Here is a 55,260-nt window from a genome sequence, read left to right as displayed (position 1 = left end):
TGAACTGGCGGCCGATCGGCCCCGCGCTCCACCGCACTATCGGCTCGGTCTGGGCGGTGAGCCTCGCGAAGCATGACGGGCGCTATTTCCTCTATATCCCGACCAAGGCCTCGCCCAATTCGATCTGGGTGATCCATGCCGATCGCATCGAAGGGCCGTGGAGCGAGCCCGTCGATCTCGGCCTGCACGCCCATATCGATCCGTGCCATGTCGTCGGCGAGGACGGCTCGCGCTGGCTGTTCCTGTCGGGCGGCGACCGCGTGCGCCTGTCCGCCGATGGCCTGTCGACGGTCGGCACACCCGAGCATGTCTATGATCCGTGGCACTATCCGAGCGATTGGGTGGTCGAGGGCTTCTCGCCCGAAGGCCCCAAGATCGTCCGGCACGGCGGCTATTTCTACCTCATCACCGCAGTCGGCGGCACCGCCGGGCCGCCGACCGGGCATATGGTGATCGCCGCCCGCGCACGCTCGATCCACGGGCCGTGGGAGGACTGCCCCGCCAACCCGCTGGTGCGCACGCGCGACCGATCCGAACGCTGGTGGTCGCGCGGCCATGCCTCGCTGGTCGAAGGGCCAGCGGGCGATTGGTGGGCGCTCTATCACGGCTATGAGAACGGCTATTGGACGCTCGGGCGGCAGACGCTGCTCGATCCCGTCGCCTGGACCGCCGATGGCTGGTTCAAAATGATGGGCGGCGATCTGTCGCGCCCGCTCGCCAAGCCCAAGGGCGGCAGCGCGATGCCGCACGGCATGGCCCTGTCCGATGATTTCCAGGCCCCAGCGCTCGGCACGCGCTGGAGCTTCTTCCGCCCGCGCCCGAACGAGACCGATCGCCTGTCGGTCGCCAATGGCACACTGACGCTCACCGCCAGCGGCACCGCGCCGGTCGATTCGGCCCCCCTGCTGCTGATCGCAGGCGACACCGCCTATCGCTTCGACTGCGAGATCGAGATCGATCCCGGCACCACCGCCGGGCTGCTGCTCTTCTATGACGACACACTCTATTGCGGCCTCGGCTTCGATCAGGAGCGCTTCGTCACGCACCAATATGGCCAGGAGCGCGGCCGCCCGCACAATCCGCACGGGCACCGGATGCGGCTGCGCGTCACCAATGATCGCCACATCGTCACCTTCGACACCAGCGGCGATGGCGGACGCACCTGGGCACGCTTCGATCGCGGCATGGAAGTGTCAGGCTATCACCACAATGTGCGCGGCGGTTTCCTGATGCTGCGCCCGGGGCTTTATGCGGCAGGCACAGGCAACGCGCGCTTTCGCGATTTCCGTTTCACGGCTTTGTAGAATGCGCCGCCGCCACTCTCAGGAATCGATCCAGCGCCATCACCCGCTCGGCGATATCGGCACGGTACGGCGCACCCGGCGGTGTTGCCGCAAGCGCAGAGTGCCAGGCCGGCTGCGCCGCCGCCAGATCCCCGACATCGACATAAGCGAGGCCCAGGAAGAATAACGGTCCGGGTGTCTCGGTTGCGAGCAGCACCGCACGGCGAAACGCGAACTTCGCCGCAGGGGACACCGCCCGGTCATGCAGCGCGAAGGCATAGCCAAGCCCGGTCCACAGCGCCGCATCGCGCGGACGCAAGGCAATGTCGCCGCGCAGCCCATCGATGGCGGCGCGCGCGTCGCCATCGCGCAACCGCGCATCGGCGCTGGCCAATGCCAGGCCGTCGGCAGGGGACAGCGCGAATATCGCGTCGCGAAACGCGACCATGCCGGGGTCGATCGCGATCGGTGTAACATCGGCGGCAACCGGCTTGCCCGGGACATGGCGTGGCCCCTGCGCGGCAAAACCCGCCGCCCCCAGCATCAGCGCCGCGCCCGCGATCGTCCACAAGGATCGCGACACGCCCAGCGCCGACAACAGGGCCGCCGTCGCAATCCCGACGACCAGCAGGATTCCCCAGTTCATGCCCGCCGCCGCTTCTTGAAGCTCGCCCGCGCAAGCCACGCGCCCAGCGCCAGCAGCACCAGCGGGGTGATCCACAAAGGCGCGGTCAGCGCGCTGAGCGGCGGATCGTAACTGACATAGTCGCCATAGCGCGAGACCAACCACGCGCGGATCGTTTCCGGGCTTTCTCCCGCCGCGATGCGCGTACGCACCAGGGAACGCATGTCCCCCGCCATCTCGGCATTGCTGTCGGCGATCGACTGGCCCTGGCACACCACGCAGCGCAGCGTGACCATGAGCGCCTGCGCCTGCCGCTCCTGCGCCGGATCCGTCAGCTGAACGTTGGCGAGCGGCGCGGGCGGTTGTTTGCTGTCGGCAAAAACCGGGCTGGACGCGATCAGCAAAAGGAGGGCCAGCCGCCTCACCGCGCATTCCTTACGGCCGCGATCAGGCCCGGCACATCCTCCTCGCGAATGTCGCCGACATGCTGCAGCACGATCCGCCCGTCACCGCCGATCACGAAGGTCTCGGGCACGCCCGAAGAACCCAGCGCGAGCTGTACCGCACTGACCTTGTCATCGCCGATCGCGGCATAAGGATCGCCATTGCGCGCCAGGAAATCGGCGATGGCAGCGGGCGTGTCCCGGACTGCCACCGCATCGATCTCGACCCCGGCCTGTTTGAGCGCGAGCAATTGCGGGGCCTCGGCGATGCACGGGATGCACCAACTGGCAAAGACGTTGAGCAGCCGCGGCTTACCCTTGGCGAACGCGGTCGTCGCCAGCCCCGGCTTGCCGGGCACGATCGGCGGCAGGTCGAATTTGGGCAAAGGCTGCCCGACCAGCGCCGAATGAATGGTGCGGTCGGCGGGCTTGTACAGGCCCCAGCCGATCACTGCGAGCAACGCGACCGCCGCCGCGAACGGCACCCAGATCAGCAGCCGCTTCATGCATATGCCTCGCGCAAAGCCGCGCGTCGCCCACGCGCCAACCGCCCGAGCAACGACAGCGCCCCCCCGATCGCGATCAGCGCACCGCCCAGCCAGATCAGCGTCACGAACGGCTTCCACCACAGCCGCAATTGCCAGCGCCCGGTGCCGTCGGGCTCGCCCAGCACGGTGTAGAGCTGCCCGTCCCAGCGCGTCGCGATCGCGGATTCGCTCGTCACCGTCACCGGATTGGCAAAAAAGCGCGATTGCGGCCGCAGATAGAAGGTCGCGCCGTCATCGCCCCGCCGCACGCTGAGCCGCGCCTCCAGCGCCGACCAGTTGGGCCCAATCACCGGCTTGATCCCATCAAGCGTCACGGTGAACGGCCCGACATGCTGCGGCTCCCCCACGCGCGCCGCAACCAGCGTCGCCTGCGTGAACGCCGTATCGCAGGCCATCCCGGCCAGGCTCACCGCGATGCCGAGATGCGAAACCACCATGCCATAGGTGAACAGCGGCGTGCGGCGCAGGTTGCGCTTCCACAAAGGTGCCAAGCTCGCCGCCGCCAGCCCGACCGCCAACGCCAGCCCGAGCATCGGCAGCAAGGCCACGCCCCCGATCGTCGCCAGCAGGATCAACACCACGCCCGTCGCCGCGACCGGCACCGTCATTCGCGCGAGCACCGCCGCCAGCGTATCGCGCCGCCAGCGCAACAGCGGGCCCGCCGCCATCACCGCCACCAGCACCAAAGCGACCGGCCCGGCGGCCTTGTCGAAAAAGGGCGGGCCGACCGACAATTGTGTGCCGAATGCCGCCGCCACGATCGGGTAGAGCGTGCCGATCAGCACAATGCCCAGGATCACCGTCAGCAGCAGATTGTTGGCGATCAGCGCGCCTTCACGGCTGACGAAATCGAAGCTGTTGCCTTGCTTGACCGTGCCGACGCGCAGCGCAAACAGCAGCATCGCACCACCGATATACAGCGCGAGCAAGGCGAGGATGAAGCTGCCGCGCGTCGGATCGACCGCAAAGGCATGCACGCTGGTAAGGATGCCCGATCGCACGAGGAAGGTGCCGATCATCGACATCGAGAAGGCGACCACCGCCAGCATCAGCGTCCACGCACGCAAGCCGTCGCGCGTCGCCAGCACCGTCACCGAATGCAGCAAAGCCGTCGCCGCCAGCCACGGCATCAGCGAGGCGTTCTCGACCGGGTCCCAGAACCACCAGCCGCCCCAGCCCAGTTCATAATAGGCCCAATAGGAGCCTGCGGTGATCCCCAGCGTCAGGAAAATCCACGCGCCCAGCACCCACGGTCGCATCGCGCGCGCGAAAGCCGGACCGACATCGCGCGTCACCATCGCGCCGACCGCGAAGGAGAAAGCAATCGAGATGCCGACATAGCCGATGTATAAAGTCGGCGGATGGAAGGCGAGGCCGGGGTCCTGCAGCAACGGGTTGAGGCCATTGCCATCGGCTGGTGCCGGATCGAGCCGCGCAAACGGATTGGAGGAGAATAGCAGAAAGGCGTAAAACCCTAGCGCAATCGCGGCTTGCGCGCCGAGCGTCGCGATCAGCGTCGGCTTGGCGAGCGTGCGTTCGAGCACCGCCACCGCCGCCCCGGCTATGCCGAGGATCGTCACCCACAGCAGCATCGAGCCTTCGTGATTGCCCCATGCGCCGGCGATCTTGTACAACATCGGCTTGTCCGAATGGCTGTTCTCGGCGACCAGCAGCACCGACATGTCGCTGCGCGCGAACACGGTGATCAGCAGCAGCATCGCCAGCAAAGCGAGCAACCCCTGCACCACCGCGACCGGGCGCACCGCCGCCATGATCTCATCGGTCAGTAGGCGTTTCGCGGCGTCGCCCTCTTGTCCCGTTCGGGCTGAGCCTGTCGAAGCCCCCTGCGCAACGGACAGGCGACTGGTCCGCCACACCCCAAGCGCCGCCAGCACCAATTGCAGCAACGCGAGCGCTGCGGCGAACCACAAAGCGGCAAGGCCAGCTTCGGCGATCATTGCTCTGGCAATCCACAAAATACGCCCCGCGCGTCACCCCGGGCTTGTCCCGGGGCCCACCCAACCGCACGGACACGGTACGCGGCGCGGTGGCCCCCGGGACAAGCCCGGGGTGACGGAGCGAAATAGGCGCGCGGTGCCAGGCCGATCATTGTTTCAGCGTCTTTGTCTCGTGCATCTTGCCCGCAATCTCCGGCGGCATGTATTTCTCATCATGCTTGGCCAGCAAATTGGTCGCGGTGAAGCTGCCATCGGGGTTGAACGATCCTTCCGCCACCACGCCCGATTTCTCGCGGAACAGGTCGGGGGCGATGCCCTTGAAGGCCACCGGCACGGTGGCGACGCCGTCGGTAACGACGAAACGCATCGACACGCCGTCGGGAAGACGCTGGATCGAATGATCCGCGACCATCCCGCCGAGCCGCACCGCGCGGCCGAGCGGAAGCCCGTCCTTCTTCACATCGCCCGGCGCATAGAAGAAGGCCGCCTGGTCCTTCAGCGCGGACAGCGCCAGCACGCTCGCCCCGCCGACCGCCGCGACCGCGAGCAACACCAGCGTCAGGCGTTGATGCTTGGCCTTCATCGTTTCTCGCTCCGGCGCATCGCCACGAAGCTCCACGCCGCCAGCCCGACCGAGACGACCCCGGTCAGCGCATAAGCGGCCATCACGAACGGCCAGGGGTTCATACGGCCACATCCACGACATGCGCCATGCGCCGCATCCGCGCCTCGGCCTTGGTCCGCGCGAGAATGGTACGCATCCGCATCAGCACGATCGCGGCGAAGAAGCAGGTGAAGCCGCTGAGCGTGAACCATAAGGGCCACAGGATCGTCGCATCGATCTTGGAGGAAGTGAGACCGATGCTTTGCCCCTGGTGCAGCGTGTTCCACCACACCACCGAATAGCGGATGATCGGCAACAACACCGATCCGGCAATGCCATAAATCGCCGGAATACGCCCGTCGCCGCCGCGATCGTCATCGGCGCGGGTCAGCGCCATGAACCCCAGATAGACGAAGAACAGCAGCAACATCGAGGTCAGCCGCCCGTCCCATTGCCACCACGTGCCCCAGGTGGGTCGCCCCCAGATCGATCCCGTCGCGAGGCACAAAGCCGCGAACGCCGCACCGGGCAGCGCGATCGCGCGCGCCGCGATCATCGCCAGCGGATGCCGCCATACCAGAAAGGTCAGCGACGACACCGCGATCCCGCTCCACCCGGCCATGCCGAGCCACGCCGTCGGCACGTGAATGTAGAGGATCCGCACCGTCTCGCCCTGCAGATAATCGGGCGGGGTCCGCGCCAGCCCGCCCCACACGCCGTAAGCGATCAACAGCACGCCCGCCCAGAACAGCGGCGGCGTCAACGGACGCGCCAGTTTCAGGAAACGCGCCGGATTGGCGAAGGTGTGAAGGCTTGCCACGCATCACCGATACGCAAGATCGATCGGCGAATCTACAGGGCGTTTCGTCGCAGCCCCCGCGACTTATTCGGCGGCGCGCAACGCCTGTTCGTCATAATTGACGTCCTCCGGCAGCGCCCACAGCAAGTCGGGTTTGGTCAGCACCCGGCCATCCCAGGCGCGCACCTCGATCGGCGCGATCGGGCGCATGTCGCGCTTGTCGACCAGCACCGGGCTGGCGCGAAAGCCCGTTTCCCAGCGCTCGCCCCACTGCCGCAACGCCAGCATCGTCGGCAGCAACGCCGTGCCCTTCTCGGTCAGTTCATATTGAATCTTGCGCCGGTCCTCGGGCATCGCCGTGCGGGTCAAGATGCCATGATCGACCAATCGCCCCAGCCGGTTGGCGAGAATGTTGCGCGCGATGCCAAGTTCGGACTGGAACTGCTCGAAATGGTGCAAGCCGTTAAACGCAGCACGCAGGATCATGAAGCTCCAGCGTTCCCCCATCGCCTCCAGCGCCGCGGGCAGGCTGCACTTTACCAGTTCCCGCAAGGGTTCGCGCAGTTTTTCGTCCATAATCGTCAACCTTATCCCATCTTGACCCGTCATGGGACTGAAATATACGTTTCTACTTGCAACTCGCATGTGCAGCATTTAGGTGGCCCTTAGCAACTGATTTATGAGGACCGTCGCCATGATTCGTACGCTCGCCGCCGCTGCCGTTCTGGCCTCGGCCACTTTGCTCGCGCCGATGGCCGCCCATGCCGCCGACGACAATGCGTATTACGCCGCCACCCCGGTCGCCGCCCCCACCAAGACCGTGCTCATCACCAGCGGAACGCTGTGGAAGTGGAACAACACTGCCTTCACCGCCGCCAAGGGTCCGCAGCGCGACGTCATCGTGTGTGAAATGGTGGCCCAGCGCGCTGGCAAACTTTCGGCCTTCACCGCAGCAGGTCAGGCGTTCGACGCCGATGCGCTCGCCAAGTGCAACGCCCGCGTCAAATAAGCATCCTCCCCGAGAGGTGCATTGCCCCTTCCGCGCCCGCGCGGGAGGGGTTTTTTTGGCCTTCGGGCTAAACATGTTGCAAAGCAACAGGCTCAGACGCCATCTTGGGGCTAGATGCTACGCCAATATGAACTCGTCGATCGGGTCCTCGATTACGATCCCACTGCCAATGAGGCGCTGCTGAACCGCGCCTATGTGTTCTCAATGCAGGCACATGGCAGCCAGAAACGCGCCAATGGCGACCCCTATTTCAGCCACCCGATCGAGGTGGCCGGCATCCTGACCGATCTGCACCTCGACGACGAAACGATTGCGACCGCGATCCTGCACGACACGATCGAGGATACCGTCGCCACGCCCGAGGAGATTACACGGCTGTTCGGCCCCTCGGTCGCGCGGCTGGTCGACGGCGTAACCAAACTGTCCAAGATCGAGGCGCAGACCGAAAACGAACGCGCCGCCGAAAATCTGCGCAAATTCCTGCTGGCGATGTCCGACGACATTCGCGTGTTGCTGGTCAAGCTCGCCGACCGGCTGCACAACATGCGTACGCTGCATTTCATCAAGAATCCCGACAAGCGCAAACGCATCGCGCGCGAGACGATGGACATCTACGCCCCGCTCGCCGAGCGGATCGGCATGTACGAGTTCATGAAGGAGATGCAGACGCTCGCCTTCGCGCAGCTCGAACCCGAAGCCTATGAATCGATCACCAAGCGTCTTGCCCAGTTGAAGGAAGGCGGCGGCGACCGCATCGCCAAGATCGGGTCGGGGCTGAAACTGCTCCTGTCGCGCGCCGGGATCGAGGCCGAAATTTCGGGCCGCGAAAAGCATCCCTATTCGATCTGGAAGAAGATGGCCGAGCGCCATATCAGCTTCGAACAATTGAGCGACATCATGGCGTTCCGCGCGATCGTGCCGACCGAGGAGGCGTGTTACGCGGCGCTGGGCGTAATCCACCGCCGCTGGCCGATGGTGCCGGGGCGCTTCAAGGATTATATCTCGACCCCCAAGCGCAACGGCTATCGCTCCCTCCACACCAGCGTTATCCACGCCGACAATACCCGCGTCGAAATCCAGATCCGCACACACGACATGCATGAAGAGGCCGAGCTCGGCCTCGCCGCGCATTGGGCGTACAAGCAGGATCCGATGAACGGGCGCGTGCGCCCCGACACGCAGGTGAGCTGGATCCGCGATCTGGTCGAAATCCTCGACAATGCCGAAAGCCCCGAGGAACTGCTCGAACATACCAAGATGGCGATGTACCAGGATCGCATCTTCGCCTTCACCCCCAAGGGCGAGCTGCACCAATTGCCCAAGGGCGCATCGCCGATCGACTTCGCTTATGCCGTCCATACCGATTTGGGCGACCAGGCGGTCGGGGCCAAGATCAACGGCCGCGTCGTGCCGCTGCGCACGACGATCGAAAATGGCGACCAGGTGCAGATTCTGCGTTCCAAGGCGCAGGAGCCGCAGGCCAATTGGCTGAACTTCGCCATCACGGGCAAGGCACGCGCCGCGATCCGGCGGCATTTGCGCCACAAGGAACGCGTCGAAACGCAGGCGCTCGGCCGCAAGATGTATGACGAGCTCGTCTCGCGCCTGCCTGCCCCGCTCGCCGGCAATGCGCAGGCGATGGCCATGCAGCGGCTGAAGGTCGCGGACGAAGCGGCCTTGCTCGAAGCGATCGCCCGCCGCCGCCTGCCCGATGCGGCGGTGATGGAGGCGCTGATGCCGGGCTCGGCCGGTGCCGATGCGTTGCGCGACTTGCCCCCGCAATCTAGCGCGATTTCAATTCGCGGGCTGACCGCCGGGGTCGCCTTCGATCTCGCCGAATGTTGCCATCCCGTACCCGGCGACCGCATCGTCGGCTTACGCCGCCCCGACGCCGGGATCGAGGTCCACACGATCGACTGTCCGGTCCTCGCTGCCGCCGACGACGCCGATTGGGTCGATCTGTCGTGGGGTGACAAGACCGAAGGCGCGACTGGCCGCATCTCGGTGGAGGTCAAGAACGAACCTGGCGCACTCGGCACGATCGCGACGATCATCGGCGCGCAAAAGGCCAATATCGTCAATTTGCGGCTCGACAATCGCGACACCGGCTTCCACACCAATACGATCGATGTCGAAGTGCACGACGTCCACCATCTGATGCGCGTGATCGGTGCGCTGCGCGCGGCGGACGCGGTCAACAGCGTCATCCGCGTCTGATCTCTCCCCGGCGCACAACTTCCCCATGACGGCACCGCGACGACACGCTATTCAGCAGGCATGTCGCGTCCCACATCCCCCGCTTTGTCCGTTGTCATCCCCTGTTATAACGAAGCGGCATGCCTCGCCGTGCTGCATGCGCGCGTAACCGCCGCCGCGCGCGCCGCTGTGGGCAACGATTACGAAATCCTGCTGATCAACGATGGCTCGCGCGACGATAGCTGGGGCGAGATGCAGCGCCTCGCCGCCGACGACCCGCGCCTGGTGGTCGTCAACCTGTCGCGCAACCACGGACACCAGCTCGCGCTCACCGCCGGGCTCGATCTGTGTTCGGGCGCGCAGATCCTGATTATCGATGCCGATCTGCAGGACCCGCCCGAATTGCTGACCGACATGCGTGCCGCGATGGCCGCGCAGGGGGCCGATGTCGTTTATGCGGTACGCCGCAAACGCGAGGGCGAGACGCTGTTCAAGAAAGCCACCGCCGCCGCTTTCTACCGCTTGCTCGACCGCGTCACCGACACCGCCATCCCGCTCGACACCGGCGATTTCCGCTTGATGAGCAGGCGGGCGCTCGACGCCTTCCTGTCGATGCCCGAACAGGCCCGCTTCATTCGCGGCATGGTCGCCTGGGTCGGCTTCAAGCAGATCCCCTTCCCTTATGACCGCGCCGAGCGCCATGCGGGGGAAACCAATTATCCGCTCGGCAAGATGATCCGCCTCGCGCTCGACGCGGTCACCGGCTTTTCGACCGCGCCGTTGCGCTTCGCCAGCCATTTGGGCCTGGCGCTGACGGCGGCATCGTTGCTGCTGTTCCTCTATATCGCGGTCGGCTTTTTCAGCGGCAGCGCGGTCGCGGGTTGGACCTCGACGATGCTCGTCGTCGTGCTGCTCGGCGCGTTCCAGATGTTCGTGCTGGGCATGATCGGCGAATATCTCGGGCGGCTGTATGTCGAATCGAAGCGCCGCCCGCTCTATCTGGTTGCCGATGTGGTGGGGCCGATCCAGGGGCGGGCGACGCTCGGCTATCGCGCGGAAGCCCAGCCCCAGCCCGTTCGCCCGGAGCTTGTCGAAGGGCAGCGCTCACCGCAGGAACCAGGCCTTGCGGAAAGCAGTGCTTCGACAGGCTCAGCACGAACGGAGGGGTGACCCCCCTTATTTCACCGAAGCGAGCGTCACGATCGACACGCCCGGCGACAGCGGTACCCGGCCGACCAGGTGACGCTCCAGCCGGAAAACCGCCTCGAACAGCGCGTTCACCGGCCCGGGCGGCGGGGAATCGTCGCTATCGTCCTTGCCGCGAATCCGCCCCGCCACGCGCGATGCGACCGCGAGCGGAAACAGCAGCGAGTTGAACCAGCGCAGGCCATTATGCTTCAGCCCCGCCTTGCCGATCGCCGCGCCCAGCGTCGCCTTGGAATAGCGTCGGTGATGGTGGTTGACGACATCGTGCGCGCTCCACATCCATTGGTGCGCGGGCACCGCGATCAAAATCTTGCCGCCGGGCTTCAGGCATTCCCCCATCGCCTTCAACGCCGCGACATCGTCTTCGATATGCTCGACGACATCGAGCACCGCGATCAGATCATAGGCACCGCGCTCGACCCCGGTCAGTTCGGGCAAGGGGGCAGCACCAACCGGCTTGCCCAGCCGCTCACTGGCAATCGCACGCGCGGCGGGATCAATCTCAATTGCCTCGACCGTGCCGAAAGCGCCAAGCATCGGCAGATTGTGGCCTGTGCCGCAGCCAATCTCCAGGATACGCGCATCGGCGGGCAAATGCCCTTTGCGCGCCAGATAGTCGGCCAGGATGTCGCGCCGCGCGCGATACCACCAATGCGTCGAATCATGCGCCGCCATGCGGTCGTAAACGATTCTATCCAAGGTCGACGCATCCCATCTTATTTGAACACCAGATAGCGGTTGAGCACGAAGGTCATCCCCGTTGCCAGCACGATCGCGGGCAGCAGCGGCACCCAGCCGGGATAACCGAGCTTGGCGGTGCCGATCCAGGTGATCAGCGCGTTCAGCGCCATCCCCGATGCTTGCACCAGCACGAACTGCACTTGCTGCGCCGCCCCCCGCGCGCCCGTGCCATGCCCTTTGAAGCTCCAGCGGCTGTGCAGGAAAAACCCCGCCGTCACCGCGACCGCAAACGCGAACGGCACGGCATAGACCGCATGCTGCCGCTCGAACACATACAGCGTCAGCGGCAGGTACACCGCCGAATAGAGCACCGTCGACAATCCGCCGGCGATGCCGAACCGCACCATCTGGCCGAACAGCGGGTTCGACCGCCAGCGATCGACGTGTTGGAGGAGTGTCGTCACGTTTGCTTGCCCTTTACGCGTGCCGCAGTAGAGCGCGATCTCGGTCTAGGAAAGCGGTTTGGATGACGGGTGGTTCGCTGATGCGCAGTGTGGAGCGGGATTGGGTCCGCCTGAGCCTGATCGCCTGGCTTTGTATCGCCATCTATTTCGTGCACGATCGCTGGGTTGGTATCCATTATCTGCAGCTTGGCGACACCGACGACAATATGCGGCTGATGCAGGTGCGCGCCTGGTTGGGCGGGCAGGGCTGGTACGATCTGCGTCAATATCGGCTGAACCCGCCCGGCGGCTATGACATTCACTGGAGCCGGATCGTCGATTTGCCGATCGCCGGGCTGATCCTGCTGCTGCGTCCGTTCGTCGGCGCGCGCGAAGCCGAGATGCTCGCTTGCGGCATTGCCCCGCTGCTGCCGCTGAGCATCGCCATCCTTGGCCTGGGGGCCACGGTCCGGCGCCTGATCAGCCCCTATGCCTGGCCGCTCGCAATCGCCTTGCTGCTCTGCTGTTCGGCGACGCTCTTGATGTACATGCCCGAACGCATCGATCATCACGGCTGGCAGCTCGCCATGCTCAGCCTGACGGTGGCGGGCCTGTCCGATCCAAAGGGGATACGCGGCGGTGCGATCGTCGGCTTGGCGAGCGCGGTGTCGCTCGCGATCGGGCTGGAGATGCTGCCTTATGCCGCCATCGCTGGTGCGATCCTCGCGCTGCGCTGGATCTGGGATCGCGCCGAAGCCCAGCGCTTGTCGATCTATGCGCTGTGCCTGGGGGCCGGGAGCGGAATCGGCTATGCGCTGTTCGCCTCTTACGGCAACGCCGCGCTGCGCTGCGACGCGCTGACGCCAGTATGGCTGAGCGTGATGGTGATGGCGGGCGCTTTGCTGTTCGCACTGGCCTGGTCCAATCCCGCCAATCGCTGGGTGCGCCTCGCGCTTGCCATCGCGGCGGGCGCGGTGATCGTGATCGGCTTCGCCTTGGTCTTCCCGCAATGCCTTGGCCGCCCCGAACAGGCCTCGCCCGAATTGCAGAAGAACTGGCTCAACATGATCCGCGAGGCGCGGCCAATCTATGTCCACCCGTTCCGCGTCGCCTTCCCGGTCGCGATCATGCCGGTGGTCGGCGTGATCGGCGCGATCATCGCGACGTGGCGCGCGCGCGGCACCGCGCTGGGTGCGGCGTGGGCGACGGTCTTGCTGTTCGTCACCGGGGCCGCCTTGCTGCTGCTGTGGCAAGCGCGCGCAGGGCCTGCCGCACAAATGCTGGCGGTGCCCGGCGCAGTGGCGCTGGCATGGCTGCTGATCCCCTATCTGCAAGCCCAGCGCTCACCGCTGGTGCGCGTGCTCGGGACGGTTGCCGTGATCCTGCTGGTCGGCTCCGGTCTGTTTGCCGGGCTGGCCATCCGCTTCCTGCCGATCGACCGGCCGACCAAGCGCGTCCAGATCATCGATCGCGCCAGCGGTTCGTGCCCGACGATGACCGCTTTGAGCCCGCTCAACCGTTATCCGGCGCAGACGATCTTCAGCTTCGTCGATCTGGGGCCGCGCATCATCACCATCACCCATCACAATGCGGTGGCGGGGCCCTATCACCGCAATGGCGATGCGATCCTGGATGTGCAGCACGCCTTTTCCGGCACGCCCGAAAATTTCCGCGCGATCGCCAAGCGCCACGGCGCGACGATGTTGCTGATTTGCCCCAACATGGCCGAATCGACGATCTACCGCGTGCGCGCGCCCGGCGGCTTTTACGACCAGCTCGCCCACCGCAAGACCTTCGACTGGCTAGAGCCGCTACCGCTGCCTGCCAAATCGCCGCTGCGGCTGTGGCGGATCAAGCCAGACTGATCTTGATCCCGTCGATCACGAACTGCACGGCGAGCGCCGCCAGCAGCACGCCGAGAAGCCGCGTGATCACCGCTTCGATCTTGGCCCCCAGCACGCGCATGATCGGCCCCGCAGCAAGCAGGGAAACCAGCGTCAGCAGCAGGATCGTCGCCAGCGCACCGAGCACGACAAGCGAGCGCTCGATCCCCTCATTGCGGCCCATCAGCAGCATGACCGAGGCGATCGACCCCGGCCCCGCGATCATCGGCATCGCCATCGGGAAGATCGATACATCGTCATGCGGCTCGGCAGCGATCTTGGCGGCGCGGTCCTCGCGGCGTTCGGTGCGTTTTTCGAACACCATTTCCAGCGCGATCAGGAACAGCATGATCCCGCCCGCGATGCGGAAGCTCGCCAGGCTGATCCCCAGCCCATGCAGCAACGCTTCGCCGAACAACGCGAACACCAGCAAAATGCCCGCCGCCACCAGCACCGCGCGCAGCGCCATCGCGCGCGCATGCACCGGCGTCGCCCCCGCCGTCAGCCCGGCATAGATCGGCGCGCACCCCGGAGGATCGATCACCACGAAGAAGGTGATGAGCGAGGAGATGTAGAGTTCGATCATTTGGGGGCGGCAATCTTGTCGTCGATGACGGTCACCAAACGCGTGCGACCCCATTGCTGTGCGGTAAACTTGCGGGAACCATTATCGGCAACGTGCCAATCCCACCACAATGTTCCGTCCCTGGACTGGCCAGCGCCAGCTCCTGGCACGCGCGGTAATTGGCTGGTGTCCACCATCCAATGTCTGCCGCACGAGGACCTGATCATTTTCGGAGACTTCGGGACATGGCGCCCGACCTTCAAATCATCCCCACCATCGACGATCCACTTCCAGCCGCCATCCGGCTGGCGCTGCCACACGGTGGAAAAATAACCGACCGACCCGTCGGGCCGCTTCCACCCGCCGGTGTTGACCGCGAGCGATCCATCGCACGACACATAGCTTGCGGTCGGCCACCAGCTGATCGCCTTGGCCGGGTCCGTGCGGTCCTTCAGCCACGCTTGCGCATTGACCGGCTGCGGCACGAACATCGTCGCATCGGCTGCCGCCCATTTGCGGAACGCGGTCCATTGCCCGAGCGCCTGCGCATCGGCGGCAAAGGCGCGTTCGGCGTCGAGGGCGGACCCAAGCTCCGTTCGCCCTGAGCCTGTCGAAGGGCTCCTCTCCGCGCGCGCGGCGGCAGGGGCTTCGACAGGCTCAGCCCGAACGGATGTTGGGGAAGCGGTCGCCGCCAGCAGCAAGGCTGCGATCACAAATCGCCCTCGCCGACCACGCCTTCGCGCCGCTCGGCCGAGAGCAGTGCGTTGCGCAGCAGGCAGGCGATCGTCATCGGGCCGACGCCGCCCGGCACCGGCGTCACCGCGCCCGCCACGCTCATCGCGCCCGCAAAATCGACATCGCCGACCAGCCCGGCCTCGGTGCGGTTGATGCCGACATCGATCACCGTCGCGCCGGGCTTCAGCCATTCGCCCTTGATCATTTCGGGCCGCCCGACCGCCGCCACGACGATGTCGGCGCGCTTGATCACGCTCGACAGGTCGCGCGTGCGCGAATGCGCGACCGTGACGGTGCAGCTTTCCGCGATCAGCAATTGCGCCATCGGCTTGCCGACGATGTTCGAGCGCCCGATCACCACCGCATCGAGCCCGGCGAGATCGCCCAGCACATCCTTCAGCAGCATCACGCAGCCAAAGGGCGTGCACGGCACGAACCCCGGCAGCCCCGTCGCCAACCGCCCGGCGTTGACCGGGTGGAAGCCATCGACGTCCTTGTCGGGGTCGATCCGGGTGAGCACGGTGCGCTCGTCAATATGCCCGGGCAGCGGCAATTGCACGAGGATGCCGTCGATCGCGGGATCGGCGTTGAGCGCATCGACCAGATCGAGCAGCGCGTCCTGCGGCACATCCGCAGGCAGGCGATGCTCGACGCTGACCATCCCGGCCTCACGCGTCGCGCGCCCCTTGTTGCGGACGTACACCGCCGAAGCCGGATCTTCGCCGACCAGCACCACCGCCAGCCCCGGCGCGCGCCCGGCCTGGCCCACGAACGCCGCGACCCGCGTGGCAATGCGCGCGCGCAAGCCCGCCGCAAAGGCTTTTCCATCAATCAACGCGGCGGTCATGCCAGGAACTTTCGGTTTGGAACGGGCAGTTTAGAGCGGGGCTCCGAGGAGCAGATGCGCATCGAGGTTGACCAGCACGATGCTGATCAGCCGCAGGATCAGCAGCACGGCGAACGGCGCCAGGTCGAGCGCCCCGAAATCGGGCAATACGCGGCGCAGCGGGCGGTAGAGCGGGTCGGTGCCGCGATTGAGCCCGGTGTAAATCGCCCGAATGAACTCGTTATAGGTGTTGATCACGTTGAACGACACCAGCAGCGACAGGATGACTTGCACCAGCACGATCAGCGTCACCGCGTCGATCAGGACCTGCAAGAGTTGGATGATCGTATGCAAAAAGCGTCTCCGACGTTGGTGGGCCTATTCTAGCGCGATCGCGCCGATGCGACCACCCCTGGCGACGAACGGTGCTTAGCGCCGCACCAGCGTGCCCGCCCCGCGCCGGGTGAAGATTTCCAGCAGCATCGCATGCGGCACGCGCCCGTCGAGAATGACGGCGGCGTCCACCCCGCCCTCGACCGCATGGACGCAGGTTTCGAGCTTGGGGATCATGCCCCCCTTGATCGTGCCATCGGCGCGGAGTGCCGCGACGCCCGCGGGGTCGAGATCGGTCACCAGTTCGCCATTCTTGTCGAGCACGCCGACAACATCGGTCAGCATGAACAGGCGTTCGGCACCCAAGGCCGCCGCGATCGCGCCCGCCATCGTATCGGCGTTGATATTATAGGTGTGCCCGTCGGCCCCGATCGCGATCGGCGCCACCACCGGGATGATCCCGGCTTGCGACAGCGTATCGATGATCCGCCGGTCGACCCCGACCGGCTCGCCGACAAAGCCCAGATCGACATGGCGTTCGATCCCCTGCAAGGTGTCGGGCGTATCGCGTCCAACCTTGGCAGCGGTGACGAAGCCCGCATCCTTGCCCGAAATGCCGACCGCGCGCCCGCCCGCCTGGCCGATCCAGCCGACGATTTCCTTGTTGATCGATCCCGCCAGCACCATTTCGGCGATGTGCGCGGTCTCGGCATCGGTCACGCGCAGGCCATCGACGAAGCGCGATTCGACCCCCAGCCGCTTGAGCATCGCGCCGATCTGCGGGCCGCCGCCATGCACCACCACGGGGTTGATGCCGACCGCCTTCATCAGCACCACATCCTCGGCGAAATCGCGCGCCAGTTCGGGGTCGCCCATGGCATGGCCGCCATATTTCACGACAAAGGTCTTACCGGCGTAACGCTGCATATACGGCAGCGCCTCGACCAGCGTCTCGGCCTTGGCGAGCAATTCGGGGGCGGGGGAATGATCGGTCATGGCGGGAACCTTCTGCTCCCCTCCCGCTCGCGGGAGGGGTTGGGGGAGGGCCTGTCGGGCAGTCGCGGCGCTCCATGCCCTCCCGACGCCAGCCGCGCAACAGCGCGCATGGCGCAGGACACGAATCTCAGCGGTCGAGCCGCTTCCCCAAGGCGACGAAGCCGGTGATCAGGAACGGCACCAGCACGATCGACAGCACCACTTTGGTCAGCATCTGGCCCGCCATTAGTTCGACGATCGGGCGTTCGCCATAAAAAGAGATCGAGATGAACAGCACGGTGTCGACGATCTGGCTGACGACGCTCGCCACCATCCCGCGGAACCACACCAGCCGCCCGCGCCCCTCTTGTCCCTTCAACTTGTCGAAGATGAAGACGTTGAGCGTCTGCGATGTGCCATAGGAGATGAATCCCGCAACCATCATCCGCAGCCCCTGTCCGACGACAATCGGAAAGGCGGCGACGGCGGGCGGGTACATGCCCGAATCATTGGGCAGCGCCAGCACCAGCTGAATCAGCAGCGCCGACACGATCAGCGGCACGAACCCGAAGCGCACCAGCGCGGTCGCGGTCTTCTGCCCGTGCAACTCGGCCACCGCGCTCGACAGCACGACCAGGATCAGGAAGCCGAAGATCCCCGCCTCGACCGCGAGCGGCCCCAGCGCGACCTGTTTGACGCCGAGCACGCCCGCCATGCAGACCATGCCGCCGTACAGGATCGAGAAAACGAAAAGCGAGCGCGGAATGCCGCCAACCGCGGTGGGAGCAGGGGTGTTCATCGCAGCGACGCTAGCCGGTTTCGCCGCCAGGTCAAAGCACGCGACGCGAGCCGAGCCACCGCAAACCCCTATCGCTCACGAAACCCACGTGTATGGTGGGCCGCCGTGCGCGCCGATTGCGGCGGCCTGGGCGTTACTGCGGGGGACATGTGGGTACTTTTCCGGTCGGCATCATAGGCATCCTCGTCATCCTGGGACTCGCCTTCCTGCTGTCGAACAACAAGCGCGCGATCCGGCTGCGCGTCGTCGGGGCGGCGTTCGCGCTGCAAGTGACGATCGCCTTCATCGTGCTGCGCAGCGACATCGGTCGCCACGTGATTGAGGGCATGTCGCGCGGGGTCTGGGCGCTGCTCGGCTATGCCAAGGCCGGCACGATGACCATTTTCGGCGGCCTTGCCAGCGACCCCACTTTCGGCAGCGCCTTCGTCTTTTCGGCACTGCCGGTGATCATCTTCTTCGCGGCCTTGGTCTCGATCCTCTATCACCTCGGCATCATGCAATTCGTCATCCGCTGGGTCGGCGGCGCGATCGAGAAGGTGATCGGCGTGTCCAAGGTCGAGGCCTTGTGCGCCGCTGCCAACATCTTCGTCGGCCAGAGCGAATCGCCGCTGGTGATCCGCCCCTATCTCGCCAGCCTCACCCCGCCGCAATTGTTCGCGGTGATGACGGTCGGCATGTCGGGCGTCGCGGGCACGATCCTGCTCGCTTACGCGACCTTCCTAGGCCAGGGCGCGCTGCCCTATCTGCTCGCCGCGTCGTTCATGTCGGCACCGGGCGGGCTGCTGATGGCCAAGATCATCATGCCCGACGTGTCGCTGACGCCCGTCGGTGAATTGCCACTGGGCGACGACCCCGAAGAGGCCGTGCTGCACGTCGCCGAACAGGCGCTGGAGGAGGAACGCGCCGCCAACCTCATCATGGCGGCGGCGAACGGCGCCCAAACGGGCGTGCGCATCGCGGTCGCGGTCGGCGCGATGGTGCTGGCGTTCGTCGGCCTGGTCGCGCTCGCCAACGGTATCTTGGGTGGTGTCGGTCCCACCTTGGATTGGATAGGCGGCGGCTTTGATGGCTTAGCGAGCTATTTCGAACTCTACCCTATTCGGATGACTGGTCGGATATTTGGCGCTCTATTCCACGCTCTAGCATCAGTATTTCCGTCCAACTTGTCGTTTCAGATGATTCTCGGCTACATTTTCGCGCCGGTCATGTATCTGCTCGACATTCCGTGGCACGAGGCGCGCATCGCCGGGCAATTGTTCGGGCAGAAGATCGTACTCAACGAATTCGTCGCCTTTATCGATCTCGGCAAGATGAAGGACCTGTCGCCACACACCACCGCCGTCGTCACCTTTGCGCTGTGCGGCTTCGCCAATTTCTCGTCGATCGCGATCCAGATGGCCTCGACCGGCAGCCTCGCCCCCAATCAGCGCCCGATGATCGCCAAACTCGGCCTGCGCGCGCTGGCGGCGGGGAGTCTGGCGAATTTGATGTCGGCGGCATTGGCGGGGCTGCTGCTGGGGTAGCGCGAGTCTTTTTCTCACGCGAAGGCGCGAAGCCGCGACGAAGAGATAAGAATTGGTTCGCGCAGAGGCGCGGAGGACGCGGAGAAGAAAGAGGGACGTGGCGCAGCCTCGTGCCCGAAAATTCGCGCCTTGTCGGTCTCCCGATCGATACCGGGCGCATCTTCTCTGCGTCCTCCGCGCCTCTGCGCGAACAAACCTTCTTCTCTTCGCGCCTTCGCGGCTTCGCGTGAAAAGGATACGCGCATCGCTCAGCGCCGCAGCATCGCCTTTTTCAGCTTGGCGTGCGCCGAGGCCTTGATCTGGCACACGCGCGCAGCGCCGACGCCAATCACCTGGCCGATCTCTTCAAGGTTCATTTCCTCGACATAGTAAAGCTGCACCACCAGCATCTCGCGCTCGGGCAGACTAGCGATCGCCGCGATCAGCGTGTCGCGCTCCTCGCCTTCGGACAGTTGCGCGAAGGCGTCCGGCTCGTCGCTCGCAAACCACGGCCCTTCGTCCGAATAGACATCCTCGATCGGCTCGAAGCGCACCGGCTGCGCATTGGCATAGTCCAGCCGCAGCTTGTCCGGGGTCACGCCGAGCCGCGCGGCGACCTGCGCTTCCTGCGGCGCGTGGCCGAGTTCTGTGGTCAGCGCAGCGACCGTGTCGGCATAAAGGCGCTTGCGCTGCATCGCGCCGCGCGTGATCGTGGCGCTGCGCCGCAATGCATCGATCATCGATCCGCGCACGCGCGTGACCAGATATTGCTCGAACGTCACTTGCCCGCGTTCCTCAAAGGCACTGGCCGCTTCCACCAGGGCGACAAGCCCGATCTGCACCAGATCCTCGACTTCGATCGCGGACGACATGCTGCCATGCACGTGCCACGCGATCCGGCGCACCAGCGGCAGATGCTTCTTCGCCAGCAGCGACACATCGGGCGCGCGGGAGCGGCGATAGATCAGCGGCATCGCCTCGGTGAAGGTCGCGAAATCGGGCTGCGCGGTCATGCGGGCAGAGCTCCAGGGGCACCGATTACGGCGACGACTTCGACCGATTTGTCCTCGGGGACTTCGAAGAAGCTCATCACCGGAATGTCGGGCAGACAGGTTTTGACGAGTTTGCGGATCGCCACGCGGATTGCGGGCTGGACGACGAGCGCGAACGGCTTGGCCTCGTCGACAAAGGGTTGCGCGGCGCGTTGCAGCGCGTCGACGATGCGGCGGCCGAGATCGGGCTCGATCGTGTGGCGGCGCGACGGATCGCTGCGCATTGCCTGGCCGAGCAGGCCTTCCAGCCCGCCCTCCAGCGTCATCACGCGCAGCGGCTCGCGTACGCCGCACAGTTTGCCGATGATCAAGCCGCCAAGATCGGGGCGGATCGCCTCGATGATCTCGTCGGCATCGAGCGTCTTTTGCGCGGCGACCGCGATCGCGGCGGCGATGCGGCGGAATTCCTTGAGCGGGATATTCTCGGCCAGCAGCCCGCGCAGCACTTGCGTCAACGTGGTCAGCGGCAGCGGGTTGGGCGACAGCGACGCGACGAGGTTGGCGGCGCGCTCCTTCAGCCCGTCGAGCAGCGCCTGCACTTCGTCGGGGCCGAGCAGTTCGGCCGCATGGACGCCCAATTGATGGTTGAGATGCGTCGCCATCACGGTGCCCGGATCGACCACGAGATAGCCCGCCCCGGTCGCGGCATCGGCATCGCCCGGTGCGATCCAAACCGCGTCGAGCCCGAAGGTCGGGTCCTTGGCGCGCTTGCCCATCAGACCGCCGACCGCTTGGCCCGTGTCGAGCGCCAACATTTCCTCGGGCGAGACGCTGTCCTCGCCGACGACCACGCCGCCGACGATGATGCGATAGGCATAAGGCGACAAATTGATGTCGTCGCGCACGCGCACTTGCGGGATGACGAAACCCATTTCCTTGGAGAGCTGCCGCCGTACCCCGGTGATCCGCCCCATCAACGGCGCACCGCGACGTTCATCGACCAGCGGCACCAGGCCGTAACCGATGTCGAGATTGACCTGCATCGTGTCGGCGACTTCGTCCCAGCCGATCTTGGAATGGTCGACCGGCTCGGCGGGCGCGGTTTCCACAGGGGCCGGGCGGTTGGCGGCCTGGCGCATCTTCCACGCGGCAAAGCCAGCCAGCGCGGCGGCTGGCAGGATGACGAGGTGCGGCATCCCCGGCATCAGGCCGAGCAAAGCGAGGATGATCGCGACCGGCGTCCACGTCCGCGCCGAGCCGAACTGGCTGCCGATCTGGCCCGCCAGATCCATGCTCGAGGTAACGCGCGTCACGATCGCCGCCGCCGCGATCGACAGCATCAGCGACGGGATCTGCGCGACCAGCGCGTCGCCGATCGCCAGCAGCACATAATTATGCGCCGCCGCCGAGATCGTCATGCCGTGGCTGACTGGCCCCAGGATCAGGCCGCCGATGATGTTGGCGGCCAGGATCAGCAGGCCCGCAACCGCGTCGCCCTTCACGAATTTGGACGAACCGTCCATCGAGCCGTAGAAATCGGCCTCGGTCGCCACTTCGACGCGGCGCACTTTGGCTTCTTCCGGGGTGATCAGGCCGGCGTTGAGATCAGCGTCGATCGCCATCTGCTTGCCGGGCAAGGCGTCGAGCGTGAAGCGTGCCGACACTTCGGACACGCGGCCCGCGCCCTTGGTCACCACAATCATGTTGATGATGACGAGGATCGCAAAGACGAACAGGCCAACGACATAGTCGCCGCCGATGAGGAAGGTGCCGAACGCCTCGATCACATGGCCCGCGGCGCTCTCGCCCTCATGGCCGTGCACCAGTACCACGCGCGTCGAGGCGACGTTGAGGCTCAAGCGGAACAACGTCGCGAACAGCAACACCGTCGGGAAGGCCGAGAAATCGAGCGGCTTCTGCGCGTTGAGCGACACCATCAGCACGGCCAGGCTGATCGTGATGTTCATGATGAAGAACACATCGAGCAGCGCCGACGGGATCGGCACCACCATCAGCACGACCAGCAGCAGGATCGCCACCGGCAAGGCGGCGGAGCGCAGCAGCGGCAACACGCCGCCAGATTTCAGGCCACCCGACTTCAACGCAATCGCCACCGCTTACGCTCCCATCTGCGCGAGCATCATGTAGGCCAGCCGGGCATTGGCAGGCGTCGGACGCAGCAGGCTAGCGCTTTCGACGCGCGCGCCATTGCCGCCGGCCGCACCGCTTAGCCGATCGAGCGTCGACTGCGCCCACACGGCCGCATCGGCGGTCGAGCTTTCGTCATTGCCGGGAATGACATCCGCGCCCCAACTGCCGAGCCGCGTCGCCGCGAGCCCCGACACCGCCGCAACCGGCGCGCTGGCCCCGGCGGCACTCTGGTCGAGCTTGGCCGAGAAGCGGCTGTAAATGTCGGCAAGCGAGCGTGGCTCGCCATTGGCGGCAAAGAAGACGCTGCGATTGGCATGGGCGGCGGCGGGGAATATCGACGCGCCGCTTTTATCGGGGGAGGTCTGCAAAGCGGTCAGGAACGAGCGTGCGCCGCCAAGACCCAGGAAGTGGGCCATATAGAGGTCCGTGCCGGTCGCCGTCCGCCCGGTCGCGCTTTCCAGCGCATTCTTGTTATCGCTGGCATGTTCGGCCGCCATCATCGACGCCGTGGCGGGATCGTTGCGCAGCGCCAGGATCGCGCGGCGCGTCGCGGGATCGGCAACCGTCGCGCGGCCGGTCGACGTGACGCTGATCGCATCGGCCGCCCAGCCAAGCCCATGTTCGGCCCCGTGCGCCTTGACCACGCGCAGCCAGCTTTGGTCGACGAATTGATACAGGCCGGTCGCGCTCGATGTGCCCGCTTTGGCATCGGCGCGCAGGCCGCTTTCCAGCTTGGCCTGGCCCAGCAGATAGTTGAAATCGATGCCGGTCGACTGGCTGGCATTGGCGATCGCCGTACGAATCGCCCCGCCGCCGAGGCTTTTCACCTCGCTGGCGGCACCGTTCAAAAGGGAGAGTGGATTGAAAGGCATCGGTCCCCGGCTGCGTCCTGGCTATTCGAGCGAATAGTCAGACGAACATCAGCAAGAGCCGTGCCAGTTATCCTTAATTAGACGTAAGCCACGCTCGGGTCAGGCGTAAGCCGCAATCCCCATGCCCGGGCGATACACCGTCCCCGGGGCGGAGCCGACCGCCACACCGGCAGACCCGGTCAAGGTTTGCAGGCGGCGGCGAACATTTGCCGCCATCAGGTTGACATAGATGCGGCAGGTCTCGTTCAGGCGATGCGCTTCATCGGCAAGGGCCCGCAATTCCGGGCTGGCAGGCCCCGTGCCGAACGCCGCAACCGCTTCGATTGCGACGAGCTTTTCCTGCGTTGCCGCCTCGAGCGCGAGCACGTCATTGGTCTTGAGCGCGGCGATCTCTGCGTGGAGCGATTCGATGACGCGGATCAGCGCATCCCGCCGCGAGGAACCGGGAAGGTTCATTTTTTCGGGCTCCAATAGAGTTTCAGGGCGAGCATCCGATCGGCAATGGTTTCGGGGAAAAGCGGATAGCTGCCGTCGCGTACGGCCTGGCGCACCTGCTCGACCCGCTTGCTTTCGACCGGGGCCTGCTTGCCGAAGTCGAAAGCGAGCGCCGACAGTTCCAATTGCTTGGCCGCGGCCTCGCTCGGCTGCGCTGCCGCCTTTGCCGTTTGCGCAGATGCTGCCACCGGCACGACCAGACGGTCTTGTGTCGTGACAGCCTTTGCTCCGATCGGTTCCACCATTGCCTGCACCTTTGCGGTTTCCGCTGACATGATGGAAGAACGACCGATCGCGACGGACCTTAAGAAATTATTCTATCCATCGGCAGATACCGTGCTGACTCATTCGGTCCAACCGGGCAGTGTCGCGCGGCCACTGGCGATCGCGACCGCCTGCACCGGCGCGCGCGCGCTGTCGACCTTGACCAGAAACCGTCCCCCCGCGACCGCATCGCCCGCGGCAATCCCTTCCCGGGTGATCGAAAAGCCCGGCGATCCGGCGCTGATCGTCACCGGGTCGCCGCGCTTGATAACGTAGACCGGCCGCAGCGGGGTCGCTTCCGATGGCGTGATGACCAGCGGAGCCGCCCCCTTGGGCACCACGGCCGGGGTGCGGATTGGCACGAACAACCGCCATTGCGGCCCAGTGCACGTGACCACCACCGCGTCATGCGTCTCCGACCGCCACGCCATCGAAACCATCGGGCAGGCCGCCAGCTTCAGGCGGCTGTCGACCGGGGTACGCGCGCCCCCTTCATCGCCGATCGCCTTGCCGGCAAAGGCGGCGACCGCACGATCGAGCGTCGCGGTATCCTGGAAGGTTGGTGCCGCAGCCGCCGGAGTGGTCACCGCGATCAAGATTAGGGGGAGACGACGCAACATCGCATTATCCTCTGCAAAGGCGGCAAAGCGCGGTTGCCGGGCGGCACATCATTGCCGCCCTCCCGCATAGCCGGTGGAAACGGTGACGCTGCGCTGCCCCGGGCGGGCGGCAGCGACAATGGTGATACGGTTGGCGGGAACCGCGTGCGCCAGCAGCAGCGCGCTTGCCACCGCCCGCGCGCGGTCGGCAGCGAGCACGGCACCGCTGCCAGTGACCGGGTCAACATCGGCAGGCGAGCCATCGACCGCCCCGGCAACGCGAAACAGCATCCGGCGGTCGCGGGTCGCTTCGCGGGCCCAGCCGATCAACGCGTCAGGGGCCGTCGGCAGCACTGCCGAGCCCGGCGCAAAACCACGTATCGCGCCCGCCGACACCGCCATCGGCTCGGGCGTCGGGACGGACGACGGAGCAACCACATCCCGCACGCCAAAGCCCGCGCGCAGCCCGCGCGCGAGCGCTGCACGGTCAATCTGCTGGCTTGCCTGCAACAATACGAAAAATCCGACCAGCAGCAGCGCGAGATCGGCGAGTGTCATCAACCAGATCGGTCGTGAGGGCGTGAGGTCGGGAAGATCATCGTCAAGGGCGAGCGACATCAGGCCACCTCCGCCATCCGCGCGCGCGGGGCCTCGCGCGCTGCGAGCGCAATTAACGGGGCGTCGAGCCGCAAACGTTCCACCGCCTCATCCCGCGCGTGGCGGCGCAAGCGTGCCGCAATCGGCGCAAAGACCAGATTGGCGAGCACCGCGCCATAGAGCGTGGCGAGCAACGCAACCGCCATCGCCGCTCCGATCGCGCTCGGATCGCGCATTTTGACGAACATGCCGACCAGGCCGATCAAGGTGCCGATCATCCCCATCGCAGGGGCCGTGTCGGCCGCCCCGGCCCACAGCTCGGCTGCCGCCACGGCTCGTTCGCTGCGCGCGCGGCGGCGCTGGCGGAGCAGATCCGCCACCTCCTCCGACGTGCCACCATCGACGATCATCGCAACTGCGGCGGCGACATCGGTATCGGCAATGACCGAACGATCCAGCGCCATGACGCCGTGCCGCCGGGCGATCCGGCCGAAAGCGGCGATCTGGTCGAGCAGCGCATCCGCAACGAAATGCCGCCGCCCCAGGGTCAGCAAAGCCGCAAAGCCGTTCGCCAGATCGCGCGCGGGGGTGCGCAGGATCATCGCGGCAAGCGTGCCGCCGCCAACGATCGCGAAGGCGATGGGATCAAGGAACGGGGCGAGCAAGGCTATCATCCGCCTCGACACTGCAAGGCGCGGGCCAGATTGACCCGGATCGACGACACGCCGAGCGATGCCAACCGTCCACGCCGTCCCCGCCCGCACCGGAGGCAAAACCGGCAATCGCGTTGCCGCCGGGCGGCAAACCCTTGCCGGTCACGGGTGCCGCAGGCCCTTTTCTGCCGCTCCAGTGCATTTGGCACGGCCTTTGCTGATACCCCGTTGCGCAATCCGGCGCAGGAGACGGGCAATGCCCAGCGAAGGCCTTTTCGGAGTTCATGGTGCCGCACTCGAAGTGCGCTCGCAGCGCATGGGTGTGCTCGCCTCGAACATCGCGAATGCCTCCACGCCGGGCTTCAAAGCGCAGGACGTGGATTTCCACGCCGCGCTTGCAGCTGTGGAAAATGCGACGAACACCGGCGGCGACGTCAGCATCAAGGGCGCGTTGCAATATCGCGTGCCGTCGCAGCCGTCGCTCGATGGCAATACCGTCGAGCTGTCGACCGAACAGACCGCCTTTGCCGAAAACGCCGTCGCCTATCAGACGACGCTGTCCTTCCTCAACGGGCGCATCGGGCAAATCACCCGCGCGTTGAAAGGCGAATAAGCATGGCCGATCAGCCGCTCACCATTTTCCAGGTCGCCGGGCGCGCCATGTCGGCGCAGCTCGTGCGGATGAACACGACCGCGTCGAACCTCGCCAATGCCGGGTCCGTCGCGACCAGTGCCGACACCGCCTATCGCACGATCAAGCCGGTGTTCCGCACCCAGTTCGACAAGGCGACCGGGCTCGCCACCGTCAATGTCGAAAGCATCGTCCAGGCCGGCGAAACCCCAAACAAACGCTACGATCCGTCGCATCCGCTCGCCGACAAAGACGGCAATGTGTGGGAATCGGCGGTCGATGAAACGCGCGAGCTGGTCGACATGATGGAGACCGCGCGCAGCTACCAAAACAATGTCGAGGTCATGCAGACCGCGAAATCGCTGATCCTCGATACCCTCAAGATGGGACGTTAAACCATGGCTTCGACCTTCGATTCCACGCTGAACAGCCTCGGCATAAACTCCACCACCGCCAACACGACCAGTTCGGCGGTGGCCAAGAGCTCGCAATCGCTCGGCACGTCGGACTTTCTCAAGCTGATGACCGCGCAACTCCAGAATCAGGACCCCTTCGCGCCCGTCGACAACAACCAGATGGTCGCCCAGCTCGCGCAGATCACCAGCACGTCGGGCATCAGCGACATCAACACGACGCTGAAGGCCATTCAGGACAAGCTCGGCTCGACCTCTTCCAGCGACGCGCTGTCCTATGTCGGGAAGACCGTGCTGACCGAAGGATCGACCGCTTATGGCCGCACTTCGGGCGGCCTGGCCGGCGCGGCCGAGCTCGATGCCGATGCGACCGACGTGACCGTCTCGATCCGGGATGCCAATGGCCAGACGCTCAAGACGCTGTCGCTCGGCGCGCAAAAGGCCGGCACCGTGTCGTATGACTGGGATGGCAAGACCGCGAGCGGTGCCGACGCCGGCACCGGCCCGTTCACCGTGTCGGTCGCCGCCGCCGCGAACGGCACCAGCGTTACCAGTCGCAACCTCGTCTGGGCCCCCGTCGCGGCGGTCTCAATGCCCAGCTCAGGCACCCCTGTCCTCACCGTGCCCGGCGTCGGGCAAGTCCCCATCACCGCCGTCCGTCAAGTCGGCTGATCCCCTCATCCCCCTCGTCCAAGGAGCACCGCAATGTCTTTCTACACCTCGCTCAGCGGCCTGCAGGCGGCCCAGACCGAACTCTCGGCCGTTTCGCACAACCTCGCCAACGTTTCGACCAACGGCTTCAAGAAGAGCCGCACCGATTTCGCCGACGTGATCGCATCGAGCATCTCGACGGATCCGACCAAGATCGTCGGATCGGGCGTGGTGGTGAAGGCCAACAAGCAGCAGTTCACCGAAGGCAATCTCAAGACCACGGGTGCCGCGCTCGATCTCACCGTCGCTGGTGACGGCTTCTTCGCGGTGAAGACCAGCGGCCTCAACACCAGCACCGCTTATACCCGCAACGGTGCCTTCCAGATCGATCCGACCACGCACAACATCGTCGACGCGCAAGGGTCAACGCTGCTCGGCTATCCCGTCGATGCCAAGGGTAACGTGACGGCGAGTGGTGCCGATGGCCTGGTGCCGATCAACCTGCCGCAAACGAGCGGAACCCCGGCACCGACCGGCAATGTCGCGCTGAAGGTCAACCTCTACGCGGCCGCCTCGGTCCCGACGACCACCTTCGATCCGGCCAACGCGTCCAGCTACAACAGTTCGACGACGTCGACGATCTATGACTCGTCGGGCAAAGCGAGCACGTTGACCAATTACTATGTCCACACCGGCACCGACGCGTGGACCGTCCACAGCTTTGTCGGCGACAAGGAACTCAGTGTTGGCGGCTCGACGACCGGCACCCCGGTCACCTTCGACGCAAGCGGCAAGATCACCGCGCCGACCACGCCGGTGTCCTATGATGCTTTCACGCCGACCACGGGCGGCGTTTCGCAAACGCTGAAGTTCGATCTCTCCGGATCGACCCAGAATTCCACCGCTTTCTCGGTCAATGCGCGCAGCTCCGACGGTTCGTCGGTCGGCGATCTGTCCGGCGTTACCGTCAATTCCGAGGGCATGGTCACCGCGACCTATTCCAATGGCGATACCAATGCGCTCGGCAAGGTTGCGCTCGCCAACTTCTCCAACCCCGCCGGCCTGCGCCAGGATGGCGACAGCTATTGGTCGGCCAGCGGTGTGTCCGGCCAGGCGACGCTTGGCTCGGCGAAGGAAAACGGCTTCGGCTCGCTGCTTTCGGGCACGCTCGAAGGATCGAACGTCGACATCACCGAGGAACTGGTCGCCCTGATCGCGGCGCAGCGCAATTTCCAGGCGAACTCCAAGGCGCTCGATACCAGCAACCAGATCACGCAGACGATCGTCAACCTGCGCGCCTGACAGGAGCCTAATCGGAGCATAGCATGGACAAGCTGGTCTATACGGCGGCCTCGGGCCTCAAGGCGCATCTCGCGTCGCAGGCGGCGATCGCCAACAATATGGCGAACGCGTCCACGACCGGCTTTCGCGCCGATCGCGTCGTGTTCGACCGGCTGTCGCTGCAAGGCTCCGATTTCGACACCCGCACCCCGGCCTCGGCCGAAGTGGTCGACGCCGATCGCAAGCCCGGCGCGATCCAGCAGACCGGGCGGTCGCTCGACATCGCGATCACCGGCGAAAGCTGGCTCGCGGTGCAAGCGACCGACGGGAGCGAAGCCTATACCCGCCGCGGCGATTTGCAGGTCGCGCCTTCGGGCGTGCTGCAGACCGGCGACGGGTTCCCGGTGATCGGGTCGGGGGGCCCGATCACCGTCCCGCCCGCGCAGAGCATTTCGATCTCCGAGGACGGCAAGCTGTCGATCGTCCCGCTGGGCGGCGACGCCCGCAACCCGCAAGTGATCGACACGCTGAAGCTCGCCAGCCCGAAGGGGTCGGAGACGGTGAAGGGCACCGACAATTTGCTGCACGTCAAGGGTGGCGGCGTGCTGCCGAGCGACCTTGACGCCAAGCTCGAGACCGGTGCGCTCGAGGGGTCCAACGTCAACATGACGCAAGCGCTGGTCGATATGATCGAGAATCAGCGCAGCTACGAAGTCCAGGCCAATTTGATGAAATCGGCCAAGGACATGGATGAAAGCGCCGCATCTGTGATGCGGCTGCCGTCTTGAAGGGAATAGACCATGGGTAGTGCAGCCATGCAAATCGCGCGGACTGGGATCGATGCCCAGGACATGCGCATGCGCGTCATCTCGAACAACCTCGCGAACGTCAACACGACCGCGTACAAGAAGGATCGCGCGGCGTTCGAGACGCTGGCGTACCAGACCGTTACCGCGCCGGGCGCACCGAGCACCGCCGAATCCAAATATGCCACCGGCCTGAACCTCGGCACCGGCGTGCGGGTGCAGGGAACCGCGCGGATCGACACGCAAGGGTCGTTTCAGCAGACCAATGGCAGCCTCGATCTCGCGCTCGACGGCGACGGCTATTTCCAGGTGCAGATGCCCGGCGGCACGCTCGGCTACACCCGCGCCGGCAATTTCTCGCGTTCGCCCGAAGGCCTGCTCGTCACCAGCGAGGGCTATCAAGTGCAGCCCGGCATCACCATCCCCGAAAATGCCAGCGGCATCACCATCGGCACCGATGGCACCGTCTCGGCGATCGTGTCGGGCCAGACCGGCTCGACCCAGCTCGGCCAGATCCAGGTGGCCAGCTTCCCCAATGCGGGGGGGCTGCTCAACAAGGGCGACAATTACCTGGTCGAAACCTCGGCCAGTGGTGCCGCCAATCTCGGCGTGGCCGGGCAGGATGGGCGCGGCAACATCCGCCAGGGGCAGCTCGAAGGCTCCAACGTCAACGTCGTGGAGGAGCTGGTCGACATGATCGAGACGCAGCGCGCCTATGAGGTCAATTCAAAAATGATCTCGGCCACCGACGAAATGCTCAAATATGTTAACCAAAATATCTGATGGTTAATCCGATGAAACCATCCGCCCTCCGAATCGGCCTGATCGTCGCCGCCCTGCTGGCCCCCAGCGCCGCCAACGCGAATCTGTTCGGCAAGAAGAAGCCGCCGGTGGATTTCTCGGCGGCCTTCCCGCCGCCGCCGCCCGCCGCCCCACCGGTCGCGACCGGGTCGATCTTCCAGGTCTCGCAAGGCTATGCCGCGTTGTACGAAGGCACGCGCGCGCGCCGCGTCGGCGACCCGCTGACGATCGTGCTGGTCGAGCGCACCGCCGCCTCCAAATCGGCGAGTTCCAAACTCGATTCGAGCGGCGGCCTCGGCATCACGCCGCCGACCACCGGTGCCCTGTCGCTGTTCAAGGGCACCGACGCGAGCGCAAGCGGCACGCGCAGCTTCACCGGCCAGGGCGCGACCGACCAGTCGAACACGCTGTCGGGTGAAGTCAGCGTCACCGTCAGCCAGGTTTTCCCCAACGGCACGATGCTGGTCCAGGGCCAGAAGCGCGTCACGCTCAATCGCGGCGATGAATTCGTGCAGATCAAGGGCCTGATCCGCGTCGCCGATATCGACGCCGACAACCGCGTTTTGTCCACGCGCGTGGCCGATGCGCAGATCGCCTATACCGGCAAGGGCGATGTCGCACGTGCCAGCCGCCAGGGCTGGCTCAGCCGGTTCTTCTCCGTCGTTAGCCCCTTCTGAGGATTGCCCGGATGCGTCGCTTCCTGATCGCCTTGCTCGTCGCGCTGACCGTGGCGACGCCCGCTTATGCCGACCGGATCAAGGATCTCGGCGGCTTCCAGGGCATCCGGTCGAACCAGCTGACGGGTTATGGCATCGTCGTGGGGCTGCCCGGCACGGGCGACGACAATCTCGAATATACCATCCAGTCGATGAAGGCGGTCGCCTCGCGCTTCGGCCTGCAACTCCCCTCGAACGTCAACCCCGGCCTGAAGAACGCCGCCGTAGTGCTGATCACCGCCGATTTGCCCCCCTTCGCCAAGCCGGGCCAGAAGCTCGACATCACCGTCGCCTCGATGGGCAAGGCCAAGTCGCTGCGCGGCGGCGCTCTGATCCTGACGCCGCTGCTCGGTGCCGATGGCCAGATCTATGCGATGGCGCAGGGCAACCTGGCGGTCGGCGGCCTGGGCGCTGAGGGCAAGGACGGATCGCAAATCGTCGTCAACATCCCCTCGGCCGGCCGCATTCCCGAAGGCGCGACGGTCGAGCGTACAGTGCAGACGGGGTTCGAAACGACGCCGGTGCTGACATACAACCTCACCCGCGCCGATTTCACCACCGCGCAGAATGTCGCAGCAGCCATCAATTCGCGGCTTGGTGCGGGCAGCGCACAAGCGGTTGATGCCGTCTCGGTCTCGGTTCGCGCGCCCGTGGGTGGGGACGTCCGGGCGACGCTGATGAGCGAGATCGAAAATCTCGACGTGGTTTCAGCCGAGCCCTCGGCCAAGGTGATCGTCAATGCGCGCACCGGCACGGTTGTGATCAACTCCACCGTGCGCGTCGGCAGCGCCGCCGTCACCCATGGCAAGCTGACCGTCCGCATCGACGAAACCGAAAAGGCGAGCCAGCCCGCCCCGTTCAGCCAGGGCCAGACCACCAAGGAACAGAAGTCCGCAGTTGCCGTCGACGAGGAAAAGCACCCGATGTTCCTGATCGAGCCCGGCCCCAAGCTCTCCGACGTGGTCAAGGCGGTCAATGCGATCGGGGCGTCGCCCGCCGATCTGGTCGCGATCCTGGAAGCGTTGAAGGAAGCCGGTGCGCTCAAGGCGGAGCTGATCATCCTATGAGCGAGATTCCTGCCATCACGCCGGTCGCGGCACCCGCCATTTCGGCAGGCGTCGGCGTCGACACCAGCCGCCTGCAAAGCCGCGCCAATCTGGAAGCCGCAGGCAAGAAGTTCGAAGCCGTGTTCACCAACATGATGGTGAAGGCGATGCATTCGACGCATCTCGCCGAGGACACGCTGTTCGGGTCGAAGGGCATGGACACCTTCAAGGACATGCAAAGCACGCAACTCGCGCAGAGCATGGCCGAGCATGCGCCGCTCGGCATCGGCAAGGCGATGACCGATTTCCTCGCGAAATCGCAAAAGGGATTGCAGGCCGATCCCCCGGGTGATCAGCCGTGAGTGATCTGCTCGGCATCGGTGCGAGTGGCGTGCGCGCGTATCAGACCGCGCTGACCACCGTCTCCGAGAACATCTCCAACGCGAGTACGCCCGGCTATGCCAAGCGCACGACCGATTTGCGCGAGATCGCCCCGGCCAACAGCCTGACCGCCAACAATGCGACGACGACCGGGCAAGGCGTTTCGGTCGCCGGGGTTACGCGTGCGGCGGATTCGCTGCGCGCGGCCGATGTGCGCAACGCGAGCGCGGACCTCGCACGGAGCGAAACCGGCATTGCCTGGCTCGACCGGATCGAAACCGCGCTGACCGGCAACCAATTGGGCGACCGCCTGACCGGGTTCTTCAATGCCGCCAAAGCCGTCGCCGCCGACCCGACCTCGACCACACCGCGCAGCGCGCTGCTCGAACAGGCCAGTTCGGTTGCGAACAGCTTAACCGCGACCGGCAAGGCGCTCAACAATCTCGATGCCGATGTCGATGCCACGGCCGACAATGCCGTTGCCACGCTCAACACGCTGGGCGCGTCGCTCGCCAAGGTGAATGAGGGGCTCGGCCGCGTCACGCCCGGATCGAACGGTGCCGCCCAATTGGCCGATCAGCGCGACGCCATCCTGGATCAGATCAGCGCCATCTCCGATATCACGGTGACAACCGATTCGGTCGGGCGCGCAACGGTCAAACTCGGCAATGCCGGTGGGCCGACCTTCGTCGAAGCCAATCAGGCCGCCAACGTCACGTTCGCGCGCGGCACCGATGGCACGGTGTCCTTTGCGCTCCATACGCAGCAAGCGGTTTCGACCGTCACGCCCAATGGCGGCGCGCTCGCCGGTGTCATCGATGGCGCGGCCCGCATCGCGGACGCGCGCACCAAGCTCAACACCATCGCCACCGCCTTTACCGATGGCGTCAACGCCGTGCAGGCGCAGGGCAACGACCTCGACGGCAAAAGCGGGGCTGCGTTGTTCTCGGTCGGCACCACGCCGACCGACATTTCGCTGTCGCTGACCGATCCGCGCGGTGTCGCCGCCGCTGGGGCGGGCAAGGGCGTGCGCGATAACAGCAACCTCGCCAATCTCGACGCGCTGCGCACGAGCGGCGCGTTCGAAGCCAACACGACCGCGTTGATTTCCAGCAACGCATCGACGCTGGCCAATCGCAAGCAAGTCGCCGACGCACAAAGTGCCATTCGCGACAATGCGGTCGCCGCGCGCGATGCGGTGTCCGGCGTCAATCTCGACAGCGAAGCAGTCGACCTGCTGCGCTTTCAGCAGGCCTATCAAGCATCGAGCCGGGTGATCCAGGTCGCGCGCGACACGCTGCAGTCGATTCTCGATATCCACTAGAGGCCGCCATGCAAATCGGGACCAGCCAATTCTACGCCACCGGCGCATCGCAGCTCGGCAAGCTGTCGGCGCAGGCGGACACGCTCAACACCCAGATCGCGACGGGCAAGAAGATCACCGCGCCCTCGCAGGACGTGGTCGCCTATAATCGCCTCAGCGCGATCAAACAGGCCAATGCCGACAACACCGCTTATGCCAGCAATATCAGCCTCGCAAAATCGTTGCTGCAGCAATCCGACACGACGCTCACCGCCGTCACCTCGCAGCTCCAGCGTGCCGCCGAACTGACCACCCAGGCCGCCAACGGCACGCTGAACGACGCCAATCGCAAGGCGATCGCGACCGAGCTGCAAAGCATCCGCGACGATCTGGTGAACTTGGCGGGAACGACCGATGCGCGCGGCCAGCCGCTGTTCGCGGCGGCGACGGGCAAGGGCGCGGTCACGCAGGCCGCCGACGGGACCGTCACGTTCGACGGAACCGGTGAAGTCCCCGCGATTCCCGTTGGCGACGGCACCGACGTCCGCGCGACCGACAGCGCGCAGCGCGTGTTTGGCGGGATCTCCGACGGCAAGGGCGGCACCACCGATATTTTCGCGGTGTTGTCGACCTACATTTCGGCGCTCAACGCCGGTGGCACGGCAACCGCCACTGCCGCATCGGGCACAGCGGCGACCGCGATCCAGTCGGCGCTCAACCAGGTATCGGACGTGCAGGGTTCGGTCGGTGCGCGCGCCGCCCGGCTCGATATCGTCTCGTCCCAGGCAACCGACGCCGCAGGCGCGCGCGAAGTGGACCGCACCGCGCTTGAGGATACCGATATTTCCACCGCGATCGTCGACCTGCAAAAGACGATGACGATCCTGCAGGCAACGCAGGCGAGCTTCACCAAGCTCGGCCAGCTTTCGCTGTTCGATTATCTGAAATAACGGCGCGCACAGCGCGCCCGAACAAAAATACCCTGCGTGGTTAACCGATTGGCGACGTATCCGCGCTAACCCTCAGAAATACCGCACGCCTTCTGTAGGGCGGGCCAAAAAGGGGCACCCCGCGACTCATGTTTCCCGTCATCGGCATCGTCGTCCTTCTTGTGATGATCTTCGGCGGCTTCGCGATCACCGGCGGCGCGCTCGGCCCGGTGATGGAAGCGATTCCGCACGAAATGCTGATCATCGGCGGTGCCGCAGTCGGCGCGCTGATCATCGGAAATTCGATGAAGGAACTGAAGGCGCTGGGCGGCGGCCTGATGAAGGTGTTCAAGGGCCCAAAATATAAGAAACAGGATTATCTCGACGTCATCTTCCTGGTGTCGAAGCTGATGAAGATGCTGCGCACCGAAGGGCCGATCGCGCTGGAGCCGCATGTCGAGGATCCCAAATCCTCCGCCGTCTTCGCCGAATATCCGCGCCTGCTCGCCGACCACACGCTGGTCAACCTGATCGCCGACACATTGCGGCTGGTCGTGGTGTCGTCGGGCACGCTCGACGTCCATGCGGTCGAAGACGTGATGGATAACATGATCAAGACGCACCATCACGAAGTCGAAGGCCCGCAAGGCACGATCGCCACGCTCGCCGATGCGTTGCCGGCGCTCGGCATCGTCGCGGCGGTGCTCGGCGTGGTCAAGACGATGGGCTCGATCGACAAGCCGCCCGCGATCCTCGGCGCGATGATCGGGTCTGCGCTGGTCGGCACCTTCATGGGCGTGCTGCTGGCGTACGGCATCGTCGCCCCGCTCGCCAACCGGCTGAAGCAGGTCATCGAGGCCGACGCCGCGATCTATCACGTCGTCAAGCAGATCATCATCGCCTCGCTCCACGGCCACCCGCAGCCGCTCGTCATCGAAGCCGCCCGCTCGGGCATCGCGCACTCGAACCAACCCGGCTTCGCCGAGGTGTTCGACGGTCTGCGGGGGCGGTAAGCGTGGTCTGGTCCACGCCTTCGCGTGAAAATTCTTTGGCCGGTGTCCGCTAATGGCCACCGCGCGCGCGCCGCACGGCACCAACCTGCCGCCCAAGATCATCTACAAGAAGGTCTATATCGAAGGGCATGGCGGCCATCACGGCGGCGCGTGGAAGGTCGCTTATGCCGATTTCGTCACCGCGATGATGGCGTTCTTCCTGCTGATGTGGCTGCTGGGTGCAACCAACGAAAAGCAGCGCAAGGCGCTCGCCGACTATTTCTCGCCCACTCTGGTGCAACTGAAGGAAAACAGCGCGGGCTCGATGGGCCTGTTCGGCGGATCTTCGATCACCGACCAGGACAATTACCAGCATAAGGCATCGCAGACCGGCACGCGCTCGATGACGGTGCCGGCCGACGCCGTCGGCGGCGCACAGGTCGGCACCGGGCAGAAGGGCACGCTCAAGGATCGCGCAGCGCTATCCGCCGAGGATCGCAAGAATTTCGAGACGATGAAGCGCCAGATGGCGCGCGCAATGGCGGCAACGCCCAATCTCGCCAAGCTGTCCAACCATGTCCGCTTCGTCCAGACGCGCGACGGCTTGCGGATCGATCTGCTCGACGATGCCGACTATTCGATGTTCGACCTGGGCACGACCCAGCTTGAACCGCGCGCCTCGGCGCTGATCGGCCTTGTCGCCCAAACGATCAAGGACACCGAGAACCCGATCATGATCCGCGGCCATACCGACAGCCTTGGCTATGGCGACCCGCTGGCGATGAACAACTGGATGCTGTCGAGCGCGCGCGCCGAGGCAACGCGGCGTCGGCTGGCCGCAGGCGGCATTGGCGAAACGCGCTTCAATCGCATCGAAGGCGTCGCCGACCGCGAACCGATCATCAAGGGCAACCCCACCGATCCGCGCAATCGCCGAGTCGCGATTACCTTGCTGTACCGCGCGACCAGCTTCGGTCAGTGACCGTCGGACCAAACCCGATCCAGAATCTCGTCAAATGGGGCGTGCAGGCCGCGCTCGGCGTGTTTCTTCTCTATGGGTTGACCGCGCTGCCCGATTTCGACGGCCGCTGGGGCGTTTCGCTCGCCAGTATCGTGGTGGCCTTGGGCTGGATCGCCCTGGCAGGATTCGGCTTTCGCCTGTTGCGCGATCGGCCCGCGCCGCTGCCGTTCGCGGCATTGGCGACCGTCCTGATCGTGGTGCGCGTGGCTTTTGCGCTGTTCGCGGTGGGGCGAACCTCGACGGGCGACCCCAATAGCTACCTCAATTTGGCCAAGGGTCTGCTTGCGGGCCAGGGCCTGGTCATCCACGAGCCATATTTCGGCAGTGCCTGGCGCGCGCTGTTCCCGCCACTCTATCCGCTCCTTCTGGCGGGCTGGGGCGCGCTTGCCGGATTTACCACGCCGTCGGTGCTGGCGCTCGGAACACTGATCGATGGCACTGCGGCGTGGTTGATCGTCTTATTGGGCCGCCGCCTCGGCCGCGCAGTCGCGGGACGACGCGCAGCGTGGCTTTATCTGATGTGGCCGTCCGTGCTGTTTTCGGCACCGCTCGCACAAAAGGAGGGGCTGTGCGGGCTGCTGATCCTGGCGCTGGCACTGGCCTGGATCGACCGTCGACCCGGCTGGCGCGGCGCGCTCGCGCTGGGGCTTCCGGCTGGCTTGCTCGCTTTGACCCAGCCGGGCGAGGCACCGCTCACCGCGCTCTTTGGCCTGGTGCTGGTGCGCCGCATCGGGGTGTGGCCCATGCTCGCGGCGGGGCTGCGCGGCGCGCTCGTTGCCGGGGCGGTGCTGCTGCCGTGGTGGGTTCGCAACTGGATCGTCTTCCATGCCTTCGTACCGCTGACCACCGCCAGCGGTGCCAGCCTGTGGATCGGCAACAACCCCGACGCCACCGGCAATTGGGAGCCCCCGCCCGCCACTCTCAAAGGCATCCCCGAGCTCGCTTATGGCAAACGGATCGGTGCCATCGCGCTCGGCTGGATCGAAGCGCATCCGGCTGCCTTTCTCCGGCTGACCGTGACCAAGTTGCTGCGGGCCTGCGGTATTGCCGAATTTGGTATCAATCGCCTCCTCGCAATGGGGCCGCCCTTTCCGCGCGTGCTCGCGGCGGCGCTATGGCCGCTGGCGCAGGGAGCGCATCTGGCGATGCTCGCCATCGCCGCGCTTCGGCTGGCGCGCATTCCCTTCACGCTAGTTCTGCTGATCGCGGCGTGCGGGTTGCAATGCGTGCTGTTTGGCGTTTGGTTCGAATTCGGCGAACGCCACCGCGACTTCGCCACGCCCTTCCTGCTGCTGGCCTTGTGTTGCTCGTTCGCCGCCAGAACGGTTGAGAAGCTGGACGTGAAGCCCTAGCTTAAGCGCGTGAGCAACGCCGTCACCGCCCGTATCGCCGATGGCGTCTGCGCTATCCCGGCGGAGGCATGGGATGCGTGCGCCGGCCGCGACAATCCGTTTGTCAGCCATGCCTTCCTGTCGATCCTCGAACGTTCGGGCAGCGCCCGGGCGCGCACCGGCTGGCAACCGATTCCGATCCTCATCGACGGGGCCGATGGCCAACCCGCCGCGATCGCGCCGGCTTATGCCAAGAGCCACAGCCAGGGCGAATATGTGTTCGACCATGCCTGGGCCGACGCATGGGAGCGGGCGGGTGGCAGCTATTACCCCAAGCTGCAGGTCGCGGTGCCGTTCACCCCCGCGCCGGGCCCGCGGCTGTTGCTGCGCGACCCTGCACAAGCCCCCGCGCTGATCGCGGCGATCGAGGCGGTGACCGACCAGCACGGCCTCTCCTCCGCCCACGCGACCTTCGTCTGTCCCGATCAACTCCCCGCCTTTGAGGCGGCAGGCTGGCTGATCCGCGAAGGCACGCAATTCCACTGGCAAAATCAGGGCTACGGTGCCTTCGACGATTTCCTGGGCGAGCTCGCCAGCCGCAAGCGCAAGGCGATCCGCAAGGAGCGTAGCGGCGCGATCGAAGGGCTGACGATCCGCCATGTGTCGGGATCCGATATCACCGAAGCCGATTGGGATGCCTTTTGGGTGTTCTATCAGGACACCGGCGCGCGCAAATGGGGCCAGCCTTATCTGACGCGGCAGTTCTTCTCGCTGCTCGGCGAGGCCATGCCCGACCAGGTCCTGCTGATCTTCGCCGAACGCGACGGGCGGCCGATCGCGGGCGCGCTCAACCTGATCGGCACCGACACGCTGTACGGCCGCTATTGGGGCTGTACCGAAGAGGTACCCTTCCTCCATTTCGAACTGTGCTATTATCAGGCGATCGACGCCGCCATCGCGCGCGGATTGAAGACGGTCGAAGCGGGGGCGCAAGGCGAACACAAGCTCGCGCGCGGTTATGTGCCTGTGCCGACTTGGTCAGCGCATTATATCCCGGACCTAGGCTTCCGCCGCGCCATCGCCGATTTTCTGGTCCGCGAACGCGAATCGGTCGAATCCGACCAGGAATTCCTCGGCGCGATGACGCCGTTCAAGCGCGGCTAGAACGGCGTCGGCACCGGGCGGATGCGCGGGCGGAGCGCTTCGTCGCTGATCTTGATGCCCGGCGCACCATGGTCGACCCGGTAGAGCACGCTCGTCCCGTCGCGCCAGATCGGCACCAGCCCGGCATTGAACTTGGGATCATAAGCGGGCGGACGGATCAGCCAGACATAGTCGAAGGCATTGCGCGGGAAGCGCGCCATCGCACGGCTGATCGGCCGCCACCATTCGCGCGGGCATTGTACGCTGGTCACGATTTGCGACGGATCATGCGCGAAGCGCCCGGCCGGCAGATAGCGCGTGGTCAGCAATTGCGCCCCGGCCATCGACCATTGATCGTTGGTATAAGCCATCTTCCGCTCGAGCGCGATGGCCGACAGATGTTCGAGCCGGGTCATCGTCCACGGGCTGCCGCATTCGGTGCCGATGAAGGTGACCAGCCGCGCGCCAACCGGCAGATGATCGAGCGCTTTCAATTCGCGGTCATAATCATCGGCGAACATCCAGAAACTGACCGTGCCCGCCGCGATCCGCACCAGGAAAAACGCCAGTCCCGCCGCCGCCAGCGTCGCACTGCCGCGAATCGACAAGCCCTTCTTAGGGCGCAACGCGATGATCGCGATGCCGAGCATGAACGGGGCAAGCCGCATGTCGGCATAGGCCGAGCCAAACACGATCCGCGGCAACACGATGAACACGACGAGCAGGAACAACGCCGACAGCCCGAGATTGCGTGAATATTCGACATTGGGATCGCGAAAGCCGCGAAACAGGATCAAATACAGCACCGCGATCGACGCTATATCGAACGCCATCCAGCGATCGCGGAGCGCCATCGTCAGCCAGCCGATTTTGGCGCGCCAGTTGAACCAGTCGCCGGTCTCCCCGCCGACATGCTCGCCGCTGCGCCATACCACCATCAGGATGATCGGCAAGGCAAGCGGAACGCAGCCGAGCCCGGCGCGAACCCATGCCTTGATCCAGCTCATCGGCCCCCGGTCGGTGCGCGCATCATGCTGACGGACCATTTCCGCCGAACAGGCGAGCACGCCGAGCACGCCCCAGCCAAAGGTGTGGCACAGCCAGATCAGGCACGACAGCGGCACAAAGATCGCCGCGCGCAACCGGAAATGCCCGGTGCGCGCCAGCCGCAACCACAAGGCAAAGGCGTTGAGCGCCAACGCCATCGACAGCGCGAAGTTCACGAACCCGAATTGGAAGGCATAACTATAAGCGAGCGGCAACGCGAATAGCGCCGTCGGCGGAATGCGCCCATGCACTTCCCGCGCGATCCACAGGAAACCGGTGACGGTCAGCGCCGGGATCGTCATGACGATCAGCTTGACCGCCAGTTCCAGCCCGAACAGCTTGGCCAGCGGGATGATCAGAATGTCGATCCCGAGATTGCCGATCAACTGCCAGCTGAAATTGTACCAGTCGGACAGCCAGGGATACGCCTCGCGCGACAATTGCACGCGGTAGCGGCCCATATGCCCCGGCAAATCGACCAAGGGCGGGATTTCCGGGCGCAATAACGGGATGATCGCCACCAGCGCCATCAGCGCGACGAACGTGCGTGTCTGCCACCAGTGCAGCTTTTCGAGATCCCCCTGCATTTGCGGCTCTTACCGCGCAGGTTGCTTCGGAAACAAGCCGCCTTGAACGCGATAAAGAAACAGCGCCCGCTCGCGCGTGGGGATGCGCCGCAGCCAAGGCGGCGGCGCTCCCCGTTTCAGCGCCTCGGCCAGCGTTCCCGCCGCTGCCCCGCCGAAATCGTCGGCGCGCAGCGCGACATAGCGCAATTGCCATGTTTTCGCGACGGTTACGCCCTGATCGGGCTGCCCGAGGAAGAAGCGATAGACCGCCAGATTCCCGACATTGTTCCGATGATAGGGCGCGCCCACCACCTGCAATCGCGTCGCGCCGATGGCATAGGCCCCGAGATCGAGCGGAGCCAGCAACCGCCCGGGCGGCAGTGCGGCAAGGTCGAGAAGCCCCTTTTCGCCGGAGGCCGCTGCCGCATCGGCGGCACGTGCGCCGGGTTGCGCCGTGCTCGCCCGTGCGGCCACGGCTTGCGCGGCCATCGGATACAGCATCCCGGCCGAGGCAAGCCAGGCCCCCGCCAAGGACAGCGAACCGCGCGCGCGCGCCGCCGCAATGACCGCCGCCAGCGCGGGGGCCGCCAAAATTGCCCCGGCATAGGCCCCGCGCAATTGCAAGCACGTTACCAGCAAGGCCGCGACCTGCACCAACAGCATACTGGCCCAGCGCGGATCGCGCGTGACCGACACCCGCCAAGCGCTCGCTGCCACGCCCGCCACCATCACCCCGGCATAACCAATGGCGATCGGCAACGGTGTCGCAAACAGCGGCTGTGCCTCGCCCACCTTGGCCAGCCACAAGCGAGCCAGCATCGGATCCACCATGCCATAAGGCGACAAGCATTGCGGCGCGACCAGCACCATGCCGACGCCGACAACGATGACGATGATCGACCCCAATATGGCTCGGGTCGCGGGGCGCGCGATGTCGCGGGCCGCCAGTGCCATGCCCATCGGCGCAAAGGCCGCGATCACGGCGGCGCGCCAAGTGACCATCGTGAAGCCATCGCACCCGGGATAGCCCCAGGAGGAGGTCCGGAAAACGATCGACGCCGCCAGCAACCCGGCACCAAGGCCGATCCCGAAGCCCATCATCCGGTCGTCGCTCCCGGCGCTTGCCCGCAACCATCCGATGGTCATAGCGACGCCCGCCGCCGCGATCAGCGGCGCGGTTTCCAGCCCGATCACCACGCTGGCAGCAGCGGCGAGGCCGGCGACCAGCCCCGGCTCCATCGCCGGACGCGCGACCAGCGCGCGCACGACGATCAGCAACAAAAACACCTGAAGGCCGTGATGGTCGACTCGTCCGGGCACGAAGATCGTCGTGGCAGGAAAGGCGACCGCCGCGACAACGGCGGCAGTCCGCGCGATCGCCTGACCGCCCAGCACACGCGCAATCCGCGTCGTCAGGCAAAGCGCGCCTGCGAACAGCAAGGTCGGCCATGCGATCACCGCGACAAGCTCAGCCCAGTGGTGCCCGACGACCGGGGTCAGCGACACGATGAACGTCGCGGGGAGGAGGTCGGGAAGGCGCGACCAGTGCATTTCCAGCCCCGCCCCCCAACCCAGACGGTGTTGCGCGAGATCGGCAAAGCCCTGACCCGCAATCCAGTCGCGAATCTGCTGGAGGCGCATCATGTCGTCGGTATCGGTCAGTTGCAGCGCGGACAGCGCGGCCCAGTCGCGCCACGCCCAGCCCGCGCACAACACCGTAGCGAGCGCGAACGCACACAGCGCATCGCCCAACCGCGTCCGACGAAATTCGACCAAGTCCATGCCCGCGCTTTAGACGCAGGCCGTTAAAACAGCGTGTAGACCCGTGTTAGCGGTCGCGCCGTCCGAGCAACCGCAACCGCAACGCATTGAGCTTGATGAAGCCCGCCGCATCGCGCTGGTCATACGCGCCCTGATCGTCCTCGAAGGTGACGACCTTCTCGGAATAGAGCGAGAAGGGCGATTTGCGCCCGGTCACGATGACCGAGCCCTTATAGAGCTTCAGCCGCACGGTGCCCGCGACCTTCTCCTGGCTATGGTCGATCGCCGCCTGCAGCATCTCGCGCTCGGGGCTGAACCACAATCCATTATAGAGCAGTTCCGCATAACGCGGCATCAGCTCGTCCTTCAAATGCGCGGCACCCCGGTCGAGCGTGATCTGCTCGATCCCGCGATGCGCCAGATGATAGATCGTGCCGCCCGGCGTTTCATACATGCCGCGCGACTTCATGCCGACGAAGCGATTCTCGACCAGATCGAGCCGCCCGATGCCGTGGCGACGGCCCATTTCGTTGAGCGTTTCGAGCAAGGTCGCCGGCGACATGCCCACGCCATTGACCGCGACGCCATCGCCACGCTCGAAATCGATCGTGATCGTCTCGGGCGCGTCGGGCGCGTCCTCGGGGTTGACCGTGCGCGAATAGACGTAATCGGGGACTTCATCCCACGGATCCTCAAGCACTTTGCCCTCGGACGAGGTGTGCAGCATGTTGGCGTCGGTCGAGAACGGGGCCTCGCCGCGCTTGTCCTTGCTTACCGCAATCTGATGCTGCTCGGCGAACTCGATCAGCTTGGTGCGGCTGGTCAGATCCCATTCGCGCCACGGCGCGATCACCTTGATGTCCGGTGCCAGCGCATAATAACCAAGCTCGAAGCGGACCTGGTCATTGCCCTTGCCGGTCGCGCCGTGGCTGACCGCATCGGCATTCACCATCCGCGCGATCTCGATCTGGCGCTTGGCGATCAGCGGCCGCGCGATCGAGGTGCCGAGCAGATACAGCCCCTCATACAGCGCATTGGCGCGCATCATCGGGAACACGTAATCCTTGACGAACTCTTCGCGCAGATCGTCGATGAAGATATGCTCGGGCTTGACCCCGGCCAGCTCGGCCTTCTTGCGCGCGGGCTCCAGCTCCTCGCCCTGGCCGAGATCGGCGGTGAAGGTGACGACCTCGCATTGGTAGGTCTGCTGCAGCCATTTGAGGATGACGCTGGTGTCGAGGCCGCCCGAATAGGCGAGGACGACGCGGTTGATCTTATCGGTCACGGGCAGGATCCTTCGTAGTCGCGTGCCCCCTATGCGAGGCGGCGCGGCCGTGCAACCGGGTTACCGCCGCAAACGCCGCTCGCCCTCGATCATATAATCACGCGTGATCGGCAAGACGTGGCGATTCTTGGCGAACTGCACCTGGTAATTGACCAGCCCGCCAAAGTGAAACGCAGCCCCCGCGCCGGCGAGGTAGAATTGCCACATGCGGAAAAAGCGCTCGTCATAGAGCGCCACGATCTGCGCACGCGCCGCAACCGTACGATCGTACCAATCATCGAGCGTATAGGCATAATGCAGCCGGAGCACCTCCACATCGGTGACCATGAAGCGCAGGCTTTCATTGGCGGAAACGATCTCCGACAGGGCGGGGTTGTAGCCGCCGGGGAAAATGTACTGCGTCGTCCATTTGTCGGTCACGCCCGGGCCACCCGCGCGCCCGATCGTGTGGAGCAGCATCACGCCGTCCTCGGTCAGCAAGTCGCGACACTGGCGGAAGAAGGTCTTGTAATGTGCGGGGCCGACATGTTCGAACATGCCGACCGACACGATCCGGTCGAATTTGCCCTGCACATGGCGATAATCGATCAGTTCGAACGTGACCATGTCCGACACGCCTGCGGCCGCCGCGCGCTCCCGCGCGACTTTCAACTGCTCTTCGGACAGCGTCACCCCCAGCACCCGGGCACCGGTCATCTGGTGCAGGTACAGCGCCATCCCGCCCCAGCCGCAGCCGATGTCGAGCACGGTCATGCCGGGCTTCAGCGCCAGCTTGGCGGCGATATGCGCCTTCTTGTCGTCCTGCGCCTGCTCCAGGCTGTTGGACGGGTCGGTGAAATAGGCGCAGCTATATTGGCGGTCGGCGTCGAGGAAGAGATCGTACAGGCGGCCCGACAGATCATAATGGTGCGCAACGTTGCGCTTGGACCGGCGCGCCATGTTGATTCGACCGATGCGATGCGTCACGGCCTGGATCGCACGGCGCATCGGCGAAGGGGCAAGTCCGTTCTGTCCGGCCTCCCACGGATCGTTCATCGTCAGCAGCCGGACGAGATCGCGCACATCGCCCTGCTCGACCACCAGTCGCCCGTTCATATACGCCTCGCCCGCACCAAGCCCCGGATCGCGCACGATCGCAGCGGCAGCCCCGGCATCGGTGAAGCGGATCGCCACGTCGGGGAAACCGGGTTCGGGCGTCCCGAAGTTCAAGGTCTTGCCGTCGGCGTGGTGGACGGTGAGCGTGCCGCGCTGAACGCGCTTGGCGAGAAACAAATCAATCAGTGCCATGCACAGGCCACTAACGCGTTAAATGCCTGCATACCAATCGTAATCGACACGATCTTCCCAATATCCGCCTTTTCCGAGCCCGATCCCGGCGAGCGAGGCGACCGCGTCGATCCGCATCACATATTTGGCGTGCTTATATCCAAGCTGCCGTTCAACCCGCAGCCGGATCGGCGCACCGTGCGCCACGCTCAGCATCCGGTCGTTCATCGCCCACGCCAGAATCGTCTGGGGATGGAAAGCGTCGATCAGGTCGAGCGATTCGTAATAGGCTTGGCCCGAATAGAGATCGGCGCAGGTAAACACGACATAGCGTGCGGCCCTGCGAATATCGGCCGCATTCAGGATCGTGCCCAGCATCGGCCCGTGCCATTTGCCGATCGCGCTCCATCCCTCGACACAATCGTGCCGCGTGATCTGCGTGCGCGCCGGCATCGCCATCAACGCCTGGTGCGAAATGGAAAGCGGGCGGTTGACAAGCCCGCCGACTTCCAGCCGCCAATGCGCGAAATTCTCCGCGACCATCGCGTTATATCTGTCGGTATTGGGGTTGTTGGTGCCGTTGACACGGAAGATTGGCGACATCTGGTCGGGCCGATATTCTTTCGCCAGGCTGTTGCGATCGGTCAGCGCGCGCGCGAGACCGTAATTCATCTTTTCGCCGGAGAACAGGATCTTGCGAAGCGACGGCGTGTTCGCGACCTGGTCGCACCCGCTGAGCAGCGCACCCGCGCCCAAGGCTCCGGTGGTGAGCAGCGCGCGCCGCGTGATGATCGCGCTCATGCCGCTTCCTCCGCATCTTGGTCGGCGGGAATCGTCCACCAGCCCGTCACCATCGATTTCACCTCGGGCCACGCCCCGGCGAGGATCACCAGCACCAGATGGACAATGATAAACAAAACCAGTCCGCTCGCCGCGATGAAATGCACCGAGCGCGCCGAAGCCCGCCCGCCGAGCACATCCAGCATCCACGGCCACGCCGCGACCATGGTCGGCGACAATACCAGCCCCGACAGGATCATCATCGGGATCAGGCCGAAAATCACCAACACATAAGACAGCTTCTGGAAAATATTGAATGCGCCGGGATTTTTGGGATCGTGGAAGCGGAAGGCGAGATGTTCCTTCAGATCGAACCATAAATGCGCCGGAGCGAGCTCTTTCAGCCGAATCCGCAAGTCCTTCTGAAAATGCCGGTTGACCAGGCTCGATACCATGAACGCCAGCAAACCGAATGCCAGCACCAACGCGAACAGCAAATGCCAGCGCCGCGCGATTGCCAGATTGTACCCGGCCGGGATCGTGAGAAACGATGGCGCATGGGGCGGGTTGAACCACGCATGATCCGGATTCGCGCCATATTGCCCCCAGTAAAGATGCGGATGCGCGTTGAGGATCGTCAGCCCGCTGCCGATCATGATGAAGATCGTCACCACGTTGAGCCAATGCCACAGGCGCGTCACCAGCCGGTGGCGATACAGCACGGTGGCGGCTGCCGGAGGACTATCGGAGGTCGGCGGGCTTGTGTCGGTCATACAGAACCCTATTCGAGCCAAGGGACGGCGTGGTTACAGCTACGCCAAATCGGTCGCGCACGATATTCGAATTTCGAACGGAAGGCCTGCTTCAAGATGACAGAGCACCATTTCTACGAACCACGCAACGGCCACAGGACCGTCCCCGGCCTGGCCCACGATCCCCTGAACGCGATCGTGGCACCCCGGCCGATCGGCTGGATCAGCACGCTCAGCGCCGAGGGCGTGCGCAACCTGGCACCGTACAGTTTCTTCAGCCTGTACAATTACCGCCCGCCCATCATCGGCTTCACCTCCACCGGCTGGAAGGACAGCGTCGCCAACGTCACCGCCACGGGCGAGTTCGTATGGAACCTCGCCACGCGCGATCTTGCAGAGGCGATGAATGCGAGCGCGGCGACGGTCGCGGCGGATATAGATGAATTCGACCTCGCCGGTCTGGCGATCGCACCCTCCCGCATCGTCGCGCCGCCACGGGTCGCGGCAAGCCCCGCCGCGTTCGAATGCCGTCATACCCAGACGCTGCGGCTGGCATCGGCAGATGGCACGACCCTCGACACCTGGCTGGTGCTGGGCGAGGTCGTCGGCATCCACATCGCGCCGCATCTGATCGCGGACGGTGCCTATCGCACCGCCGCCGCGCACCCGATCCTGCGGGGAGGCGGGGCAGCCGACTATTTCGAGATAGGCGAGGCCGCGCGCTTCGCGATGCGGCGGCCGGACTAGCCGCCCTTACCGTGTCGGCACCGGCTCCGCGCCGGTATAATCGTAAAAGCCGCGCTTGGTCTTGCGGCCGAACCAGCCGGCCTCGACATATTTCACCAGCAGCGGGGCCGGGCGGAATTTAGGGTCGCCCGTCCCTTCGAACAGCACGCGGGTGATTTCCAGGCACGTGTCGAGCCCGATAAAGTCGGCAAGCGTCAGCGGCCCCATCGGGTGGTTGAGCCCGAGCTGGCACGCCAGATCGATGTCGCGGATCGTCGCCACGCCCTCGCCCAGCGCGAAGCAGGCTTCGTTGAGCATCGGCATTAGGATGCGGTTTACGATGAAGCCCGGCGCATCATTGGCGTGGACGATCGCCTTGCCGAGCTTCTGCCCAAACGCCTCGACCGCCTGCACCGTCGCGTCCGAGGTGGCGAGGCCGCGGATCAGCTCGATCAAGCCCATCACCGGCACGGGGTTGAAGAAATGCACGCCGACGAAACGGCCCGCATCGGGGGCGGCCTGCGCCAGCCGCGTGATCGGGATCGAGGAGGTGTTGGACGCGAGGATCGCGGTGTCGGACAGCACCTTGCCGACCTCCGCGAAGATCGCGCGCTTGATTTCCTCGCGCTCGGTCGCCGCTTCGATGACGAGGAAGGCCGGGCCCATCTCGGCGACGCTCGCCACCGGCTCGATCAGCGCGAGCGCGCCGTCGCGCGCATCCGCAGTGATCTTTTCCTTGGTCACCAGCCGGTCGAGCGCCTTGGCGATGCCGGCCTTGCCCGCTGCAGCGCGTTCCAGCGACACGTCGCTGAGCAGCACATGAAACCCCGCTTGCGCCGAAACCTGCGCGATGCCCGCGCCCATCTGACCCGCGCCGATTACGCCTACCGTCTGCATATCCCGTCCTTCGCTCCTGTCTGCGGTCGCTTTAGGGGTCACGCGATGCGACGGCAATCATAGGCCTTGGTGATATAGGGGAACGTCACCGGATCGGATGCGAGTTCGGGGGTCGCCGCAATCAGATCGCGCACTTCGGCCACCACCCCGGCCCGCTCCACTTCGGGCAAGGCGGCGATGAAGCTGGTCGACAGCGTGCGTCCCACCACCACCGCTTCCGCAGTGCCAACATGGGCATAGCGAAACGCACTTTCGCCAAGCGGCGAAAAACCGTCTGCGGGGAACACGTCCCGCCACGCATCGCCTTGTTCGCGCAGCGCCTGCCCCTGATGCGCGTTGGTCAACACCGACAATCGGTCAACCCAGGGCACCGCGTGATCGCGCAAATTCCACACCAGCCCAAGCGCCCCGCCGATGCGCAAGACGCGCCGGATTTCTGCCATCGCCGCCGGAGTCGCGAACCAGTGGAACGACGTCGCGCAGACCACCGCGTCGACGCTCGCATCGGGGAGCGGGATCGCATCGGCCTGCCCCGACACCGGCCGCACCTCCGGAAAATCGGCAATGAGATGTTCCAGCATCGTCGCCACCGGATCAAGCGCGGTGACCTGCGCGCCGCTGTCGACAAGCAAAGAAGTGAATTTCCCCGTTCCCGCGCCGATTTCGAGCACGTCGCTCCCACGCTCGATCCCCAGAGCGCCACGCAGCCAATCCAGGATTTCAGGCGGATAGCCGGGTCTGCTGGCGGCATAGACATCCGCGCCGCGCCCGAAGCCCGTTGTCGCGACCGGGTGGACACCGGTCACGGCGCATGCCGCGCGGGTTGTGCCTCCGCCAGGATCACCGCGAACAGCCCGTCCGGATCGGTCCACTCCGCAACCGGCGTCCATCCGCCCGCCCGCAGCAGGATGCGGGCATCGCGCGGACCGTATTTGTGGCTGTTCTCGGTGTGGATCGTCTCGCCCGCCGCCATGTCGAACGGACGCCGCTCGATCGTGAAGGCGACGTCGCGGATTGCTTCCAGATGCATCTCGATCCGCGCGCGATCGTCGTTCCAGATCGCGCGGTGGCGAAAAGCGTCGAGCGGGATCGTTCCATCCAGTTCGCGGTTGATGCGTTCGAGCAAATTGAGGTTGAACGCCGCCGTCACGCCCTGCGCATCGTCATAGGCCGCCTCCAGCACGGCCGCATCCTTGATCCGGTCCATCCCGATCAACAGCATCGCGCCCTCGCCCAGCGACGCCTTCATCGCGCGCAGCAAATCGACACTGGAATGCGGGATCATGTTGCCGATGGTCGAGCCGGGGAAGAACCCAAGCTTGGGCGCGGCAGCCACTTGTGCTGGCAGCGCGATCGGATGGAGGAAGTCGGCTTCCACCGGCAACACCGGCAAACCGGGAAAGGCGGAGGCGAGCCCGGCCGAGGATTCGCGCAGGAAATCGCCTGAAATATCGATCGGCACATAAGCGGACGGCTCGACCGCACGCAGCAGGATCGGCGTTTTGGTCGAGGAACCCGATCCGAACTCGACGACAGCGCGCCCAGCGCCCGCGATCCGCGCAACCTCGGCGCAGCACGCCCGCAGAATCGCGGTTTCGGTGCGCGTCGGATAATATTCGGGCAGATCGGTGATCGCTTCGAACAATTCCGATCCGCGCCGGTCATAGAACCAGCGCGCCGGAATCGCGCGCGGGCGGCTGGCAAAGCCGCGCAGCACGTCGTGGCGAAACGCCGGATCGGCGAGCGTGACCTGGCCATCCTCGATTTCGGGCTTCAACATCTCAAAGATCCTTCGCCAGCCGAACGCCGGTGAATTGCCAGCGCTGGTGCGGATAAAAGAAATTGCGGTAGCTTGCCCGCATATGGCCGCGCGGTGTCGCGCACGATCCCCCGCGCAGCACACACTGCCCGCTCATGAACTTGCCGTTATATTCGCCAACCGCGCCTTCGACCGCGCGAAAGCCGGGATAGGGCCGGAACGCGCTGCCGGTCCATTCCCACACATCCCCGAAGAAAGCAGGCCCACCCGTCGCCGGGCGCGGCTCGACCGGGCCGGCCATGTCCATCTGGTTGCCACCCGCGAGATCATGCGACGCAGCCGCGGCTTCCCATTCGGCCTCGGTCGGCAAGCGCGCGCCCGCCCAGCTGGCATAAGCGTCGGCTTCGTAGAAGCTGACATGCGTTACCGGAGCGGCGGGATCGATCGCGCGCCGTCCATCGAGCCCGAAGCGCGTCCAGCCGCCATCGGCCCGCTCCCAATAGAGCGGCGCGGCAATGCGTTCGCGCTGCACCCATGCCCAGCCATCGGACAGCCAATGGCGCGGTTCGGCATAGCCGCCATCGGCGACGAACGCGGCCCATTCGCCATTGGTGACGGTGCGATCGGCCAGCGCATGAGCGCCGAGCAACACCGCATGGCGCGGCCCCTCGGCATCGAAGGCGAACCCTTCGCCGTCGTACCCGATTTCGACAATCCCGCGTGCGCCCTCGATCCAGCCGACCGGCCCCGGCATCGCCACAGGCACCTTGCGTGGGGGTGCCCATATGGCGGGTTCGACCGGGTTCTGCGCCATCAGATGGACAATATCGGTGACGAGCAATTCCTGGTGCTGCTGTTCATGCTGGCAGCCCAGTGCCACCAGGTCTTGTGCCGCCTTGGGAAGATCGGGCAGCGCCGCTGCCAGCGCCGCATCGACATGCGCGCGATAGGCCAGGATCTCCTCAAGCGATGGCCGCGTCACCATGCCGCGCCGCGCGCGCGCGTGGCGCTTGCCCTCGGCCTCGTAATAGCTGTTGAACAGGAACGGAAAGCGCGCGTCATAAAGCGCATACCCACCGACGAAATCGCGCAACACGAACGTTTCGAAAAACCAGCTCGTATGCGCCAGATGCCATTTCGCGGGCGAGGCGTCTTCCATCGACTGCACGGTGGCATCGGCATCCGACAGCGGTGCGACCAACGCGACCGACAGCGCGCGGACGGCTCGAAAACGCTCCACCAGCGGGCTTGCCGGGCGTTTGGGGACTGGTCGCCTTTGCATCGTCATGTCCCCTTCCCTCAGAAACGCCAGCCGTGCTAGCGCGTCGCTCCCGGTCGCCACAAAACGTCGCCACCCGCCATTTGGTTCACTATGCGCGCGGCGACGAACAGATAATCCGACAGACGGTTGAGATAGGCGAGCGCGAGCGGATTGAAAGCCTCCGTCCGCGTCGCCGCGACCGCAGTACGCTCGGCGCGACGCACCATCGCACGGGCGATGTGGAGTGCCGCTGCCCCGGCTGTTCCGCCCGGCAGGATGAAACTGGTCAAGGGTGCCAGACCAGCGTTCATCCGGTCGATCTCCGCCTCAAGCCGTTCGACTTGCGCCGTCACCACCCGCAGCGTCCTTTCAGACGGTGCGAAGTCGTCGCCGTCGCTCTCGGCTTTCGGTGTCGCGAGATCGGCACCGAGATCGAACAAATCGTTCTGGATACGCTCGAGCCATGCCGACAATTCGGCGGCGGGCAACCCCTCTTGCGCCAGCGCGGCGATCGCCGCGCCAATCGCGCTATTGGCTTCGTCGACATCGCCCATCGCCGCCAGCCGCGCGGCGTCCTTGGCAATGCGCGATCCGTCGACCAGCCCGGTCGTGCCGTCATCGCCGGTACGCGTGTAGATGCGGTTGAGCTTGACCATATTTTATCCCAACCGCCGGGCTGCGCCCAAAGCGAAGCTCAGCCCTTGCCGGCGAGCCACATCAACAACACAACCAGGAAAATCGCGACCGCCTGCAACATCACGCGATATTGCATCATCTGGTTGGACCGCACCGACGATGCGATCCGCGCCTCGCCGGGGTTCGCCCCGTCGCGCAAATCCTGGCTCGCGCCGAGCAGGAAAATGACCAGTCCGCGAACCAGCACGACGACCACCGCGATCATCGCGGCGACCAGCAGGATTGTCAGGAAAGTGCTCATGCCCCTAACCTAGGCGCTTTGCTCGGCAATGCCAATGCCCGCTCCCCCGGCCCGCAACCGCGCCGCCAGCGCCCGCCCATCTTTGCCGCGCAACCGCACGCTTTCGAGCGTCGGCGCGTCGTTGCGCTTGGCCAGCCGCTGCCCGTCGGGGCCGACCAGCAACGCATGATGGTGATAGAGTGGCGTCGGCAGCCCCAGCAGCGCCTGTAGCAACCGATGCACGTCGGTCGCCGCGAACAGATCGACCCCGCGCACGATATGCGTCACGCCTTGCGCGGCATCGTCGACCGTCACCGCGAGATGATAGCTGGCCAGCGCATCCTTGCGCGCCAGCACGACATCACCTTGCGCCAGCGGATCGGCGCGCACTCGCCCAGCATCCGCATCGCGCCACCACAGGCCCTCGCCTGCCGCCAGCGCCACCGCGCGCGCCATATCCAGCCGCCAGGCATGCGGCACCCCGCCTGCGATCCGCGTCGCGCGTTCCGCCGCGCTCAACCCCCGGCACGTTCCCGGATAGACCGCTTCGGGACCATGCGGGGCCGACTGGCTCGCGGCGATTTCGGCGCGCGTGCAGAAACAGGGATAGAGCAGCCCCATGTCCCGCAAGCGCGCCAGCGCCGCGGCATAGGCATCGCCGCGCGTCGACTGGAACAGCACCGCCCCGTCCCAATCCAGCCCCAGCCACTGAAGGTCGGCCAGGATCGCAGCGACATGATCGGCGCGGCTGCGCGTGCCATCGATATCCTCGATCCGCAGGAGGAAGCGCCCGCCGCCCGCGCGCGCCAGATCGTGCGCCAGCACCGCCGAATAGGCGTGCCCCAGATGCAGCCGCCCTGTCGGACTCGGCGCAAAGCGCGTAACGACGTCGCGCACGATCACCCCAACACCGCTCTTGACCACGAGTCGCGCGCTGTGCTGAAATCGTTAACGACAGGGTGCGGTGTCATCACAGCGTCATCCTAATGGGCTTGAAGCCCGGCAGGAAGCGCCACTCAGTGGTAAAAGGGGGTCTGTATGTACCATCCCGATCTGATCCGCCATCCGGATGGCTGTCCCGCACTCGTGCTCAATGCGGACTATACCCCGCTGAGCTATTATCCGCTTTCGCTATGGCCGTGGCAGACCGCGATCAAGGCGGTGTTCCTCGACCGCGTCGACATCGTCGCCGAATATGAACGCGAAGTGCGCAGCCCGACGCAGCGGATCAAGCTGCCCTCGGTGATCGCGCTGAAATCCTATGTGCGACCCTCGGCCTTTCCCGCCTTCACGCGCTTCAACCTCTTCTTGCGCGACAAGTTCATGTGCCAATATTGCGGGGCCGGTCACGATCTGACCTTCGACCATATCGTGCCGCGCGCGCAGGGCGGGCGCACCACCTGGGAGAACGTCGCCACCGCTTGCTCGCCATGCAACCTCAAGAAAGGCGGTCGCACGCCCAAGCAGGCGGGCATGCCGCTGCACATCGACGCGATCCGCCCGACCAGCTGGCAATTGCAGGAACATGGCCGCCGCTATCCGCCCAACTTCCTGCACGATACCTGGCATGACTGGCTGTATTGGGATGTCGAGCTGGAAGCATAGGCTGCAAACGCAAGGGTTTTTGCAAAGCGAAACGTTGACCCCCGCGCTGCCGCAATGCAGCATGGACCCATGGCATCCCTCCCCGGCATCGCAAACAATCCCGACATCCGTTTCCTGGGCAAATTGCTCGGCGATGTCATCCGCGCTTATGGCGGCGAGACGCTGTATGAGCGGACCGAGCATATCCGCGCCGCCTCGGTCGACCGGCATCGCGGCGGGACCGATGTCGATCTCGGGCTCGACCGGCTCAGTCTCGACGAAACACTCGATTTCGTGCGCGGCTTCATGCTGTTCTCGATGCTCGCCAATCTCGCCGAGGATCGCCAGGGCGTCGCCGCCGAACGCGGAGCCGATCTTGCCGCAGCACTCGACCGGTTGGCGGGCGAGGGCATCGACAAGGCACAGGTGATGCACCTGCTCGATCACGCGCTGATCGCCCCCGTGCTGACCGCGCACCCGACCGAAGTGCGCCGCAAATCGATGATCGACCACCGCAACCGCATCGCCGCGCTGATGCTGCTGCGCGACGGCGGCGCCACGGAAACCCCCGATGGCGACGATGTCGAAGAAGCGATCCTGCGCCAGATCGCCTTGCTGTGGCAGACGCGCGTGCTGCGCCGCGAGCGGCTGTACGTCACCGACGAAGTCGAAACCGCGCTCAGCTATTTGCGCGAGGTGTTCCTGCCCGCCCTCCCCGCGCTCTACCAGCGCTGGGACCGCGCGCTTGGCGAACGCGTGCCAAGCTTCGTGCGGCCGGGCAGCTGGATCGGCGGCGACCGCGACGGCAACCCCTTCGTCACCGCCGACAGCCTGACCACCGCGCTGGCCAAAGCCAGTGAGGCAGTGCTGGTCTATTATCTCGACGCGGTCCACGCGCTCGGCGCCGAACTGTCGATCTCGACCGATCTCGCGCCCGCCGATGCGGGCGTGCAGGCGCTGGCCGAGGCGAGCGGCGACGCCGCCGAAAGCCGCAGCGACGAGCCCTATCGCCGCGCGCTGTCGGGCATTTACGCGCGCCTCGCCGCAACGCACCGCGCGCTCACCGGCAAGCCCGCCCCCCGCCCCGGCGCGCTGAAGGGCGAACGCTACCCCGATCCACAGGCCTTCCGCGCCGATCTCGTGATCATCGCGCGCGCGCTGCGGCAGGAAGACCATCAG

At 65.4% G+C, this 55,260-nt stretch carries 60 protein-coding genes (2 of these 60 only partly in view); 24 read left to right on the top strand and 36 right to left on the bottom strand.

The annotated features are described in order from the left end of the window. A protein-coding gene (locus tag ACP7BL_RS00595) for a family 43 glycosylhydrolase (protein WP_426257343.1) crosses the window boundary here: on the top strand, nucleotides 1-1,304 show its 3' portion. It extends 280 nt beyond the left edge of the window; the window shows 1,304 of its 1,584 coding nt (coding positions 281-1,584); its start codon lies off the left edge, out of view; it ends in the stop codon at nucleotides 1,302-1,304. Here ACP7BL_RS00595 and ACP7BL_RS00590 read toward each other — a convergent pair. From ACP7BL_RS00590 to ACP7BL_RS00560, 7 genes are all read right to left on the bottom strand, one after another. Beyond that, nucleotides 1,291-1,929, bottom strand: coding sequence for a tetratricopeptide repeat protein (locus ACP7BL_RS00590; RefSeq protein WP_426257342.1), 639 nt, complete (start codon nucleotides 1,927-1,929; stop codon nucleotides 1,291-1,293). The two genes, ACP7BL_RS00595 and ACP7BL_RS00590, sit on opposite strands and share 14 nt — an antisense overlap. After that, a complete protein-coding gene (locus tag ACP7BL_RS00585) occupies nucleotides 1,926-2,333 on the bottom strand; it encodes a cytochrome c-type biogenesis protein (RefSeq protein WP_126846745.1) in 408 nt (135 codons plus the stop codon). Before ACP7BL_RS00585 ends, ACP7BL_RS00590 begins: the two co-directional genes overlap by 4 nt. Continuing rightward, nucleotides 2,330-2,857 (bottom strand): redoxin family protein, encoded by a 528-nt coding sequence (locus ACP7BL_RS00580; RefSeq protein WP_126846743.1) that lies wholly within the window; start codon nucleotides 2,855-2,857, stop codon nucleotides 2,330-2,332. The genes ACP7BL_RS00585 and ACP7BL_RS00580 overlap by 4 nt, the downstream gene beginning before the upstream one ends. Continuing rightward, a complete protein-coding gene (locus ACP7BL_RS00575) occupies nucleotides 2,854-4,857 on the bottom strand; it encodes a heme lyase CcmF/NrfE family subunit (RefSeq protein WP_426257341.1) in 2,004 nt (667 codons plus the stop codon). Before ACP7BL_RS00575 ends, ACP7BL_RS00580 begins: the two co-directional genes overlap by 4 nt. A 148-nt stretch (nucleotides 4,858-5,005) precedes the next feature. Continuing rightward, nucleotides 5,006-5,440: a cytochrome c maturation protein CcmE gene (ccmE, locus tag ACP7BL_RS00570; protein ID WP_033964859.1), complete on the bottom strand. Its 435-nt coding sequence runs from the start codon at nucleotides 5,438-5,440 to the stop codon at nucleotides 5,006-5,008. Between the two features lie 100 nt (nucleotides 5,441-5,540). Next, a complete protein-coding gene (gene ccmC, locus ACP7BL_RS00565) occupies nucleotides 5,541-6,281 on the bottom strand; it encodes a heme ABC transporter permease CcmC (RefSeq protein WP_033964858.1) in 741 nt (246 codons plus the stop codon). A gap of 63 nt (nucleotides 6,282-6,344) precedes the next feature. Then, entirely contained in the window at nucleotides 6,345-6,836 is a 492-nt protein-coding gene (locus ACP7BL_RS00560; RefSeq protein ID WP_010405266.1) for a winged helix-turn-helix transcriptional regulator, read from the bottom strand. A 118-nt stretch (nucleotides 6,837-6,954) separates the two neighbouring features. Between ACP7BL_RS00560 and ACP7BL_RS00555 the strand changes: the two genes are divergently transcribed. From ACP7BL_RS00555 to ACP7BL_RS00545, 3 genes are all read left to right on the top strand, one after another. Further along, nucleotides 6,955-7,269, top strand: a complete 315-nt coding sequence (locus ACP7BL_RS00555; protein ID WP_137903155.1) for a CC_3452 family protein — start codon at nucleotides 6,955-6,957, stop codon at nucleotides 7,267-7,269. Between the two features lie 114 nt (nucleotides 7,270-7,383). Next, nucleotides 7,384-9,486, top strand: coding sequence for a bifunctional (p)ppGpp synthetase/guanosine-3',5'-bis(diphosphate) 3'-pyrophosphohydrolase (locus ACP7BL_RS00550; protein WP_341202605.1), 2,103 nt, complete (start codon nucleotides 7,384-7,386; stop codon nucleotides 9,484-9,486). Nucleotides 9,487-9,546: 60 nt separating this feature from the next. Further along, a complete protein-coding gene (locus ACP7BL_RS00545; protein ID WP_426257340.1) occupies nucleotides 9,547-10,635 on the top strand; it encodes a glycosyltransferase family 2 protein in 1,089 nt (362 codons plus the stop codon). A 6-nt stretch (nucleotides 10,636-10,641) separates the two neighbouring features. On the opposite strand, the gene ACP7BL_RS00540 is transcribed toward ACP7BL_RS00545, so the two are convergent. Continuing rightward, the gene (locus ACP7BL_RS00540) at nucleotides 10,642-11,370 is read right to left on the bottom strand and encodes a class I SAM-dependent methyltransferase (protein WP_426257339.1); all 729 of its coding nucleotides are present in this window, start codon (nucleotides 11,368-11,370) and stop codon (nucleotides 10,642-10,644) included. 17 nt (nucleotides 11,371-11,387) lie between these two features. Next, a complete protein-coding gene (locus ACP7BL_RS00535; RefSeq protein WP_231565078.1) occupies nucleotides 11,388-11,816 on the bottom strand; it encodes a GtrA family protein in 429 nt (142 codons plus the stop codon). 62 nt (nucleotides 11,817-11,878) lie between these two features. Here ACP7BL_RS00535 and ACP7BL_RS00530 point away from each other — a divergent pair, with 62 nt between their 5' ends. Further along, a complete protein-coding gene (locus ACP7BL_RS00530) occupies nucleotides 11,879-13,660 on the top strand; it encodes an AcrB/AcrD/AcrF family protein (protein WP_426257338.1) in 1,782 nt (593 codons plus the stop codon). Here the strand turns inward: ACP7BL_RS00530 and ACP7BL_RS00525 are convergent. The 6 genes from ACP7BL_RS00525 to ACP7BL_RS00500 form a co-directional block, all read right to left on the bottom strand. Next, nucleotides 13,647-14,264: a MarC family protein gene (locus ACP7BL_RS00525; RefSeq protein ID WP_341202601.1), complete on the bottom strand. Its 618-nt coding sequence runs from the start codon at nucleotides 14,262-14,264 to the stop codon at nucleotides 13,647-13,649. The two genes, ACP7BL_RS00530 and ACP7BL_RS00525, sit on opposite strands and share 14 nt — an antisense overlap. Continuing rightward, complete coding sequence (locus ACP7BL_RS00520; RefSeq protein ID WP_426257337.1) at nucleotides 14,261-14,956, bottom strand: hypothetical protein; 696 nt, start codon at nucleotides 14,954-14,956, stop codon at nucleotides 14,261-14,263. The genes ACP7BL_RS00525 and ACP7BL_RS00520 overlap by 4 nt, the downstream gene beginning before the upstream one ends. Next, nucleotides 14,953-15,825 (bottom strand): bifunctional methylenetetrahydrofolate dehydrogenase/methenyltetrahydrofolate cyclohydrolase FolD, encoded by an 873-nt coding sequence (folD, locus tag ACP7BL_RS00515; protein WP_426257336.1) that lies wholly within the window; start codon nucleotides 15,823-15,825, stop codon nucleotides 14,953-14,955. The genes ACP7BL_RS00520 and folD overlap by 4 nt, the downstream gene beginning before the upstream one ends. A 30-nt stretch (nucleotides 15,826-15,855) precedes the next feature. Then, the gene (locus ACP7BL_RS00510) at nucleotides 15,856-16,158 is read right to left on the bottom strand and encodes a YggT family protein (protein ID WP_033964852.1); all 303 of its coding nucleotides are present in this window, start codon (nucleotides 16,156-16,158) and stop codon (nucleotides 15,856-15,858) included. 75 nt (nucleotides 16,159-16,233) lie between these two features. Next, nucleotides 16,234-17,133, bottom strand: a complete 900-nt coding sequence (argB, locus tag ACP7BL_RS00505) for an acetylglutamate kinase (protein WP_126846731.1) — start codon at nucleotides 17,131-17,133, stop codon at nucleotides 16,234-16,236. Between the two features lie 127 nt (nucleotides 17,134-17,260). Continuing rightward, the gene (locus tag ACP7BL_RS00500) at nucleotides 17,261-17,911 is read right to left on the bottom strand and encodes a queuosine precursor transporter (RefSeq protein ID WP_033964851.1); all 651 of its coding nucleotides are present in this window, start codon (nucleotides 17,909-17,911) and stop codon (nucleotides 17,261-17,263) included. Between the two features lie 149 nt (nucleotides 17,912-18,060). On the opposite strand from ACP7BL_RS00500, the gene ACP7BL_RS00495 reads away from it, so the two are divergent. After that, the gene (locus tag ACP7BL_RS00495; protein ID WP_426257335.1) at nucleotides 18,061-19,434 is read left to right on the top strand and encodes a NupC/NupG family nucleoside CNT transporter; all 1,374 of its coding nucleotides are present in this window, start codon (nucleotides 18,061-18,063) and stop codon (nucleotides 19,432-19,434) included. Nucleotides 19,435-19,682: 248 nt separating this feature from the next. Here the strand turns inward: ACP7BL_RS00495 and ACP7BL_RS00490 are convergent, their stop codons facing one another. From ACP7BL_RS00490 to ACP7BL_RS00455, 8 genes are all read right to left on the bottom strand, one after another. Then, a complete protein-coding gene (locus tag ACP7BL_RS00490; RefSeq protein WP_426257334.1) occupies nucleotides 19,683-20,426 on the bottom strand; it encodes a sigma-70 family RNA polymerase sigma factor in 744 nt (247 codons plus the stop codon). After that, a complete protein-coding gene (gene flhA, locus ACP7BL_RS00485; protein ID WP_426257626.1) occupies nucleotides 20,423-22,474 on the bottom strand; it encodes a flagellar biosynthesis protein FlhA in 2,052 nt (683 codons plus the stop codon). Before flhA ends, ACP7BL_RS00490 begins: the two co-directional genes overlap by 4 nt. 48 nt (nucleotides 22,475-22,522) lie before the next feature. Next, nucleotides 22,523-23,428, bottom strand: coding sequence for a lytic transglycosylase domain-containing protein (locus ACP7BL_RS00480; RefSeq protein ID WP_426257333.1), 906 nt, complete (start codon nucleotides 23,426-23,428; stop codon nucleotides 22,523-22,525). Between the two features lie 99 nt (nucleotides 23,429-23,527). Continuing rightward, complete coding sequence (locus ACP7BL_RS00475) at nucleotides 23,528-23,884, bottom strand: flagellar protein FlgN (RefSeq protein ID WP_341202597.1); 357 nt, start codon at nucleotides 23,882-23,884, stop codon at nucleotides 23,528-23,530. Next, nucleotides 23,881-24,168 (bottom strand): flagellar biosynthesis anti-sigma factor FlgM, encoded by a 288-nt coding sequence (locus ACP7BL_RS00470; RefSeq protein ID WP_010405287.1) that lies wholly within the window; start codon nucleotides 24,166-24,168, stop codon nucleotides 23,881-23,883. Before ACP7BL_RS00470 ends, ACP7BL_RS00475 begins: the two co-directional genes overlap by 4 nt. A gap of 99 nt (nucleotides 24,169-24,267) precedes the next feature. After that, nucleotides 24,268-24,807 carry a flagella basal body P-ring formation protein FlgA gene (locus ACP7BL_RS00465; protein WP_426257332.1) on the bottom strand — a complete coding sequence of 180 codons (540 nt, stop codon included), beginning with the start codon at nucleotides 24,805-24,807 and terminating at the stop codon, nucleotides 24,268-24,270. 48 nt (nucleotides 24,808-24,855) lie between these two features. Then, nucleotides 24,856-25,404: a flagellar motor protein MotB gene (locus ACP7BL_RS00460; protein ID WP_426257331.1), complete on the bottom strand. Its 549-nt coding sequence runs from the start codon at nucleotides 25,402-25,404 to the stop codon at nucleotides 24,856-24,858. Further along, entirely contained in the window at nucleotides 25,404-26,057 is a 654-nt protein-coding gene (locus tag ACP7BL_RS00455) for a motility protein A (RefSeq protein WP_426257330.1), read from the bottom strand. Before ACP7BL_RS00455 ends, ACP7BL_RS00460 begins: the two co-directional genes overlap by 1 nt. 235 nt (nucleotides 26,058-26,292) lie before the next feature. On the opposite strand from ACP7BL_RS00455, the gene flgB reads away from it, so the two are divergent. The 15 genes from flgB to ACP7BL_RS00380 all read left to right on the top strand — a co-directional run bounded on the left by flgB (nucleotide 26,293) and on the right by ACP7BL_RS00380 (nucleotide 39,502). Continuing rightward, a complete protein-coding gene (flgB, locus tag ACP7BL_RS00450) occupies nucleotides 26,293-26,649 on the top strand; it encodes a flagellar basal body rod protein FlgB (protein ID WP_341202592.1) in 357 nt (118 codons plus the stop codon). 2 nt (nucleotides 26,650-26,651) lie between these two features. Then, nucleotides 26,652-27,062, top strand: a complete 411-nt coding sequence (gene flgC, locus ACP7BL_RS00445; RefSeq protein ID WP_010405294.1) for a flagellar basal body rod protein FlgC — start codon at nucleotides 26,652-26,654, stop codon at nucleotides 27,060-27,062. Nucleotides 27,063-27,065: 3 nt separating this feature from the next. Next, nucleotides 27,066-27,752 (top strand): flagellar hook assembly protein FlgD, encoded by a 687-nt coding sequence (locus ACP7BL_RS00440; protein ID WP_209612641.1) that lies wholly within the window; start codon nucleotides 27,066-27,068, stop codon nucleotides 27,750-27,752. Nucleotides 27,753-27,785: 33 nt separating this feature from the next. After that, entirely contained in the window at nucleotides 27,786-29,033 is a 1,248-nt protein-coding gene (locus ACP7BL_RS00435; protein ID WP_426257329.1) for a flagellar hook protein FlgE, read from the top strand. A gap of 23 nt (nucleotides 29,034-29,056) precedes the next feature. Then, on the top strand, nucleotides 29,057-29,800 hold the full coding sequence (gene flgF / locus ACP7BL_RS00430; protein ID WP_137903160.1) for a flagellar basal-body rod protein FlgF: 744 nt from the start codon (nucleotides 29,057-29,059) through the stop codon (nucleotides 29,798-29,800). A gap of 12 nt (nucleotides 29,801-29,812) precedes the next feature. Continuing rightward, on the top strand, nucleotides 29,813-30,601 hold the full coding sequence (gene flgG, locus ACP7BL_RS00425; RefSeq protein WP_029622597.1) for a flagellar basal-body rod protein FlgG: 789 nt from the start codon (nucleotides 29,813-29,815) through the stop codon (nucleotides 30,599-30,601). An 11-nt stretch (nucleotides 30,602-30,612) separates the two neighbouring features. Further along, entirely contained in the window at nucleotides 30,613-31,296 is a 684-nt protein-coding gene (locus ACP7BL_RS00420; protein WP_426257328.1) for a flagellar basal body L-ring protein FlgH, read from the top strand. An 11-nt stretch (nucleotides 31,297-31,307) separates the two neighbouring features. Continuing rightward, the gene (locus tag ACP7BL_RS00415; protein WP_426257327.1) at nucleotides 31,308-32,402 is read left to right on the top strand and encodes a flagellar basal body P-ring protein FlgI; all 1,095 of its coding nucleotides are present in this window, start codon (nucleotides 31,308-31,310) and stop codon (nucleotides 32,400-32,402) included. Next, complete coding sequence (locus tag ACP7BL_RS00410) at nucleotides 32,399-32,743, top strand: rod-binding protein (protein WP_033964843.1); 345 nt, start codon at nucleotides 32,399-32,401, stop codon at nucleotides 32,741-32,743. The genes ACP7BL_RS00415 and ACP7BL_RS00410 overlap by 4 nt, the downstream gene beginning before the upstream one ends. After that, on the top strand, nucleotides 32,740-34,086 hold the full coding sequence (gene flgK, locus ACP7BL_RS00405) for a flagellar hook-associated protein FlgK (RefSeq protein ID WP_426257326.1): 1,347 nt from the start codon (nucleotides 32,740-32,742) through the stop codon (nucleotides 34,084-34,086). The genes ACP7BL_RS00410 and flgK overlap by 4 nt, the downstream gene beginning before the upstream one ends. An 8-nt stretch (nucleotides 34,087-34,094) precedes the next feature. Next, nucleotides 34,095-35,015, top strand: a complete 921-nt coding sequence (gene flgL / locus ACP7BL_RS00400; protein ID WP_137903162.1) for a flagellar hook-associated protein FlgL — start codon at nucleotides 34,095-34,097, stop codon at nucleotides 35,013-35,015. 128 nt (nucleotides 35,016-35,143) lie between these two features. Beyond that, entirely contained in the window at nucleotides 35,144-36,007 is an 864-nt protein-coding gene (motA, locus tag ACP7BL_RS00395) for a flagellar motor stator protein MotA (RefSeq protein ID WP_010405307.1), read from the top strand. 52 nt (nucleotides 36,008-36,059) lie between these two features. Then, nucleotides 36,060-36,968, top strand: coding sequence for a flagellar motor protein MotB (locus tag ACP7BL_RS00390; protein ID WP_033964841.1), 909 nt, complete (start codon nucleotides 36,060-36,062; stop codon nucleotides 36,966-36,968). After that, nucleotides 36,965-38,359 (top strand): glycosyltransferase, encoded by a 1,395-nt coding sequence (locus tag ACP7BL_RS00385; RefSeq protein WP_426257325.1) that lies wholly within the window; start codon nucleotides 36,965-36,967, stop codon nucleotides 38,357-38,359. Before ACP7BL_RS00390 ends, ACP7BL_RS00385 begins: the two co-directional genes overlap by 4 nt. A 9-nt stretch (nucleotides 38,360-38,368) precedes the next feature. Continuing rightward, complete coding sequence (locus ACP7BL_RS00380; RefSeq protein WP_426257324.1) at nucleotides 38,369-39,502, top strand: GNAT family N-acetyltransferase; 1,134 nt, start codon at nucleotides 38,369-38,371, stop codon at nucleotides 39,500-39,502. Here ACP7BL_RS00380 and ACP7BL_RS00375 read toward each other — a convergent pair. Genes ACP7BL_RS00375 through ACP7BL_RS00350 form a run of 6 tightly spaced genes read right to left on the bottom strand, consistent with a single transcriptional unit; the run spans nucleotide 39,499 to nucleotide 46,959 of the window. Continuing rightward, a complete protein-coding gene (locus ACP7BL_RS00375) occupies nucleotides 39,499-41,115 on the bottom strand; it encodes a hypothetical protein (RefSeq protein ID WP_426257323.1) in 1,617 nt (538 codons plus the stop codon). The genes ACP7BL_RS00380 and ACP7BL_RS00375 overlap by 4 nt on opposite strands. A 9-nt stretch (nucleotides 41,116-41,124) precedes the next feature. Next, complete coding sequence (locus tag ACP7BL_RS00370; protein WP_426257322.1) at nucleotides 41,125-42,876, bottom strand: hypothetical protein; 1,752 nt, start codon at nucleotides 42,874-42,876, stop codon at nucleotides 41,125-41,127. A gap of 46 nt (nucleotides 42,877-42,922) precedes the next feature. Beyond that, on the bottom strand, nucleotides 42,923-44,140 hold the full coding sequence (locus tag ACP7BL_RS00365) for an argininosuccinate synthase (protein ID WP_033966199.1): 1,218 nt from the start codon (nucleotides 44,138-44,140) through the stop codon (nucleotides 42,923-42,925). 60 nt (nucleotides 44,141-44,200) lie between these two features. Next, nucleotides 44,201-45,427 (bottom strand): SAM-dependent methyltransferase, encoded by a 1,227-nt coding sequence (locus tag ACP7BL_RS00360; protein ID WP_033966198.1) that lies wholly within the window; start codon nucleotides 45,425-45,427, stop codon nucleotides 44,201-44,203. Between the two features lie 18 nt (nucleotides 45,428-45,445). After that, nucleotides 45,446-46,207 carry a molybdopterin-dependent oxidoreductase gene (locus ACP7BL_RS00355; protein WP_033966197.1) on the bottom strand — a complete coding sequence of 254 codons (762 nt, stop codon included), beginning with the start codon at nucleotides 46,205-46,207 and terminating at the stop codon, nucleotides 45,446-45,448. After that, nucleotides 46,204-46,959, bottom strand: coding sequence for a cytochrome b/b6 domain-containing protein (locus ACP7BL_RS00350; RefSeq protein ID WP_126846694.1), 756 nt, complete (start codon nucleotides 46,957-46,959; stop codon nucleotides 46,204-46,206). The genes ACP7BL_RS00355 and ACP7BL_RS00350 overlap by 4 nt, the downstream gene beginning before the upstream one ends. 96 nt (nucleotides 46,960-47,055) lie before the next feature. Here ACP7BL_RS00350 and ACP7BL_RS00345 point away from each other — a divergent pair, with 96 nt between their 5' ends. Continuing rightward, nucleotides 47,056-47,685 carry a flavin reductase family protein gene (locus ACP7BL_RS00345; protein ID WP_033966196.1) on the top strand — a complete coding sequence of 210 codons (630 nt, stop codon included), beginning with the start codon at nucleotides 47,056-47,058 and terminating at the stop codon, nucleotides 47,683-47,685. Between the two features lie 6 nt (nucleotides 47,686-47,691). On the opposite strand, the gene ACP7BL_RS00340 is transcribed toward ACP7BL_RS00345, so the two are convergent. The 7 genes from ACP7BL_RS00340 to gluQRS are packed head-to-tail and all read right to left on the bottom strand — an operon-like array spanning nucleotide 47,692 to nucleotide 53,400. Continuing rightward, nucleotides 47,692-48,561 carry a 3-hydroxyacyl-CoA dehydrogenase NAD-binding domain-containing protein gene (locus ACP7BL_RS00340; RefSeq protein ID WP_426257321.1) on the bottom strand — a complete coding sequence of 290 codons (870 nt, stop codon included), beginning with the start codon at nucleotides 48,559-48,561 and terminating at the stop codon, nucleotides 47,692-47,694. A gap of 38 nt (nucleotides 48,562-48,599) precedes the next feature. Beyond that, nucleotides 48,600-49,367 carry a class I SAM-dependent methyltransferase gene (locus tag ACP7BL_RS00335; protein ID WP_426257320.1) on the bottom strand — a complete coding sequence of 256 codons (768 nt, stop codon included), beginning with the start codon at nucleotides 49,365-49,367 and terminating at the stop codon, nucleotides 48,600-48,602. Continuing rightward, nucleotides 49,364-50,341, bottom strand: a complete 978-nt coding sequence (gene egtD / locus ACP7BL_RS00330) for an L-histidine N(alpha)-methyltransferase (protein ID WP_426257319.1) — start codon at nucleotides 50,339-50,341, stop codon at nucleotides 49,364-49,366. Before egtD ends, ACP7BL_RS00335 begins: the two co-directional genes overlap by 4 nt. 1 nt (nucleotide 50,342) lies before the next feature. Beyond that, on the bottom strand, nucleotides 50,343-51,602 hold the full coding sequence (gene egtB / locus ACP7BL_RS00325) for an ergothioneine biosynthesis protein EgtB (protein ID WP_426257625.1): 1,260 nt from the start codon (nucleotides 51,600-51,602) through the stop codon (nucleotides 50,343-50,345). Nucleotides 51,603-51,637: 35 nt separating this feature from the next. After that, nucleotides 51,638-52,237, bottom strand: a complete 600-nt coding sequence (locus tag ACP7BL_RS00320) for a cob(I)yrinic acid a,c-diamide adenosyltransferase (protein WP_426257318.1) — start codon at nucleotides 52,235-52,237, stop codon at nucleotides 51,638-51,640. Between the two features lie 38 nt (nucleotides 52,238-52,275). Continuing rightward, nucleotides 52,276-52,518: a twin transmembrane helix small protein gene (locus ACP7BL_RS00315; protein WP_033966191.1), complete on the bottom strand. Its 243-nt coding sequence runs from the start codon at nucleotides 52,516-52,518 to the stop codon at nucleotides 52,276-52,278. Between the two features lie 9 nt (nucleotides 52,519-52,527). Then, the gene (gene gluQRS / locus ACP7BL_RS00310; protein WP_426257317.1) at nucleotides 52,528-53,400 is read right to left on the bottom strand and encodes a tRNA glutamyl-Q(34) synthetase GluQRS; all 873 of its coding nucleotides are present in this window, start codon (nucleotides 53,398-53,400) and stop codon (nucleotides 52,528-52,530) included. A gap of 135 nt (nucleotides 53,401-53,535) precedes the next feature. Here gluQRS and ACP7BL_RS00305 point away from each other — a divergent pair, with 135 nt between their 5' ends. Together ACP7BL_RS00305 and ppc are read left to right on the top strand one after the other, a co-directional pair. Beyond that, entirely contained in the window at nucleotides 53,536-54,102 is a 567-nt protein-coding gene (locus ACP7BL_RS00305) for an HNH endonuclease (protein WP_033966190.1), read from the top strand. Nucleotides 54,103-54,171: 69 nt separating this feature from the next. Further along, on the top strand, nucleotides 54,172-55,260 hold the beginning of the coding sequence (ppc, locus tag ACP7BL_RS00300) for a phosphoenolpyruvate carboxylase (RefSeq protein WP_426257316.1). Its footprint extends 1,611 nt past the window's final position; the window shows 1,089 of its 2,700 coding nt (coding positions 1-1,089); the start codon lies at nucleotides 54,172-54,174; its stop codon lies off the right edge, out of view.

Origin of the sequence: Sphingomonas sp. DC1600-2, assembly GCF_049897605.1 — a bacterium.
Taxonomy (GTDB): domain Bacteria; phylum Pseudomonadota; class Alphaproteobacteria; order Sphingomonadales; family Sphingomonadaceae; genus Sphingomonas.
The sequence above is the reverse complement of the archived record's forward strand: the minus strand, read 5'-3'. Positions and strand labels throughout refer to the sequence as shown.

Excerpts from the sequence above, each read along its gene's own strand:
- ACP7BL_RS00590 (WP_426257342.1), bottom strand. The coding sequence starts at position 1,929 with ATGAACTGGGGAATCCTGCTGGTCGTCGGGATTGCGACGGCGGCCCTG.
- ACP7BL_RS00580 (WP_126846743.1), bottom strand. The coding sequence starts at position 2,857 with ATGAAGCGGCTGCTGATCTGGGTGCCGTTCGCGGCGGCGGTCGCGTTG.
- ACP7BL_RS00575 (WP_426257341.1), bottom strand. The coding sequence starts at position 4,857 with ATGATCGCCGAAGCTGGCCTTGCCGCTTTGTGGTTCGCCGCAGCGCTC.
- ccmE (WP_033964859.1), bottom strand. The coding sequence starts at position 5,440 with ATGAAGGCCAAGCATCAACGCCTGACGCTGGTGTTGCTCGCGGTCGCG.
- ACP7BL_RS00560 (WP_010405266.1), bottom strand. The coding sequence starts at position 6,836 with ATGGACGAAAAACTGCGCGAACCCTTGCGGGAACTGGTAAAGTGCAGC.
- ACP7BL_RS00555 (WP_137903155.1), top strand. The coding sequence starts at position 6,955 with ATGATTCGTACGCTCGCCGCCGCTGCCGTTCTGGCCTCGGCCACTTTG.
- ACP7BL_RS00550 (WP_341202605.1), top strand. The coding sequence starts at position 7,384 with ATGCTACGCCAATATGAACTCGTCGATCGGGTCCTCGATTACGATCCC.
- ACP7BL_RS00545 (WP_426257340.1), top strand. The coding sequence starts at position 9,547 with ATGTCGCGTCCCACATCCCCCGCTTTGTCCGTTGTCATCCCCTGTTAT.
- ACP7BL_RS00530 (WP_426257338.1), top strand. The coding sequence starts at position 11,879 with ATGACGGGTGGTTCGCTGATGCGCAGTGTGGAGCGGGATTGGGTCCGC.
- ACP7BL_RS00525 (WP_341202601.1), bottom strand. The coding sequence starts at position 14,264 with ATGATCGAACTCTACATCTCCTCGCTCATCACCTTCTTCGTGGTGATC.
- folD (WP_426257336.1), bottom strand. The coding sequence starts at position 15,825 with ATGACCGCCGCGTTGATTGATGGAAAAGCCTTTGCGGCGGGCTTGCGC.
- argB (WP_126846731.1), bottom strand. The coding sequence starts at position 17,133 with ATGACCGATCATTCCCCCGCCCCCGAATTGCTCGCCAAGGCCGAGACG.
- ACP7BL_RS00500 (WP_033964851.1), bottom strand. The coding sequence starts at position 17,911 with ATGAACACCCCTGCTCCCACCGCGGTTGGCGGCATTCCGCGCTCGCTT.
- ACP7BL_RS00490 (WP_426257334.1), bottom strand. The coding sequence starts at position 20,426 with ATGACCGCGCAGCCCGATTTCGCGACCTTCACCGAGGCGATGCCGCTG.
- ACP7BL_RS00480 (WP_426257333.1), bottom strand. The coding sequence starts at position 23,428 with ATGCCTTTCAATCCACTCTCCCTTTTGAACGGTGCCGCCAGCGAGGTG.
- ACP7BL_RS00475 (WP_341202597.1), bottom strand. The coding sequence starts at position 23,884 with ATGAACCTTCCCGGTTCCTCGCGGCGGGATGCGCTGATCCGCGTCATC.
- ACP7BL_RS00470 (WP_010405287.1), bottom strand. The coding sequence starts at position 24,168 with ATGGTGGAACCGATCGGAGCAAAGGCTGTCACGACACAAGACCGTCTG.
- ACP7BL_RS00465 (WP_426257332.1), bottom strand. The coding sequence starts at position 24,807 with ATGTTGCGTCGTCTCCCCCTAATCTTGATCGCGGTGACCACTCCGGCG.
- ACP7BL_RS00460 (WP_426257331.1), bottom strand. The coding sequence starts at position 25,404 with ATGTCGCTCGCCCTTGACGATGATCTTCCCGACCTCACGCCCTCACGA.
- ACP7BL_RS00455 (WP_426257330.1), bottom strand. The coding sequence starts at position 26,057 with ATGATAGCCTTGCTCGCCCCGTTCCTTGATCCCATCGCCTTCGCGATC.
- flgB (WP_341202592.1), top strand. The coding sequence starts at position 26,293 with ATGCCCAGCGAAGGCCTTTTCGGAGTTCATGGTGCCGCACTCGAAGTG.
- flgC (WP_010405294.1), top strand. The coding sequence starts at position 26,652 with ATGGCCGATCAGCCGCTCACCATTTTCCAGGTCGCCGGGCGCGCCATG.
- ACP7BL_RS00440 (WP_209612641.1), top strand. The coding sequence starts at position 27,066 with ATGGCTTCGACCTTCGATTCCACGCTGAACAGCCTCGGCATAAACTCC.
- ACP7BL_RS00435 (WP_426257329.1), top strand. The coding sequence starts at position 27,786 with ATGTCTTTCTACACCTCGCTCAGCGGCCTGCAGGCGGCCCAGACCGAA.
- flgF (WP_137903160.1), top strand. The coding sequence starts at position 29,057 with ATGGACAAGCTGGTCTATACGGCGGCCTCGGGCCTCAAGGCGCATCTC.
- flgG (WP_029622597.1), top strand. The coding sequence starts at position 29,813 with ATGGGTAGTGCAGCCATGCAAATCGCGCGGACTGGGATCGATGCCCAG.
- ACP7BL_RS00420 (WP_426257328.1), top strand. The coding sequence starts at position 30,613 with ATGAAACCATCCGCCCTCCGAATCGGCCTGATCGTCGCCGCCCTGCTG.
- ACP7BL_RS00415 (WP_426257327.1), top strand. The coding sequence starts at position 31,308 with ATGCGTCGCTTCCTGATCGCCTTGCTCGTCGCGCTGACCGTGGCGACG.
- ACP7BL_RS00410 (WP_033964843.1), top strand. The coding sequence starts at position 32,399 with ATGAGCGAGATTCCTGCCATCACGCCGGTCGCGGCACCCGCCATTTCG.
- flgL (WP_137903162.1), top strand. The coding sequence starts at position 34,095 with ATGCAAATCGGGACCAGCCAATTCTACGCCACCGGCGCATCGCAGCTC.
- motA (WP_010405307.1), top strand. The coding sequence starts at position 35,144 with ATGTTTCCCGTCATCGGCATCGTCGTCCTTCTTGTGATGATCTTCGGC.
- ACP7BL_RS00390 (WP_033964841.1), top strand. The coding sequence starts at position 36,060 with ATGGCCACCGCGCGCGCGCCGCACGGCACCAACCTGCCGCCCAAGATC.
- ACP7BL_RS00375 (WP_426257323.1), bottom strand. The coding sequence starts at position 41,115 with ATGCAGGGGGATCTCGAAAAGCTGCACTGGTGGCAGACACGCACGTTC.
- ACP7BL_RS00370 (WP_426257322.1), bottom strand. The coding sequence starts at position 42,876 with ATGGACTTGGTCGAATTTCGTCGGACGCGGTTGGGCGATGCGCTGTGT.
- ACP7BL_RS00360 (WP_033966198.1), bottom strand. The coding sequence starts at position 45,427 with ATGGCACTGATTGATTTGTTTCTCGCCAAGCGCGTTCAGCGCGGCACG.
- ACP7BL_RS00355 (WP_033966197.1), bottom strand. The coding sequence starts at position 46,207 with ATGAGCGCGATCATCACGCGGCGCGCGCTGCTCACCACCGGAGCCTTG.
- ACP7BL_RS00350 (WP_126846694.1), bottom strand. The coding sequence starts at position 46,959 with ATGACCGACACAAGCCCGCCGACCTCCGATAGTCCTCCGGCAGCCGCC.
- ACP7BL_RS00345 (WP_033966196.1), top strand. The coding sequence starts at position 47,056 with ATGACAGAGCACCATTTCTACGAACCACGCAACGGCCACAGGACCGTC.
- ACP7BL_RS00340 (WP_426257321.1), bottom strand. The coding sequence starts at position 48,561 with ATGCAGACGGTAGGCGTAATCGGCGCGGGTCAGATGGGCGCGGGCATC.
- egtD (WP_426257319.1), bottom strand. The coding sequence starts at position 50,341 with ATGTTGAAGCCCGAAATCGAGGATGGCCAGGTCACGCTCGCCGATCCG.
- egtB (WP_426257625.1), bottom strand. The coding sequence starts at position 51,602 with ATGCAAAGGCGACCAGTCCCCAAACGCCCGGCAAGCCCGCTGGTGGAG.
- ACP7BL_RS00320 (WP_426257318.1), bottom strand. The coding sequence starts at position 52,237 with ATGGTCAAGCTCAACCGCATCTACACGCGTACCGGCGATGACGGCACG.
- ACP7BL_RS00315 (WP_033966191.1), bottom strand. The coding sequence starts at position 52,518 with ATGAGCACTTTCCTGACAATCCTGCTGGTCGCCGCGATGATCGCGGTG.
- ACP7BL_RS00305 (WP_033966190.1), top strand. The coding sequence starts at position 53,536 with ATGTACCATCCCGATCTGATCCGCCATCCGGATGGCTGTCCCGCACTC.